Source organism: Streptantibioticus ferralitis, assembly GCF_029223525.1.
GTDB lineage: Bacteria > Actinomycetota > Actinomycetes > Streptomycetales > Streptomycetaceae > Streptantibioticus_A > Streptantibioticus_A ferralitis.
Genome location: NZ_JARHTQ010000040.1, coordinates 1 through 55,211, shown reverse-complemented (window position 1 = coordinate 55,211; position 55,211 = coordinate 1). Strand labels below are relative to the sequence as shown.

Below are 55,211 nucleotides of genomic sequence, written 5' to 3'. Positions count from 1 at the left end.
GAAGCGGACGGGTGTTCAACCCCGTCCCCGCCAAGATCTCGAACAGTGGGAAGCCCGTCCGTTTCCGTCCGGCAGGAGACGAGAGTTCAGGTGGCTAACTCACGGCAGGCTGCCGCTCGCTGCTGGGCGGTCTGCACCTGCCACAGCGCCGCAGGCAGGGCGGGTGGTACGGACCGGGTAAGTGGACCACTCCGGACTTCACGTCCAGCGCTCCCCCGTACTCCGTCCACCACCCCTCGGGCGATCCCTCGTACGAGGTGCCTACGAACGGATCCGAAGGGTGCCCCGTCATGCCCGTTCCGTCTTTCTGTGCGGGTGGTTGGCAAGTTCCTGGCTGCACTGCCGGACCGTGATCGGGCTGCCGGTAGCCCTGGCTGCCTCGCGCTGCCGGGACAACGCTCCGCAGACGTCGCACCCGTCCACCGGCACCGGCTCAAGAGCCGGAACGTGGATCGCCGGGGCTGTCAAGCTGCTACTGGTCATCGCCGAGCACGCTCCTGAGACCAGCCTCGATCTCCAGCACCAACGCCCGTGTCGGCCGCTTGTACGGCCCGCGCGGTACTTCGGGAGGCAGCGGCACCCACGGCCGGAACCACACTTGATCCGGCGTCTGTGCCCAGCGCTCACGCTGCGCCTCGGCCACCTCATCGGGGAGCAGCCGACGCGTTCGCCGAGCTATCCCCATGCGGCGGGGCAACTCGTTACGAGGGACGACAGTTAATGGATGCTCCGTCATGCCCCGATCGTCTGCGTGAGGCGCCCACCCCCTAGTGTCATGGTTAGTGGCAAGTGCGCCGTAAATTCGCTCAGTTGACCTACAAGTTGCACCTGTAGTGGCAGGCTGGAGCCATGGCCATTGGGCAACTGATCAAGGACCTGCGTACAGCGCGCGGGTGGAGCCAAGGGCGGCTCGCATCAGAGATCAACAAAGCTTTTGGGACCACCCTTAGCCGGGAATATGTGAGTGGCTGGGAGCGATCCAAGGTGAAGCCGGGGCCGTTCTACCTCCGGTGCCTGTCTGCCGTTCTCGACGTCCCGCTAGCCGTTCTTGAAGGTGAAGTGAAGCGCCGAACGTTCATCAGTGATGTTGCAGCGACCGCTATAGCTCCAATAGTCGCGTCAGACTTGCTTACGGCGGGATTCAGCGCCCGGCTCGCCGGTGGCCCGTCCACGGACGACTGGGAAGCCAAACTAGCCGCCTATGGCACCGACTACATGTCCATGGGCGCAGCTGACATCCAGCGCCGTGTCTCCGGCGAACTTGTCGTCGTACAGCAGCAACTAGACACCCCACAGCTGTGGTCAGTCGCCTCACGGCTCATGACTCTGTATGCCAAGACGTTCCCCGGCAGCGATGGCGCCAAGGCCGTTTCGTGGTACCGCATGGCAGCGAAAGCAGCTGACGAGTCCGGCGACCAGCAAGCCCGAGTATGGGTGCGAGGGAGGGCGGCAATCGCCCTGGGCTACGAGGGAGCCTCCCTCGGTGTCGCTGACGTACTCGCCGATCAGGCTATGGCTATCAGTAACAAGCCGTCACTAGGACTCTTGAACGCGATCATGGGTAAGGCCCATGCCGCAGCGATCCGGGGCGACCACGACACGGCGCGAAAGCTCATGGACAAAGGACGCCGGGTCTTCGACAAGGCGGGTTCCTATGAGCAGACATCCGACTACACGGTTCCGTGGTGGCGAATGAATGTCTTCGTCTCGCTACTCGCCGCGCGGCTCGGCGACGAAACCACAGCCGTCGAAGCACAAGAGACAGCACGACGAGAACTTCCGACAACGCTCCCCAGGTTCGCAACACACCTTGAGATGCACCGGGGGCTAATGCTCGCTAAGTCTGGCGACAGGGAGGGCGGCAGGAAGTACGCACAGTCCGCCCTTGACGCCCTGCCGCCAGAAAAACACTCCTTGACCCTCCGCCTGCTGATGGCTGAAGTGGAGCACTCCTAGGCAACACCCGACACAACCACCCGCACGACCAGCCGTACCCCCCGGTCTGAATTTCGCAGCAGCATGCGTGAGCGGGGGGCTCGGGTCCCTGCCAGGAACGTCTCCCAACCGGGGCCGGTCGCTTACTGGCTGCGGCGACGTGCCCAATGGATCGTTACGCGTTCCTCGCCGACGAACCGCGCACCCCGTCTGCCCTTACTGACTTGCACGCGGTCCATCGCCAGGGTCAGCCGATTCCGTCGGCCAGGGACCTCGGAGTCCTCCCAAGCCTCCCGCAACAGTTCACCGTCCAGCAGATGTGTGATGTCCACAGCCGGTGTCGGCAGCTCCGCCAGGTTGGCGCGCAGCCCCTCAATGCGCCCTCGTAGGCGTGCGGCAAGGCGGTTGTACCGCTCGATAGCTTCCGGTCCGGTGAACTCCCCGCGCACATAACGGGCGTCTTCCAAGTCGGTTAGCCGCGCCTCTTCCTCGGTGATCTCGGCGCTGATCGCATCCCGCTTGGCGAACGTCTCAGGGTCCGCTCGGTGCACCCACCTCTCCGCAATGGCGGCAAGCAGCGGGTCATCCGGCTCAAGCGCCGGGAGGCGTGTCAGGAACGCCTGGGTCACATGCTCGTCCACAAGCTCAGCAAGAGCCGACGCACCCGGGCACTGGTTGCCCGCTCGGCGCGCCATGCACTGGTACGAGCCACCTACGCGGCGCATGCGGCGTCCACACCCTGCAACTCCGCAGAAGATCAGCCCCGTCAGCAGAGCTGAACCCTCTGGCTTGGGGCGCCGCTTGCCAGCGTGTGCGTAGGTTCGCGACTCCAGTTGCTTGGAGATCAGCTCCCGCTCCCCGACAGTGATGATCCCCTCCCCGATGGAGACGGTTTCCAACGTCTCAGGGTCGCGATACGGAACAACACGACTGCCGTACTTGCGGGTGCCGTCCGCTGCTTCGGTGTACTCGGTCTGAGGCATCAGCCCAGCGAACGCGGGAGACCGAAGAAGCTGCATGATGCTCGCCGCGTTCCACTGGCCACCGCGCGGAGACTCTATTTCGTGGCTGTTGAGCAGCCTGGCTATGTTGACCAGCGAGGTACCGGCCAGCGCCTCATCCGCTATCAGGCGGGCGTACACAGCCGTCTCGACGTCGTGCACCAGTTGTTTGGTGCCGGGATCGATCGCAAGACCGTAAGGCGGCTGACCGCCGATCCACTGGCCCTTGGAACGCAGGTAGCGCTTGGCGTTGCTGGCGCGGGTACCGATGTTGCGGGACTCCGAGCGGGCAAGCTCAGCGAGCAGAGCGATCGTGACGCGGGCGCTGTCGTTCGACGTGTCCAGACCGTCAACCACCGAGACGAGCCGCCCGCCAACACGAGAGATGCTGTCGAGAGCGGCACCCACTTCGCCGATGCCCTTGCGTGACAGCCGGTCAAGCTTCCAGACCAACAGCGTGCCGACGACACCAGCCGTGACGGCAGTGAGCGCGGCGTCAAAGCCCTTACGGGTCACCGACTTGTAGCCGGAGCGTCCACGGTCGATGTGGACCTTGCGCACGGTGAGCCCGTTGTGTTCCGCCCACGCCCGACAGTCGGCTTCCTGACGCTCAATGGCGGTCTTGCCGTCCCTGTCCAGCGAGAGGCGTAGGTACAGGTCGGCAAGCGTGTGATGGGGCACGGCGTCCTCCGGAAGTTCAGTGCATCGTAGTGAACTTCCGGAAGTCGAGGATGACGACGGAGCCCCGCAGGTCCGCGAGCGACAGCTGCTTCCCGCCGGTGTTGAGCCAGCCGCCCTTTCCCACCAGCTCGGGAGCACGGACACGGGCGCGGCGCGGGGCGGACGAGGAAGCGTTCATGCCACCTAGGGTGCCATCCCCGGATGCGTACCCGGCACGGCCCTGGGCCGGGGCGCGGCCATCACCGTCCGGCGGCGGCCAACACCCGCTCCGCCATGGCGCGTTCCCCCAGTGCGTTGGGGTGGAAGGGGATAGCGGAGCTGGTCGGGATGAGGCCCTCGGACCAGCGGACGCCGCTGGGGCGGCAGATGTCGTGGTGGGCGCTGGCCGGGTGGTCGTCGACGAAGACCGCGCCGTTCGCCCTCGCGGTACGGCGGAACATCTCGTTCAGGTTCCGCTCGAAGGCGTCGAGATACGCCAGGTCGCCATCGCCGAACAGCTCACGTGGGCGGCAGCCGCGGTGGTCGAGCGGGACCAGTCGCAGATAGCCGACGAGCAGCACCCGTGCGTGCGGCGCGAGCCGGTGGATGGCGTGCAGCGCGCCCGCGATCCTCGGTTCGGCGCCGGCGATGCGGGTCTCGAGTTCGTCGGTCCCACCGCGGGTGTAGGCGGCCTGGCAGTACGCGCCCCCGGGGTGGAACAGCCCGAGCGCCGTGCACTTGGTGACGATCCCGGCGAAGCCGACGTCATTGCCGCCGATCGTGAGCGTGACCAGAGTCGTCCGCTTCGACAGCGCCTGGAACTGGCCGTGTCGTGCGTCGCCGAGGTCGGTGGTGGTGGCGCCGCTACAGGTCACATCGGTGAAGGCCGCCGGGCGCAGCCGCCCGGCCACCAGGGAGGGGTAGTTGTGATCGGAGCGGGCGCACCGCGCGTCGATCTGCTCGGGGACGCCGGGCGCCGCGGCCCCCGAGTCGCCGAGCGCCACATAGCGGACCGGCGCGCCGTGTCCGCTGCCCGGCGCGGGCACGGCACCGGACAGTGTGGCGACCGCCGCCAGCGCGGCGAGCACCGCGGCAGTACGGGATCGCGCGCGGGGCGCGCGGGGCACGGTACGGGACGGCTCTCGGGACACGGTGGCTCCCTGTGGAGGGGTCGCTACTGTGCGCAATAATGCGATCACCTGATGGGTGAGCCCATCAGGCGCGCCCTCAGTGGCCCTTCCCGTGCCCGGATGGGCGCATCGCCGTCCCGGGGGCGGTGCGTCGCCGTCCCGGGGGGCGGTGCGTGTTGGGTTGCGGTCAGCTCAATACGGCCGGGCTGCGCCGCGGGGGCTACGGCCTGGGCAGTCCCAGGACGCGGTCCCGCAGGGCGGGGAACTCGGCGCGGGTCTTGGCGACCCGTGCGGGGTCGAACTCGACGGTGAGGGTCTCCTCGCCGGGGCCCGCCTCGGCGAGGACCTCGCCCCACGGGTCGACCACGACGCTGTGCCCGGCCTGCTCGACCCCCGCATGGGTGCCCGCGGTTCCGCAGGCGAGCACGTACGCCTGGGACTCCACCGCGCGGGCGCGGGCCAGCAGCGACCAGTGGGCACGGCGGCGCTCCGGCCAACCGGCGGGGATGACCAGCAACTCGGCGCCCGCGTCCACCAGCAGCCGGAACTGCTCGGGGAACCGCAGGTCGTAGCAGGTGGCGAGGCCGATGGTGGTCCCGGGGCCGGCAAGGTGCGCGGTGACGATCTTGTCGCCCGCGGCCATCATCGTGGCCTCGCCCTGGTCGAAGCCGAAACGGTGGATCTTGCGGTAGACGCGGTGCAGTTCGCCGTCCGGCGCGAACAGCAGCGAGGTGTTGTACAGCGGGCCGTCTTCCGCGTCGGAGCCCTCGGGCGCGGTGCGTTCGACGATCGACCCGGCGTGCAGCCAGACGCGCGCTGCGCGCGCCGCCTCGCCCATCGCCTGCGCGGTCGGGCCGTCCAGCGGCTCGGCGTGCGTCGCGAAGTCCTGGTACGCGAATGCGCCGACCGGCCAGAGTTCGGGTAGAACAACCAGGTCAGCGCCTGCCTGCTCGCGTACGAGAGCGGCCACCCGCGAGCGGCGGGCCGCGACCTGCTCATCGGGCCGCACATCGATCTGGAGGAGAGAAGCGCGCACCGTACCACCGCCCAAGAGTTCGCCGCGTCAACGCGGGCCTACCATCGTCACACGAAAGCACTGCCATGGTGCCAGCGCACAGCGTAATTTGGGCGCACGCCATCATTAAGCACGTCGCCGCGAAACCATCCAGTACAGAACAAGCCACGACCGCACCGATCCGTTCGAGGGGTCCCGTGACCGTCCACAGCAAGCTCCAGCCCTACATCGACGCCTGGACCCACTCAATAGAGGCGATATCGGAGTTGGTCTCACCGCTCGCCGAGGGAGAGTGGAACCGGGCCACAGACTGCCCAGGTTGGTCGGTACGGGATGTCGTTTCGCATGTGATCGGGCTCGAGTGCGAGGCGCTCGGCGACCCGCGGCCCATCCACTCGCTACCGCGCGACCTGTACCACGTCACCGACGAGTTCAGCCGGTACATGGAGGTGCAGGTGGACGTGCGGCGCTGCCACACCGGGCCGGAGATGACCGCCGAGCTGGAGTACACGATCATCCGCCGGGCGCGGCAGCTGCGGAACGAGACCCGTGAACCGGAGACGACGGTCCGCAGTCTGATGGGCAAGGAGCGGACGCTCGAGGAGTCACTGCGCCTGCGGGTGTTCGACGTGTGGGTGCATGAGCAGGACATCCGGCGGGCACTCGGCAAGCCCGGCAATCTCGACTCACCGGCTGCTTCGGTCGTTCGGGACTTCCTGCTGCCCCAGTTGCCCAAGGTCGTCGCCAAGAAGGCGTCCGCGCCCGCCGGTTCCGCGGTGGTGTTCGACGTGCACGGGGCGGTCGAGTTCATGCGCACGGTACGGGTGGACGCCGAGGGGACCGGCACGATCGACGGCAGCGTCTCGCTGGGGCCCGTGGTGACGCTGGCGATGGACTGGGAGACCTTCGTGCGGCTGGTCTGCGGGCGGGGGCGGCCGGAGGCGCTCATGGAACGGGTCAAGGTCGACGGGGACCGGGAACTCGCGGACGCGATCCTGGCCGCGCTCGCCGTGACACCCTGAGTCAGGCGCCGACCTCGGCGGTGTGCACCGCCTCCACCCGGCTCACGGTGATCGTCTCGCGCTCGCGCTGGGCCGCCTGCCCGCGCAGCCGCAGGATCTGGCTGACGCCGACCGCCTGCACGACGAAGACGCTGCTGAGCGCGACGGTGAAGTTGTCGCCGGTCGCGTCCAGCAGCACACCGACCGCCAGCAACACGACCATCGAGGCGGTGAAGCCGCCCATGTTGACGATGCCGGAGGCGGTGCCGAACCGCTCCGGCGGGTTGGCCGGGCGCGCGAAGTCGAAGCCGATCATCGAGGCCGGACCACAGGCACCGAGCACCGCGCACAACACGATCAGCAGCCACAACGGCGCGTGTGCGGTGGGCCAGACGAGTACCGCGGCCCAACCGGCGGCCGTCGCCGCCACCGTGCCCAGGGCGAGCGGCATCCGAGCGCCGTGGTGACGGGCGATGATCTGGCCGAAGACCATGCCGAGGACCATGTTCGACAGCACGAGCAGGGTCAGCAGGGACCCGGCGGCGCCACGCGACAGCCCCTGGCCCTCGACCAGGAACGGCATGCCCCACAGCAACAGGAAGACCATCGCGGAGAACTGGGTGGTGAAGTGCACCCACAGGCCGAGCCGGGTGCCTGGCTCCCGCCAGGCGGCGACGAGTTGACGCCGTACGGCCCCGGGCTGGTGCGGTCCGGAGGGCAGCGGTTCATACCCTTCGGGGTGGTCCTTCATGAACAGCACGATCAGTACCAGGACGAGGGCGCCGCCGAGTGCCGTACCCACGAAGGTGGGGGTCCAGCCGGCCGAGTGCAGCAGCCGGGACAGCAGGATCGTGCTGACCAGGTTGCCCGCCATGCCGAAGAGCGCGGCGCCCTGGGCTATCAACGGCCCGCGCCGGGCGGGGAACCAGCGCGCGCCCAGCCGCAGCACGCTGATGAACGTCATGGCGTCCCCGCAGCCGAGGACCGCACGGGCGGTCAGCGCCATCGGGTACGAGTGGGAGAGCGCGAAGCCGAGTTGGCCCGCGGTGAGCAGGATGACCCCGGCTGTCAGCACCTTCTTGGTGCCGAACCGGTCGACCAGAATGCCGACGGGTATCTGCATCCCCGCGTAGACCAGCACCTGGAGTATGGAGAACGTCGACAGCTCGGAGGCGCTGATGTGGAACCGGGTCGCAGCGTCGATTCCGGCCACCCCGAGGCTGGAGCGGTGGACGACGGCGATGAAGTAGACGAAGACGCCGAGGCCCCAGACCGCGCAGGCGCGCGGGCCGCCGGGCGGGTCCCCGGGTAGCCGAAGGCGGCTTCGCCCCGTGTCGAGAGCACTCATGCTTCCCCCCTGACAATCGCCTTGACCCGGCTGACATGCCGCCGCACGACGGCGGCGGCTCGTTCACCGTCGCCCGCGCGCAACGCGGCGAGTATTTCCGCGTGTTCCTCGATGTTCTTGGCGATCCGGTCCGGTTCGGCGTGCATCACCGCCACGCCCATCCGCAACTGGCGGTCGCGCAACTGGTCGTAGAGCTGGGAAAGGATCTCGTTGCCCGCCGCCCGGACGATCGTGGCGTGGAAACAGCGGTCGGTGGCGGCAGCGGCGGCCAGATCACCGGTCTCCCGGTGCTCCTCGTGCTCGTCGAGCAACTCCTCCAGTCGGCTGAGGAGTTGGGTGGTCGCGGGCACGACCTTGCGGACCGCGTGCTCCTCGACCAGCAGCCGGGTCTCCACCACATCCGCGATCTCCTGCGCGGAGACCGGCAGCACCAGCGCGCCCTTCTTCGGATAGAGCTTGATCAGCCCCTCCGCCTCGAGCCGGAGCAGCCCTTCCCGCACCGGCGTACGCGACACCCCGACCGCCTCGGCGAGATCGCCCTCGGTGAGCAGCGTGCCGCCTTCGTAGGAGCGGTCCAGTACGGCTTGTTTGACATGCGCGTAGACCCGCTCGGCGGCGGGCGGCTGCTTGGTGGGGGTGCTGGCGGCGTTCATGATGCGCACAGCATAGATACAACACGTATGCGGGAGAAGATCTGTCCGGGATACGGACCGGTCGGCAAGCGGGTCGGCGGCCTGGCCGCCTCACGCCTCCAGCAGTCGAGCCGCCGCCTCGCGGGCGTGCCGGGCCGGCTCGGGGGATCCGGAGATGGCGGCGGTGGTGATCGCACCCTCCGCCAGCAGTGCGAGCGGGGCGGCCAGCCGGTCGGGCTGACCGGCGTCCGCCACGAGTCCGGCGACGTACCGCTGGAACAGTTCCTTGTGCGTCCGGGCCGCCCTGGCCACCGCTTCCGAGACGGCACCCATCTCCCCGTAGGAGTTGACGAACGCGCAGCCACGAAAGTCCGGTTCGCCGAACCAGCGCTCCAGCCAGTCGTAGACCCGCAGGATCCGCTCGCGGGATGAGTCGCCGTCCGCCACGAAGCGGGCGAGGTCGGCACGCCAGCGGGCGTCACGTCGGAGCAGATACGCCTCCACCAGATCCGTCTTCGCGGGAAAGAGCTGGTAGACGCGCTTGAGGGAGACCCCGGAAGCGGACCGGATCTCATCCATGCCGACGGCCTGCACACCCCGGCCGTAGAAGAGCTCCTCGGCCGCGTCCAGGACACGCGCCCGCGCCATCTCGGAATCCATGCCCGCCCTGTTCCTTGCCGGAGAACGATCGTTCTCTTAGGCTACACCCAGGGGTGGAGAACGATCGTTCTCCACCGGAAGGCTCCATCGGAAGGGGTACTCCCATGCATGACACCCGGCCGCCGCTGCCGCCGTTCACCGAGGAAAGCGCACGGCTCAAGGTCCAGGCCGCCGAGGACGCCTGGAACACCCGCGATCCCGAGAAGGTCTCGCTCGCTTACACGGAGGATTCCGAGTGGCGCAATCGCGACCTGTTCATCAACGGCCGTGCGGAGATCGTCGCGTTCCTGACCGACAAATGGGCGCGGGAGCTGGACTACCGGCTGCGCAAGGAACTGTGGGCGTACACCGGCAATCGGATCGCGGTGCGCTTCGAGTACGAATGGCACGACGCGCAGGGGCAGTGGTTCCGCTCCTACGGTAACGAGAACTGGGAGTTCGACGACAACGGGCTGATGCGCAAGCGCTACGCCAGCATCAACGACGTGCGGATCACAGCCGACCAGCGCCGTATCGCGCTGTGACCAGAGGGGGCCCGGACGCCTGGTGAGCGTACGGGCCCCTCTGCGGCGAACGGGGCTACGCCCAGGTGAGCAGGCGCTTGGGGTACTCCAGGACGGCCGCCGTGTCGGCGAGCACCTTGGAACCCAACTCGCCGTCGACCAGGCGGTGGTCGAAGGAGAGCGCCAGGGTGGTGACCTGGCGGGGCTTGACCCTGCCCTTGTGGACCCAGGGCTGATCCTTGACCGCGCCGAAGGCGAGGATCGCGGACTCACCCGGGTTCAGGATGGGTGTCCCGGTGTCGACGCCGAAGACGCCGACGTTGGTGATGGTGACCGTACCGCCCTGCATGTCGGCAGGGGAGGTCTTGCCCTCGCGGGCCGTGGCCACCAACTCGCCGAGTGCCGCAGCCAGTTCGGGGAGCGTCTTGGACTGGGCGTCCTTGATGTTGGGGACGATCAGACCACGCGGAGTGGCGGCGGCGATGCCGAGGTTCACATACCCCTTGTGCACGATCTCCTGGTTCGCTTCGTCCCAGGAGGCGTTGATCTCCGGGTTGCGCCTGATCGCGACCAGCAGCGCCTTGGCGACCAGCAGCAGCGGGCTGACCTTGAGCCCGGCGAACGCCGGATCGGTCTTCAGCTCCTGCACCAGCCGCATGGTGCGGGTGATGTCGAAGGTCACGAACTCGGTCACATGCGGGGCGGTGAAGGCGCTGGCCACCATCGCCTGCGCGGTCGCCTTGCGCACCCCCTTGATCGGCACCCGGGTTTCCCGTGTTTCACGTGAAACGGCCACCTGCTCCGCGGGGGCCACGGGCGCCACCGGTTCGACGGGCGCCGGGGCGGGCGCTGCCGCCGCCTGGACGTCCTCGCGGGTGATGACCCCGTGCGGCCCGGTCGGTACTACCGAGGCCAGATCGACGCCGAGGTCCTTGGCGAGCTTGCGTACCGGCGGCTTGGCCAGCGGGCGAGGCGCCTCGGGCACCAGCGGGCCGGGCACCTCCGGTGCGGCGGCGCCGTTGAGCACGGGCTGCTGGGGCACGACCGAAGGGGCGGCCGGTGCGGCGGACGCCTTGCGCGGGCGGCGCTTCGTCGACGACTCGGCGACCCCGTAACCCACCAGTACCGCCTGCCGCTTGGGCGGCTCCGGTTCGGCGGCGGGCGCCTCGGGCTCGGCAGCGGCGGGGGCAGCCGCCTCGGCCGGGGCGCCCGGGGTGGTGTCGACGGTGATGATGGACGTGCCCACGTCCACCGTCGAGCCCTCGTCGAAGCGGATCTCGGACACCAGGCCGTCGAAGGGGATGGGGAGTTCGACGGCTGCCTTGGCCGTCTCCACCTCACAGACGACCTGCCCGTCGGACACGGTGTCACCAACGGCCACGTACCACTTGAGGATTTCGGCCTCGGTGAGTCCCTCGCCCACGTCGGGCATCTTGAACTCGCGGAAGCGCTGAGAAGGGGTAGTCACGATCACTGCTCTCCTCGGCTCTCAGAACGCCAGCGCGCGGTCGACGGCGTCGAGCACACGGTCCAGGTTCGGGAGGTAGTCCTCCTCCAACCGGGCCGGCGGATACGGCGCATGGAAACCGCCCACGCGCAGCACCGGCGCTTCGAGGTGGTAGAAGCAGCGCTCGGTGATCCGGGCCGCGACCTCGGCGCCCGTGCCCAGGAAGACCGGCGCCTCATGCACCACCACCAGCCGCCGGGTCTTCTCCACCGACGCCTGCAGGGTGTCGAAGTCGATCGGCGACATCGACCGCAGGTCCAGCACCTCCAGGCTGTGGCCCTCCTCCTCGGCAGCCGCGGCGGCCTCAAGGCAGGTCTTCACCATCGGACCGTACGCGGCCAGCGTGAGATCGGTGCCCTCACGGGCGATCCGCGCGCGGTGCAGCGGCGCGGGCACGGCTGCCGTGTCGACCTCGCCCTTGTCCCAGTAACGGCGCTTCGGCTCGAAGAAGATGACCGGGTCGTCGCACTCGGTGGCCTGCCGCATCATCCAGTAGGCGTCCGACGGTGTCGCGGGCGAGACCACCTTCAGGCCCGGGACATGCGCGAACAGCGCCTCCGGCGACTCGCTGTGGTGCTCCACCGCACCGATGCCGCCGCCGTACGGAATGCGGATGACGACCGGCAGCTTCACCTTGCCGAGCGCGCGGGCGTGCATCTTCGCGAGCTGGGTGACGATCTGGTCGTACGCGGGGAAGACGAAACCGTCGAACTGGATCTCCACCACCGGGCGGTAGCCGCGCAGCGCGAGGCCGATCGCGGTACCGACGATGCCGGACTCGGCGAGCGGGGTGTCGATCACCCGCTCCTCGCCGAAGTCCTTCTGCAGTCCGTCGGTGACCCGGAAGACGCCGCCGAGCTTGCCCACGTCCTCGCCCATGACCAGGACCTTCGGGTCGGTCTCCAGGGAGGTGCGCAGCGATTCGTTGATCGCCTTGGCGATCGTCATGGTCTTCGGCGACGTCATCGCGCAGCCCCTTCCTCGGAACCCTCGAACGAGGCCTGGTATGCGGCGAATTGGGCGCGCTCCTCGTCTACCAGCGCATGCCCGTCCGCGTAAATGTTGTCGAAGATCGCCATCGGCTCGGGGTTCGGCATGGCGCGTACGCCCTCGCGCACCCGCTTGGCCAGCGCGTCGCTCTCCGCCTCGACCTCGGCGAAGAACGTCTCGTCCGCCAGACCCTCGTTGGCGAGGTAGGCCTTCAGTCGGGCGATCGGGTCCTTGGCCGCCCACTCCTCGGTCTCCTCGTCCAACCGGTAACGGGTGGCGTCGTCGGAGGTGGTGTGCGCGCCCATCCGGTAGGTGAACGCCTCGACCAGCATCGGCCCCTCACCGGAGCGGGCGTGCTCCAGCGCCGCCCGGGTGACCGCCAGCACGGCGAGCACGTCATTGCCGTCGACACGTACGCCCGGGAAGCCGAACCCGGCGGCACGCTGGTAGATCGGCACCCGGGTCTGCCGCTCGGTGGGTTCGGAGATCGCCCACTGGTTGTTCTGGCAGAAGAACACCACGGGAGCGTTGTAGACCGCCGCGAAAGTGAATGCCTCGGCCACGTCACCCTGGCTGGACGCGCCATCACCGAAATAGGCGATGACCGCGGAGTCCGCGCCGTCCTTGGCGACACCCATCGCGTAACCGGTGGCGTGCAGTGCCTGCGAACCGATGACGATCGTGTACAGGTGGAAATTGTTCAGGTTCGGGTCCCAGCCACCGTTGTTGACCCCGCGGAACATGCCGAGCAGGTTCAGCGGATCAACGCCACGGGTCCATGCGACACCGTGCTCGCGGTAGGTGGGGAACACGTAGTCATCGGGGCGAGTGGCCCGGCCGGAGCCGATCTGCGCCGCCTCCTGGCCCAGCAGGGAGGCCCACAGACCCAGCTCGCCCTGGCGCTGCAGAGTGACCGCCTCGCCGTCGAAGCGCCGGGTGAACACCATGTCGCGGTACAGGCCGCGCAGTTCCTCCGGGGTCAGGTCGATGGAGTACTCGCTGTGTTCGACGCGTTCACCCTCGGGGGTCAGAAGCTGCACGAGTTCAGGCTTGCGCCCGGCTCCCCCTCGACGCTTCGCGCCGCCGCGGCTGCTGCGCGCGGCAGTGCTTTTCACGCTCACGTCTGCTCCTCCGTCTGTCCGGCCCCCGGGGTCCGCCGGGAACCAGTGCGGGCTCACCCGACTCGGCGCGGCGCACGGGGTGTGTGCGGCGGGCCGGGCCGGGAGTGACTTCTGTCCCGGCTGACGGCCTGCAAAAAGCACGTTACCCACTACTCCCGCAAATGCGCGAAGGGGCATCTACCTGCGGTTTTGCTTTGATTTCCTAGTAACTGGCGATTCCGGCAGGCCACCGGGACAACCGCACGCTATCTCGCGGATCGAAACTGCGTAAGAGGTGAGGAGATCCAATTGTGTGCGAGGCTGGTTTGGTGCCTGATGAAGGAAAAATCACGGTATTCCTGGTTGACGACCACGAAGTAGTACGCCGTGGTGTGCAGGAGTTGCTCTCCGTAGAGGACGATGTCGAGGTGGTGGGCGAGGCCGGCACCGCGGCTGACGCGCTGGTCCGCATCCCGGCCACCCGGCCGGATGTCGCTGTGCTGGACGTCCGCCTTCCGGATGGCAGCGGTGTCGAGGTGTGCCGTGAGGTCCGCTCCGCGCAGCCGGAGATCAAGTGCCTGATGCTCACGTCCTTCGCGGACGACGAGGCGCTGTTCGACGCGATCATGGCAGGGGCCGCCGGGTACGTCCTCAAGGCGATCCGCGGCACCGATCTGCTCACCGCGGTACGGGATGTGGCGGCCGGGCGGTCGCTGCTGGACCCGGTGGCCACGGCCCGGGTGCTGGAGCGGCTGCGGCGCGGCGACGACAAGGGTGACGCGCGTCTTGCGAACCTCACCGAGCGTGACCGCAGGATCCTCGACCTGATCGGCGAGGGCCTCACCAACCGGCAGATCGGCGAGCGGCTGCACCTGGCCGAGAAGACCGTGAAGAACTACGTCTCCTCGCTGCTCGCCAAGCTCGGCATGGAACGGCGCACCCAGGCAGCCGCGTTCGTTGCGCGTATGCGCACGGACGAGCCGCAACAGGGCTGAGGGCGGCCCAGAGCCGTCCGGCGGATCCTGACCACCGGGGTGTCGTGGTCGGCGGCAGGCGGATGACCACCGGTCCGCGCGATCGGGGTTGCCCACCGTCGCGGCGGGATCTTCTCAACGCCACAACGGCATCAGGATCCGCCGAGCGGCCATAACTCAGGTGAGCGGAGTCGCGCGCAATTGTATCGTTCGGGGAACGACCGAAAACGGTGTATGCGGCCAGCACCGCCCCGTCCACCTGCGCATTGAGCATCGCGTCCGGCTCGGGCAGCGCCCCGCAGTGGCATCACGGATACACCACGTGATCTGCGGTGATCTACCATTCGCCGGGTGCCCCCTCCTAGCCCGGCAACGGCGCCGCCCTCCGACCACACGCTGGGAGCGCTGCTCCGCCGCTACGAGGGCGCCGGGACGCCGCTGTCCTGCGAGCCGGTGGCACAGGGGCTGCTCAACCGCGGCTACCAGCTGGCGACCACCCGCGGCCGCTTCTTCCTCAAGCACTACCTCCGCGACCCGGACCGGGTCACGGACCGTGACACCGCCCACCCGGCGACCATCGCCCGCCAGCACCGCGCCACGCTGCGGCTCGGCGCACTCGGGCTGCCGGTCGCGGCACCGCTGGCCGACACCGAGGGCCGTACGGTGGCGGTCATCGGCGGCCGGCCCTACGCGCTGTACCCGTGGGTCGAGGGGCGGCACCGGGCGGGCGCCGAACTGACCGAGCGGCAGTCCCGCCATCTCGGTGCCCTGCTCGGCCTGGTCCACATCGCGCTGGCCCGGGTGCTGGCCGCCGACGCGCACACCGCCGCCCACCCGGCCGCGCACTCGTCCGCAGTGCCCGAGGACACCTACGCGCTCATCGACGAACTGCTGCGGCTGGCCCGCGAGCGGCGGCCCCGCGACGCCTTCGACGAACTGGCCGAGCACCGCCTCGTGGAGCGCCGGGCGCTGCTCGAACGGCATGCGCACCGCCGTCCGGCCGATGCCACCACCCGGGTCACCGGCTGGGTGCACGGCGACTTCCATCCGCTCAACCTGCTCTACCAGGGCGCGGAACCGGCCGCGATCGTCGACTGGGACCGCCTGGGCGTCCAGCCGCGCGCCGAAGAGGCGGTACGGGCCGCGGTGATCTTCTTTGTCCGGGACTGCGACGGCACCCTGGACCTGGCGAAGGTGCGCCAGTACGCGCGGGCGTACCGGGCGGCCGCCGGGGTGCCCGTGGCGGAGCTGACGGCGGCCGTGCACCGGGTGTGGTGGGAGCGGCTGAACGACTTCTGGATGCTGCGCTGGCGCTACCAGCGCCATGACTGCCGGGCCGATCCGCTCTTCCCGGCCGCGGCCGGTCTCGCGGTGTGGTGGACCCGCGAGTACGAGGCCGTACTCGCGGCGTTCACCAACTGAGAGATCGGCCGGTCAGCCCATCGGGCCCGCGATGGTCCCCTGCGCGGCGCCCTGGCTCGTACCGGCCGTCGTGCCGTCGGTGGTCCCCTGCGAAGTGCCGGAGGACGTGCCCGACGTGGTGCCCTTGCTGGTACCGGTGCCGCTCGTGGTGCCGGTGTTGGCGCCCTGCGAGGTGCCCTGGTTCGTCGTGCCCGTGGAGGTCCCGGGCGAGGACGGTGGCGGCGAGGACGGCGGCTGCGAGCTCGGCGGCTCCGAACTGGGCTGACGGCTGTGCGTCGGCTCGGACGGCTGGTCCGTCGAACCGCTGCCCGACTGTCCGGTGGTGGTGTCCAGGCTGGACTGGTCGCTCGGCGAACTGCTGTCGCTGGGCGAGTCGCTGGGGCTGGCGCTCTGCGACCCGCTCGGCGCGGGGCTGTTGCCCGTGCTGGTGCCGCCCTTGCCGCCGTGGTGACTCACGTTCATCGCGAAGAAGACCCCCAGGCCGATCGCCAGGATCGCGGCGACCACCAGCAGCGCGGTGTTGCGGCCGCGGTGGCTGCGGCCGTCTCCGTTGCCACGGCCATGGCCGCCGTCGCCCCCGTAACCGCCCGGGCCGTCGCCACTGGGCGGGCCCATCAGCAGCGGCGGGCCGAGCTCGGCGGTGTGCCCCGCCTGAGCGTGCGGCAGCACCGTGGTGGCGGCGATGCCGGCGGCGGCCGCCGATCCGGCCGAGTGGTCCACGTAGCCGGTGTCCCAGGCGCCCGTCCAACCGCCCTGCTCGTGGAGCATGCGCAGGGCGTACTGCACGAGGCCGTGCATCTCCTCGGCGCTCTGGAAGCGATCGTCCGGGTTCTTGGCGAGCGCGCGCAGCACCATGCCGTCGAGCTCGGGCGGCACCCGGTCGTTGACGTCCGAGGGGATCCGCGGATCGTCCTGTACGTGCTGGTAGACCACCGAGAGCGGGGTCTCACCGGTGAACGGCGGGCGCAGCGTGAGGAGTTCGTAGAGCAGGCAGCCGGTCGCGTACAGGTCGGAGCGGTGGTCGACCGCCTTGCCGAGCGCCTGCTCGGGCGAGAGGTACTGCGGCGTGCCCATGACCATGCCGGTCTGCGTCATGGTGGTGGACGCGCCGTGCAGCGCCCGGGCGATGCCGAAGTCCATGACCTTGACCGCGCCCGCGTTGGTGATGATCACGTTGGCGGGCTTGATGTCACGGTGCACGATGCCGTGCTGGTGGCTGTACGCGAGCGCCTCAAGCACTCCGGAGACGATGATCAACGCCTGGTCGACCGGTGGCGCCTCGGAGTTGATCAGCAGGTCGCGGATGGTGCGGCCCTCGCACAGCTCCATGACGATGTACGGGACGACGTTGTTGCCGACCCGGTCCTCGCCGGAGTCGTACACCGCGACCACCGCGTGGTGGTTGAGTCCCGCGACCGACTGCGCCTCGCGGGTGAAGCGGGCCTTGGAGACCGGGTCCTCCGCGAGATCACTGCGGAGCAGCTTCACCGCGACCGTGCGGCCCAGCCGGACGTCCTCCGCCGCGAAGACCTCGGCCATGCCGCCGCGCCCCAGGCGCCGGGTGAGCCGGTACCGGCCGTCACCCATGAACCCGTTGGCGCCCCACAGATCCGGTGTGTCGTACGCCTCGGCACCGAGGGCCGAGGACTCCTCGGGGTCGCCCGAGGGCTGCGTCTGGTCCATCAGTCCTCGCCGTCGCTCATCGCCTCGTACAGGTGCTTCGTACTTGGGTAGTACTGGGGTGGTACGAAGAGGAACGCTACCGCCTTCCCGGTGAACCATGGGACGCGTCAGTCGGGACAACCCGCCTCGTACCGCCCTCACCTGCACAAACCGCATTACGCACAGACTGCTCACAACGGCGGTCGGCACGTTGTTCACGGTTCGGGAACGGTTTCCCGGGCATCCGGTGACGGATCGGTCAGACAACTTGACGCATTAACCGACTCCGGCAGACTTGGCGGGCAGACTCAAACAGACTGAAGATCGGTGTCTTGTGCGTACGGTTCCCGTGCGCCGAGGGGGAAGCGGTTACATGAGCGGGGACGCACGGGGCGACTTCTCGGGCACTACGGTCGGCGGCGGCCGTTACGAGTTGCGCAGCCTGCTCGGCGAGGGCGGGATGGCCTCCGTCCACTTCGGCTACGACACTGTGCTGGAACGCCCGGTCGCAATCAAGACCCTGCACAGTGAACTCGGCCGTGAGGCGTCCTTCCGTGAGCGCTTCCGCCGCGAGGCACAGTCCGTCGCCAAGCTCAACCACACCAACATCGTCTCCGTCTTCGACTCGGGCGAGGACGAGATAGACGGCCGTTCCATCCCGTACATCGTGATGGAGCTGGTGGACGGCAAGCCGCTGCGGCAGATCCTCGACGAGGACGTGGCGGAGCACGGGGCGATGCCGACCGAGAAGGCACTGAAGATCACCGGTGATGTGCTGGCCGCGCTCGCGGTCAGCCACGAGATGGGCCTGGTGCACCGGGACATCAAGCCGGGCAACGTCATGCTGACCAAGCGCGGCGTCGTCAAGGTGATGGACTTCGGCATCGCCCGGGCGCTGCAGTCCGGTGTGACCTCCATGACGCAGACCGGCATGGTCGTCGGTACGCCGCAGTACCTCTCGCCGGAACAGGCGCTGGGCCGCGGCGTGGACGCGCGCTCCGACCTGTACTCGGTCGGCTGCATGCTGTTCGAGCTGCTGACCGGGCGGCTGCCCTTCGACGGTGACTCCCCGCTGTCCGTGGCCTACCAGCACGTACAGGAGGAGCCGCCGGCCCCCTCGTCGATCAACCGGTCGCTGCCGCCCGCGGTGGACGCGCTGGTGGCGCGGGCGCTGCGGAAGAATCCGGCGGACCGGTTCCCGACCGCCGAGACGATGCAGGACGAGTGCGAGCGGGTCTCCTCGGCCGCCAAGGGCACCGCGACACCGCTGGTGATCAGCGAGGGCCCGAAGGCCCACCAGGCGGCCGCGACCGGCCACCCCGGCTCCTTCGCGGTCTTCCCGAACGCGACCGGCGATCCGCACACCCCGGCGCCGGGCCCGGTGCACTCGCCGTACCAGCCGCAGGCGGCCACGCCGCCGCCGGTGAACTACGGGCCGCCGACCCCGCCGCCGAACCAGTACCAGCAGCAGTACAACGCGGGGGGCTTCCAGACCCCGCCGCCCACCCCGCGCCCGACGCCCGCGTACCGCACCCCGGCCCCCGCGCCGCGCAGGAGCGGCGGGAACTGGAAGCCGCTGCTGATCTTCATCGGGGTCGCCGCGGTGATCGGTGTGGTGCTCATCTCGATCATCGCGACGATGAGCCACAAGACCAAGTCGCACCCGACGCCCGGCCCGACGGACGTGTCACAGCCCACGGCGGCGCCCGGCGGCCACGGCGGCAGCGACATCAAGATGGGCGACCCGAGCCGGACCGTCGACCCCAGCACCTGCACACAGGCGTCCGGCGGCTTCACGGACAGCGGCGGCAAGATCATCATGCCCGACCTGACCTTCAAGTACATCGACTCGGTCAAGGCCTGCATGAACGCGGCCGGCTGGAAGTACAAGCTCCAGTACGAGGACGAGAACGTCTGGGGCAAGGGCATCGTGATGAGCGAATCCCCGGACAAATACGGCGAGTTCAACCCGAAGACGGACCAGATCACCCTGATCGTGTCGACGGGCAAGAGCGGCGGCTGACCCGAAGAGCGACGACTGACGGCCGAACACGAAGGGTCCCGGCACACGCCAAGTGTGCCGGGACCCTTCGTTTCCCGCGGGCTACAGGTACGGCCCCGAGCGGGTGGCGCCCGGGTGGCCGCCCTCCTCGTCCTCATGGCCCGAGACAAGTCCCGGCGGAAGAGCGCGCCTCATCTGCTCCAACTGCGCCCGTGCGGCCATCTGCTGGGCGAACAGGGTGGTCTGGATGCCGTGGAACAGGCCCTCCAGCCAGCCGACCAACTGGGCCTGGGCGATGCGCAGTTCGGCCTCGCTCGGCACGCTCTCCTCGGTGAACGGGAGCGAGAGCCGCTCCAACTCCTCGACGAGCTCCGGTGCCAGACCGTCTTCCAGCTCCTTGATCGAGCTGTGGTGGATCTCCTTGAGGCGCTGTCGACTCGCCTCGTCGAGAGGTGCCGCCCGCACTTCCTCCAGAAGCTGCTTGATCATGCTGCCGATGCGCATGACCTTCGCGGGCTGCTCGACCATCTCGGTGACCGGAACCTCGCGAGACTCGCCTTCCTGACCGCTCTGGCCGCCCAGGGCCATTCCGTCCGGGCCGACGACCAGCACATGCGGGTTGTCCTGCTGCGACCGTTCGTTCATCGGCATCTCCATGCCGCCATTCTCTCGCACACCTGGTTCACCCTTGGGTGTGCCCCGGCGCACACGTGATCCACCCTCCTACCGCCTTCCCCCGGGTTTCTGACATAAGCGGCCCCTCAGCGGCGGCGCAGTCGCAGCGCTATGAAGCCGAACCCGAGGCCGATCAGGGCGAAGCCGGTGCCGAGCGGCAGTATGTCGAACACCGGGCCACCGGGGCGGCGGGCAGCCTGACCTGCGCCGAGGACGGCGGAGCCGGTGGGCGAGGCGCTGGGGGCGACTGGCTGCGAGGGCTGCGGTGCGGGCGGGTCCATGGTCCTGGTGACGTGCGGACGCACGTCCCCCGCCTGCGGTGGGTCCTCCTCGTCCTGCCACGGGTCGAGGGCGCCGTCCTGCCACGGGTCCGGCAGCATCGCGGCGTCGGCCGCCGATCCGTCCCGCTCGGACCGCTGGGGCCGGCGGGGCTGGTGCGGCGGCCGGGGTATGTGCCCTGGCCGCGGCGGGTGGGCGGGGGCGCGGTCACGCGGTGCGGCGTCGGGTGTCCGATGCTGGGGTTCGGCGGGATGCGCGGGCGCCGGTACGCCGAGTTCCGGCTGGTCGGCGCCGCGCCCCGGATGCCTGCGGCCTTCGCCCGCCCTGGTCCCGGCCAGCCCGCCGGGCTTCGGTCGCGCCGTCGAGAGGCGGTGCGGGGCGCGCGGCGCGGTGTGGGTCACGGAGCCGGGCTGCGGCTGCCGTATGTGGTGTACGCGGCTGCGGTGTATGCAGCCGTGGTGTATGCGGTGCGAGTGCGCGGCGGCGGGCGGCGCGTGCACTGCGAAGGACATCAGCGTGGCCGATACGGCGATGGCGAGACCCGCTGCCCTGCCGGGCGCGTACCGGTTTCGGGCTGCTGACGTCACGGCACGGCACCTCCGCCTTCCATGGCTGAATCGTCCGGTGCCTTCAGCGTTACATAGAGCAACAATCCCGGCATCTCGGGCAGACGGCGGATGATGGACGCGCGAAGGGGGCGCCGGAACTCCTCCGTCGCCCCCTTCGCCACGGACCCGCTCAGACGACGAGTACGACCTTGCCCACGTGCTCGCTCGCCTCGACCACCCGGTGCGCCTGCGCCGCTTCGCGCATCGGGAGGGTGCGGTCCACAATCGGCCTGACCCGGCCGCTCTCGATCAGCGGCCAGACATGTTCGCGCACCGCCGCGATGATCGCCGCCTTCTCGTCGAGCGGGCGGCCGCGCAGCGATGTGGCCATCACCGCGGCGCGCTTGCCCAGCAGCTTGCCGAGGTCCAACTCGGCCTTCGTGCCGCCCTGTAGGCCGATGATGGCAAGACGGCCGTTGACCGCCAGCGCGTCCACGTTCCGGCTGAGGTACTTGGCGCCGACGATGTCGAGAATGACGTCCGCGCCAGTGCCGTCGGTGGCCGTGCGCAGTTCCTCGACGAAGTCCTGCTCCCGGTAGTTGATCAGGACATCCGCGCCCAACTCGCGGCAGCGCTCCAGCTTCTGCTGTCCCGAGGCCGTCACGGCGACCCGGGCGCCGACCGCCTTGGCGAGCTGGACCGCCATGGTGCCGATACCGCTCGCACCGCCGTGCACCAACAGCGTCTCGCCCGGCCGCAGATGGGCGATCATGAAGACGTTGGACCACACCGTCGCGGCGACCTCGGGCAGCGCGGCCGCCTCCACGAGGTCAACACCTCTGGGGACGGGGAGCAGTTGGCCCGCCGGGACGGCCACCCGATGCGCGTAGCCGCCGCCCGAGAGCAGCGCACACACCTCGTCGCCGACCGACCAGCCGGAGACGCCCGGGCCGAGCGCCGAGATCCGCCCCGAGCACTCCAGACCCGGGTACGGGGGAGCGCCGGGCGGCGGATCGTAGAAGCCCTGACGCTGCAGCAGATCGGCGCGGTTGACGGCACTGGCCACCACATCGACCAGCACCTCGCCCTCGCCTGGTTCGGGGTCGGGGACCTCGGCCCACACCAGGGCCTCCGGACCGCCGGGGTCGGGAATCGTGATCGCGTACATGAGCGCGAGGCTACTCCGCGCGCCCCTTCGCATCAGCGACCATGGGACCGCGGCGCAAGGCACCGCCGACACCGCGGAACGCCCGATACGCCACCGCCGCCGCGGCTCCCCCACGCACCCGACGTACCCGAGATGACAGACCCTCGGCCGAGGAACGGCAGAGCACCCCGACTGCGGTCGCCGCGGAACGCTGCCGCCACCGACGCCGATGCGGATGCCGCCACCGCTGCCGCCCTGGACCCCGCGGCCGGCGGCCATGTGCTGCTGCCCGCCGAAGCCGCGGTGGCGCCGTTGCGGCAGGTGGGCCGGCGTCTGGCGATCGCCGCCGCGGTGCTGGTCGCGACGGCGTTCATCGTCCACGCGGACCGCGAGGGCTACCACGACAACGCGGGCGGCGGGGTCGGCGTGCGGTCGGCTAGTCCCAGTCGAGGTCCAGGACGGCGACCTCGGTTCCGGCCGATGCCGCACCACCGGGCGTGATCACCGCCATCGCGTCCGCCGCCGCGAGACCGCGCAGCATCGCGGGACCGTGGAAGCGCAGCGGTTCGGCCGTGTTCGTCCGCTCGTTGAGCGCGACCGGCACCAGCCGGGTGTCCGTGGGATGTCCGGGAACGCCATCGGTCAACACGGCGCGCCGCGTGGCGGGTTCCGGGCGTCCGCCGAGCGTCCGCAGGACGGGCGCGACGAGTGTCAGCACACCGGACACCGCGGCGAGCGGATTGCCCGGCAGCCCGACGAACGGCCGCCCGCCGGTGAGTTGGGCCACCAGCATCGGATGTCCTGGGCGCACCGCGACGCCGTCCACCAGCAGGCGCGCGCCAAGTCGGCGCAGCACGGGGTGGACGAAGTCGACCGGTCCCGACGCCGTGCCCCCGGTGGTGACCACCAGGTCGGCCTCGCTGTCGCTCACGGCCCGGTACAGCAGCTCCGGGTCATCGCCCAGCCTCCGTACGGCACCGACCTCACCGCCGAGTCGGCGCAGCCAGGGCGCGAGCAGCGGACCGAGCGCGTCCCTCACCCGGCCGTCGCGCGGCAGACCGTGCCACAGCAACTCGTCACCGAGTACGAGGAGATCCACCCGGGGCCGCGGGACGACGCGCAGCTCGTCGTATCCGGCCGCCGCCGCCAGCCCGAGGACCGCCGCGGTGACAGCGCTGCCGGACGGCAGCAGCCGGTCGCCCGCGCGGCACTCCTGACCGCGCGGCCGCACGTCCTGACCGGGAACCGGCGGCCGCGCGACCGTGAGGTGCGGCCGTTCGGGACCGGCGCGGTGCGGGGAGGTCGACTGGGGAGTGGTGGGGTCCTGGGCGATACGCCCGTGTTCCCTGCGTATGACGGCGGTCGCCCCGGGCGGAACCGCGGCTCCCGTGGCGATGCGGACCGCTTGGCCGTTCAGCAGTGCGGGGTGCGGGCGCTGTCCGGCCAGCGCCTCGCCGACCACCTGCCAGGGCCCGGGACCGGCGACCGCCCAGCCGTCCATCGCCGAGGTGTCGAACGCGGGCAGATCCGTCAACGCCTCCAGCGGCCCGTCCAGCACGCCGCCCACCGCGTCGTCCAGCGACCGCCGCACCGCGGCCAGCCGCCGCCCCGCGCCCCGCGCGACGCGACACGCCTCGGTCCAGGGCAGAGCGACATCGGGTGCGGCGCCCTCACGGGGGTCGGTCGCCTCGGAGGCGGGGACGGCGCCCTCACGGGGGTCGGTCACATCGGAGACCGAGGCGGCGCCCACGCGAGCATCGGCCACATCGGAGGCGGGGACTGCACCCTCACGGGGGCCGGTCGCCTCGGAGGCCGCGGGAGCCGGGTCACATCCGCAGGCATCGGCCACATCGCAGGCGGAGGCGGCACCCTCACGGGGGTCGGTCGCCTCGCAGGCGGAGGCGGCACCCTCACGGGGGTCGGTCGCCTCGCAGGCGGAGGCGGCGCCCTCACGGGGGTCGGTCGCCTCGGAGGCGGGGGCGGCGCCCTCGCGGGGGTTGGTCGTCCGGTGGCCGGATGCGGCGAAGGGGGTCATCGGGCGGACGTTCCCGCCCCGTGCTCACCCGAGCCGCCGTCGGCCGCGGTGCCCCCGGGGTTCTCGCCGACCCCGGCGTTCCCGGTGCTCTCCGCGGCCCAACGCCGGGCGAGCTCCGCGGCCTTGCGGGTGGCCTCCGCCACCGCCTCGGGCCCACCGCCCGCGCCCGCCGCCGCGTATCCGACCAGGAACGTCGTCAGCGGTGCGGCCGGGCGGGCCACTCCGTGCGCGGCGTCGCGCGCGAGGTCGAGCAGGGTCGCGGTGTCGACATCGAGGTCGATACCGAGTTCGGCCTTGGCCGCGGCAATCCATTCGTCCAGCACATGTCCATGCTCCCTGATCCGCGCGCGGGCGGTATCCAGGGCATCCCAGGTGTCGCAGTCGAAGGAGGCCAGGCCGCCCGGGTCGGGTAGCCGCCGCAGTTCCAGCCGGGCGGTGAGCCGCCGCAGCGGCAGGCCGTCCAAAGCGCCGCGCTCCTCCACCAGCAGGTCGAGTTCGCGGCGCAGCCCGGCCGCGCGGTACGCGGCGACCAGTGGGTTCTCGATGCCCTCCGGGTCCACCAGCACGGCACCGTCGGCATCGGCGGATACCGCGTCGAGCAGTGCGGCCACCGTCGCCGGGGTGAGGAACGGCAGGTCGGCGGCGAGGACGAGGACCAGCTCCGCCGAGGTGTGCCGGAGCCCCGCCGCCAAGGCGGGCAGCGGACCGCCGCCGGGCGGGCTCTCCCGGGTCCACCGAACCGGCCGCAGGGTGTGGCGGCGCGGCCCCACGACGACCGTGGCGCCCGCGCCCGCGCAGGCGTCGAGCACGCGGTCGAGCAGAGTCGTACCGCCCACCCGAAGGGCCGGTTTGTCGGCCCCGCCCAACCGTCGCGCGGCGCCCCCGGCGAGCACGACGGCGTCGTATCCGGTCCTGATCCCCATGCCCGCGAGTATGCCCCGCCGCCCCCACAGGGGGTGTGGGCTTGCCCCCGAAAGCGGGGGCCTGGCCCAGAAGGATCCCGCCGCAACAGCGAGCAACCCCCACGGCCGAGCCCCCGGCGCCGAACCACCCGTCTCCGCCCCCCAGAGCGGCCCCGCGGCCTACACGCCGCGCAGCAGCACCGCGGGCTGCTCCACACAGTCCGCGACGAAGCGCAGGAAGCCGCCGGACGTTCCGCCGTCGCAGACCCGGTGATCGAAGGTGAAGGACAGTTGGACGACCTGCCGTACCGCCAACTCGCCTTCATGAACCCACGGTTTGGCCGCTATTCGCCCGACGCCGAGCATCGCCGCCTCGGGGTGGTTGATGATCGGCGTGGAGCCGTCGACCCCGAACACCCCGTAGTTGTTGAGCGTGAAGGTGCCTCCGGTGAGTTCGGCGGGGCTGAGCGTGCCCGCGCGGGCCGCCTCGGTGAGGCGGGCGATCTCCGCCGCCAGCTCTTCGGTCGTCCGGGCGTGGGCGTCCCTGATCACCGGTACGACCAGGCCGCGGTCGGTCTGCGCGGCGAATCCGAGATGCACGGCCGGCAGCCGCACTATCTCGTTGCGCTCGGTGTCCACCCTGGCGTTGAGCTCGGGGTAGCGGGCCAGCGCCGCGGTGCAGATACGGGCCAGCAGCGCCAGCACCGACACTTTCCGGGCACCGCTGGCGGCGTTCATCGCGGCCCGCACCGCCAGCAGCTCCGTGGCGTCGGCGTCCACCCAGGTGGTGGCGTCGGGGATCTCCCGTCGGCTGCGGGACAGCTTCTCGGCGACCAGGCCGCGCAGGCCGCGCAACGGCACCCGGGTCTCCGTACCGACGGCCACCGGCGAACCGGCCTGTGTGGCAGACCCGTTGGCGAGGGCGGGGACGGTCGCGGGCTCCGCCGCGGCGATGGCGCGCTCGACGTCCGTGCGCAGTATCAGGCCGTTCTTCCCGGTGCCGCGCAACGTACGCAGATCCAGGCCGTGTTCACGCGCCAGCCGACGGACAAGCGGGGAGACGACGGGCACCGGTCCCTCGGCGACGCCGCCTTCCGCACCGCCTTCCGCACCGTCTTCGGCGCGCACGTCCGCGCCCGGCCGGACCCGGCGCCGGCGCGGAGCCGCGCCGCCCGTCCCGTACCCGACGAGCACGCTCCCGGAACCCGACTCAGCGCCGGAGCCACCGGTCTGGCGCGCGGTGTCCGGAAAGTCCGCGACGGACTCCGGCGCGGCACCCTGACCGTCCACCGCGACCGTCACCAGCGGCTTGCCGACCGGCACTTCGTCACCCGGCTCGCCGAACCGCGCGGTGACCACGCCACCGTAGGGACACGGCACCTCGACCATGGCCTTCGCCGTCTCGACCTCGACCACCGGCTGGTCGACGGCGACCACATCGCCGACCTCGACCAGCCACCGTACGATCTCGGCCTCGGTCAACCCCTCCCCCAGGTCGGGCAGGGTGAACTCCAACACCTGCGGCATCAGTTCGCCTCCCACTGCAAACGGGCCACCGCGTCCAGTACCCGGTCGACACCGGGCAGGTGGTACCGCTCCAGCATCGGCGGCGGATAGGGGATGTCAAAGCCCGCGACGCGCAGCACCGGAGCCGCCAAGTGGTGGAAGCAGCGCTCGGTGATCCGGGCCGCTATCTCCGCGCCCGCCCCGCCGAATCCGCTCGACTCGTGGACGACCACCGCGCGGCCCGTCCTGCGTACCGAGTCGCACACCGTCTCGTCGTCGAACGGGACCAGGCTCCGCAGATCGACGACCTCCAGGTCCCAGCCCTCCTGCCGCCCCGCCTCGGCCGCCTCCAGGCACACCGGCAGCGAGGGGCCGTAGGTGATCAGGGTCGCCGAGCGCCCGGCGCGGCGCACCACGGCCCGCCCCAGCGGCGGCACGCCCTGCGGTGCGTCGGCCGACCAGTCGGCCTTGGACCAGTACAGCCGCTTGGGCTCCAGGAAGACCACGGGGTCATCGGAGGCGATCGAAGCGCGCAGCAGTCCGTAGGCGTCCGCGACGGTCGCCGGGGTGACGACGTGCAGTCCGGGCGTGTGCAGGTAGTACGCCTCCGAGGAGTCGCTGTGGTGCTCGACACCGCCGATCCCGCCGCCGTAGGGAATCCGTATGGTGATCGGCAGCGGCATCGCGCCTCGCGTGCGGTTGCGCATCCTGGCGACATGGCTGATCAGTTGCTCTATCGCCGGATAGGCGAAGGCGTCGAACTGCATCTCCACCACCGGCCGCAGCCCGTACATCGCCATGCCGACCGCGGTGCCCAGGATTCCGGCCTCGGCCAGCGGGGTGTCGGTGACCCGGTCAGGGCCGAACTCCTTGGTGAGGCCGTCGGTGATCCGGAAGACGCCGCCGAGGGTGCCGACGTCCTCGCCGAGGACGTGGACGCTGGCATCGTCCGCAAGGGCGTCATGCAGCGCCTGGCGCAACGCCTGGGCCATGGTGGCCGGTTTGCGCGCGGCGGGCGCGGACGCCGGAGCGGTCGCGGTGCTCATCGGTCCTCCTCGGCATCCAGCTCAGCCCGCAGCTGGGCGGCCTGTTCGCGTAGTTGAGCGGTCTGCTCGGCGTAGACGTGGTCGAACAGCTCCATCGGGTCCAGCACCGGATCTGCGTTCATCTCCTCGCGCAGCCGCGCCGCCAGCGCTTCGGCGCTCTCCGCGACGGCCTTCAGCTCCGCGTCATCGATGAGGTCCCGGTCGCGCAGCTCGCGCTCCAGCAGGTCGATGGGATCGTGCGCGCGCCACTGATCGACCTGTACGGCATCGCGGTAGCGGGTGGCGTCATCGGCGTTGGTGTGGGCGTCTATCCGGTAGGTGACGGCCTCGACCAGCGTGGGACCGCCTCCGGTCCTGGCCCGTTCGATCGCCTCGCTCAGCACCTGGTGCACGGCCGGGGCGTCGTTTCCGTCCACCAGGCGTCCCGGCATCCCGTAGCCGACGGCCTTGTGGGCGAGCGACGGCGCGGCGGTCTGCTTCTCCAGCGGTACCGAGATCGCGAATCCGTTGTTCTGTATCAGGAAGACAACCGGTGCGTGCCATACCGCGGCGAAGTTGAGCGCCTCGTGGAAGTCGCCCTCGCTGGTGCCGCCGTCACCGACGAGCGCGAGCGCCACCGTGTCATCGCCCGCCAGCCGGGCCGCGTGCGCGAGGCCGACCGCATGGGGAAGCTGGGTGGCCAGCGGGGTGCACAGCGGTGCGACATGCCGCGCCCGCGGGTCGTATCCGGTGTGCCAGTCCCCGCGGAGCAGGGTCAGTGCCTGCACCGGGTCGACGCCCCGTGCGACGACCGCGAGGGTGTCCCGGTAACTGGGGAAGAGCCAGTCCTGCGGCCGCAGCGCCAGCGCCGCGGCGACCTGGCAGGCCTCCTGCCCGGTGCTCGACGGATACACCGCCAGCCTGCCCTGCTGGGTGAGGGCGGTCGCCTGCCGGTTGTAGCGGCGGCCGCGCACCAGCTCCTCGTACAACCGGCGCAGCAGTGCGGGGTCGACGTCCCGGGCGGCGGGGGTGCCGAGCAGCCGGTAGGGCTCCGGCTCCGGCAGCAGCGGTGCCGGGTCGATCCGGGGGTGCCAACCGGGCGGCGGAGTATGGCCGGGGCCGGTGGCCTCCGGCGGCGTCTTGGCGGGCCGCGCGGAGCGCTTCGCGGGACCGGCGGCGGCCGGCGACGGTGGGGACAGGTGGGCCATTGCGCACCTCCTCATGGGCGGTGTCCGCGCACCCGCCGAAGGGCGAGTGCCACGCAGGGCGAGTGGGGTTCCACTCGCCTACCGATTGTTCGGTCGTTGGCGGCATTTTGGCCACACTCGCGTTCAGCCTGTGGACAAACGGTTCTCCACACCCTGTGATGGAGGCAGTACGTCCATGGTAGGGAGGCCCGGGGGGATGGCGACTGAACAGATGGCCGAGTTCCAGCAGCCCGCGCGTTCTCTGGACGCCATAGACCGGGCGATCCTGCGCCTGCTCCAGGAGGACGGCAGGGCGTCGATACGCTCCGTGGCCGACCGGGTGCACGTCTCCCGCGCGAACGCGTACGCGCGCATCAACCGCCTGATAGACGACGGGATCATCCGCGGCTTCGCCGCCCGCGTGGATCACGAGCGGGCAGGCCAGGGCGCGTCCGCGTACATCACACTCAAGATCGTCCAGAACTCGTGGCGCACCGTCCGCGAGCAGCTCCTCACCCTGCCGGGCGTCGCGCACATCGCCCTGGTCAGCGGGGACTTCGATGTGCTGATGCTGGTCCACACCGCCGACAACCGCACCCTGCGGGAGCTGGTGCTGACCCGGATCCAGGCCATACCGGAGGTGTTGAGCAGCCGGACACTGCTGGTCTTCGAGGAGACGGACCTGGTCGTGGACGACTACTGCGTGCCCACGGGGAACACGCCGCCAGCGGCTGCCGCCGCCGGGCCGGAGAGCCGCGGCATCAGCCGCAGGCCCGCCGCCCCGCCCGGAGCGGCGCCGCAAGGTGACTCCCGGTAGGCGTACCGCAAGGACGAGTGCGGTACGGGCCCGGCGCTAGGTACGAAGGCCGTCGAAGGCGAGCCGGACCACGGTGTCCGACACCTGGGTGCTGACCGCCGGGCCGTCGCTGGGCGGCCGGTACCACTCCACAATCGAGTTGATCATGCCGAACAGCAGCCGGGTGGCCAGGCGGACGTCGACGTCCGCCCGTAGGTCGCCGTCGGCGACGGCCGCGTTGAGCAACTCCGCCACCCGCTGGTCGAATTCCCGCCGCCGCTCCAACGCCCAGCGCTCCGTGTGGGTGTTCCCGCGGACCCGCAACAGCAAGGTGACGTACGGCAACTCCGCCATCAGGACGTCGGACGTGCGGTGCACGACGTACTCCAGCCGTTCCACGGCGCGGCCCCGGAGCGCCCGCGGCTCCTCCAGGATGCCGAAGAGCCCGTCGAGGGCCCGACCGACCGCGCGCTCCAGCAACTCCTCCTTGCCGCGCACATGGTGGTAGATCGACGACTTGGAGATACCGGCGGCGCGCGACAGATGCTCCATGGATGTCCCGTCGTAGCCGCGCTCGTTGAACACCTCAACGGCGACCGCGAGGAGCGTTTCGGGCGTGTAAGTGTCCCGCTTGGGGTCGGAGGTACCGCGCTGTGCCATGGTCATGATGAGAGCACACCTCCCGGCGACATGCGCCAGCGGCTCAGCGCCACGGACGGCGCGTAGCGGCCGGTGGGGTACCCGCCGTGCAGTTGGTCGAGCACGCCGGCCACCCAGTGCGGGCTCAACCGCTCACCCCACTCCAGGGGTCCGAGCGGGTAGTTGACCCCGAGCCGCATGGCGGTGTCGATGTCGGCGGCCGAGGTGACGCCCCTGGCGACGGCGTCCGCCGCGAAGTCGACCAGCATCGCCACGGTGCGGGCGACGATCAGCCCGGGGGTGTCACGAACCACGCTGACCTGCTTGCCGAGCGCCTGGAAGAGGCCGATCGCCGCCGCCACGGCCTCCGGCGCCGCGCCCTTCGCGGGGGCCACCGCGATCCGGGTCGCGGCCCGGTAGTCCAACGCGAGGTCGTACTGAACGGTGTCCGCGCCATGACTCGCCGCGAGCGAACCGTCCGCGAGCATCAGCTGCCCGGATCCGGGCAGCGCGAGGAAGCCGTAGCGGCCGACGCCCGAGCGGCGGACCGGGATGCCCGCCTCCTCGATCAGCCGGACCAACTCGCGCGCCGGGCCCGGGCCGTCGGTGAAGGCCACCGACTCCGGCGGGTCGCTCGGCGGCGCGGTGTGCGGTACCGGCTGCTCCGCCTGCGGTTCGTAACGGAACCAGCCGCGGCCGGACTTGCGGCCGTGCAGCCCGGATTCGACGAGACGGCGCTGGGCGAGCGAGGGAGTGAACTTCGGGTCCTGGAAGAAGGATTCCCAAACCGACCTGGTCACCGCTTCGTTGACGTCCTGGCCGATCAGGTCGGTGAGCTCGAACGGGCCCATGCGGAAGCCGCCGCACTCGCGGAGCACCGCGTCGATGGTGGCCGGATCGGCCGCGCGCTCCTCGTAGAGGCGGAACGCTTCCGCGTAGAAGGGGCGGGCGATCCGGTTGACGATGAAGCCGGGGGTGTCGGTGCAGCGCACCGGCGTCTTGCTCCAGCCCGCCGCCGTGTCGTACGCGAAGTCGGCCACCGCCGGGTCGGTGGCGTGCCCGGAGACGACCTCGACCAGCGGAAGCAGCGGTGCCGGGTTGAAGAAGTGCAGGCCGACGAAGCGGCCGGGCGCCCGCAGTGCGCCCGCGATGGCGGTGACGGACAGCGATGAGGTGTTGGTCGCCAGCACGCAGCCGTCCGCGACGACCGCTTCGAGGTCGGCGAACAGCCGTTGCTTCACGGACAGGTCCTCGGCGATCGCCTCGATGACCAGACCGGCGGGCGCGAGAGCGTCCAGTTCGCCCACCGGGGTGATCGCGGCGACGGCGGCGTCATGCGCTTCCTTGCCGACCCGGCCCTTTTCCAGCAGCCGGTCGAGCCGGGCGGATATCGCCCCGGCGGCCTGCTCGGCCCGGCCGGGCACCGCGTCGTAGAGCAGCACCGGATGGCCCGCGACCAGCGCGACCTGCGCGATTCCCTGACCCATGGTGCCGGTGCCGACGACGGCGACCGTGGTGCGCGCGACCGGTTTGTTCATCGTCTCCGCTCCCCAGACTTTTCCACAGGACCGAAAGCCCCTCTTGCCCCGACCGACCATTCGGTCAAGACTTGTCCCGCGACACCATATTGCCCGTACCCGCCCCCGTGCCCCAGAGCACGGGAGGGCCCACTCGACGAGGAGTGGCCGAATGGCCGCAGAGCTTTCCGCCGCACAGCTGATCGAACGGCATCGAGCCACTTTGGACAAGGCTCTCCAAGCGATCCGTACTCGTGAGTACTGGTCGCCGTATCCCGAACATCCGAAGGCCTACGGAGACGGCGCCGGGCTGAGCCCGGCCGACGGAAAGGCCGCCTTCGAGGCGGTGCTGGGGCAGCGCTTCGCCCTGGACCAGCCCGGCACGGACGACTGGACGGGCGGCGAAGTCTCCCCGTACGGCATCGAGTTGGCGGTCAGCTATCCGCACCCGGACGTCGACGCCCTGCTGCCCGCGATGCTGGCCGCGATCCCGCGCTGGCGGGACGCCGGAGCCGAGACCCGCGCCATGGTGTGCCTGGAGATCCTGACCCGGATCAACGCGGCCAGCCATGAGTTCGCCCACGCGGTGATGCACACCACCGGCCAGGCGTTCACCATGGCCTTCCAGGCGGGCGGGCCGCACGCGCAGGACCGCGGGCTTGAGGCGGTGGCCTACGCCTACGAGGAGCAGACCCGCGTGCCCGGCGGGGCTGACTGGGTCAAGCCGCAGGGCAAGCGCGATCCGCTGCGGCTGCGGACCACGTTCACCGCCGTGCCGCGCGGGATCGCCCTGCTCATCGGCTGCAACACCTTCCCGACCTGGAACGGCTTCCCCGGCCTGTTCGCCTCCCTGGCGACCGGCAACCCGGTACTGGTCAAGCCGCATCCGCGGGCCGTGCTGCCGCTGGCGCTCACCGTCCGGGTGGCGCGCGAGGTGCTGGCGGAGGCCGGTTTCGACCCGAACCTGGTGTGTCTGGCGGCCGAACGGCCGGACGAGGGGCTCGCCAAGTCGCTCGCCGTCCGGCCGGAGATCCGGATCATCGACTACACCGGTTCGACCGCGTTCGGCGACTGGCTGGAGGCCAACGCCCGGCAGGCACAGGTCTTCACCGAGAAGGCCGGGGTGAACACGGTGGTCATCGACTCCACCGACGACTACCGCGGCATGCTCTCCAATCTCGCGTTCGCCCTGTCGCTCTACAGCGGACAGATGTGCACCACCCCGCAGAACCTGCTGATCCCCCGCGACGGCATCGACACCGACGCCGGGCACAAGGGCTACGACGAGGTGGTGGCCGACCTCGCGGCGGCCGTGCAGGGGCTGCTGGGCGACGACGCCCGAGCCAACGCGCTGCTGGGCGCGATCGTCAACCCCCAGGTGCTGGAGCGGCTTGAGGCCGCACCGTCGCTGGGTTCGGTGGCGCTGCCCTCACGGACCGTGGCACATCCGGAGTTCCCGGACGCCGTGGTTCGCACCCCGGTGATCGTCTCGCTGGACAGCGCGAAGCCGGACGCGGAAGCGGCGTATCTGTCCGAGTGCTTCGGCCCGGTCTCCTTCGCCGTCGCGGTGGACTCCACAGCGGACGCGACCGCGCTGCTGCGCCGCACGATCCGCGAGAAGGGAGCGATGACGGTCGGCGCGTACACCACGTCACCGGAGGTGGAGCGAGCCGTCGAGGAGGTGTGCGTCGAGGAGTCCGCCCAGTTGTCGCTGAACCTGACCGGCGGTGTGTACGTGAACCAGACCGCCGCCTTCGCCGACTTCCACGGCACCGGAGGCAATCCGGCGGCCAACTCGGCGCTGTGCGACGGGGCGTTCGTGGCGAACCGGTTCAGGACCGTGGAGGTGCGCAGGCCGCAGTAGCCGTGGCGCGACGGCTGGCGGGCGACCCCTGCCCGGGGGTCGCCCGGCGGGCGGCGCCAAGTGCCGTCCGCCGGGGCTCGGGGCGGACCGTAGGCTGAGGCCATGAGCGAGGACGAAGCCGTCGCCGCGGCGTGGCGCGAGACCGCCCCCGATGCCGTTCTGCTGGACGGCTTCCACGCGCTGAAGCACGCGCTGCGCTTCGGCGCGGATGTGCGGCTGGTGCTGACGAGCGACATGGCTGCCGTACGGGCACTGTCCGAGAGCTTGGCGAGCGACATCACGGATCGCCTTGGCTCGATCGCCCGGGAGGTTCCAGCGAAAGTCCTGCGGGAGTTGGTGCCGAGAGCCCATCCGACGGGCATCGCGGCTCTCGCCACCAGGCCCAGCACTCAGGCCAATATGGAGACGCTGAACCGGCTGCCCCGTCCCACTCCCATCGTGGTGCTGGACAATCCCCGGAACCTGGGCAATGTCGGCGCCGTCATCCGTCTCGCCGCGGGGTTCGACGCCACGGGAGTCATCACCACCGGCGACGCCGATCCTTGGCACCCCAACGCCGTGCGCGCCAGCGCGGGGCTGCACTTCGCCACCGCCGTCGAACGGCTGGACCCCGCTGGACTTCCGCGGGGCCCGCTGTACGTCCTCGACCCGGAGGGCGAGGACATCCGGTCGACCGTCCTCCCGGACGACGCGCTGCTGGTGTTCGGCTCGGAGCGGCATGGCGTCTCCGCGCAACTCCGCGACCAGGCAACGAAGTTGCTCGCGGTACCCATGCGCCCCCAGGTGTCCAGCTTCAATCTGGCCACCAGCGTCGCCATGGGCCTGTTCCACTGGATGTCGACGACTCGGCACCCGTCACCGCGGGCCGGCGCCTAGCACCCGCCCGGCGGGACGGGCGCCAGCCGTCCGGCTTCACCTCACGAGGGTGGACGCTGCCGGTTCGTCCGCGGACCGCTGCCGTGGGATGACGACCCTGCGGGCGGGTCGCAGCAGGCGGACGGCACGGTCGCCGAACCAGCGCAGGAATCCGGTGGGCAGGAAGACGGCATCCGCCGCGATCATCGCCAGGGAGAAGAACGGCAGCCCCAACACGACCGCGATACCCGCGTGCTCGCACATCATCACGGCGAGCAGCACGTTCTTCACCCGTCGGTTGAACAGCGTGAAGGGGAAGGCGACCTGCACGATCACCGTGCCATAGGTGATCAGCATGACGATCAGGCCGTTGCCCGCGAGCGCGTGGGAGAGCGCGGGCCAGGGGGTGAAGTCGTTGAGGTGCAGCGGGTAGTAGAGGGCGGTGCCGTCCTCCCAGCGCGACCCTTGGATCTTGTACCAGCCGGCCGTCGCGTAGACCAGGCACACCTCGACGACGATGACCAGCATCGCCCCTCCGTGCACCAGATTGGCGATCATGTCGAGCACGGTCCGCGGCTCGCCGGGCGCATGGCGGCGCACCAGCCACCAGGCCGCCTGCGCCGCCAGGGCTGTCCACAAGGCGATCGCCCAGAACCCGCTGAGGTCGCCGAGGGCGGTGACCCAGAGCAGTACGAGGGCGAAGACGGTCCACAGGGCGATCCCCACCGGATCACGGTCACGCCCGTCAGCACCGGCGGCGGTACGCCGGGCGCGTCGGCTGTCCAGTGACCAGACCTGGCCGCAGCGGGTGAACGCCAGATAGATCGACATGATGTGCAGGACGTTGTCGCCGCCGTCCCCAACGAAGACGCTCCGGTTCTGCAGCGCCAGCACACCAACCATGAACAGGATCGACGCGGTACGGGTCCGCCAGCCGAGCAGCAGCATGACGCTGGTCGCGATGGCGGCGGTGTAGACGACCTCGAACCACAGCCTGCTGTCGGACCACATCAGTGCGCTGAACGCGTGGTTGGAACCGATCAGCGCGCGTGCCATGCCCCAACTCCACGGGCTGTCCGGCCCGTAGAGCTCGCTGCGGTGCGGCCATTCACGCACCAGGAAGAGCAGCCAGGTCAGCGAGAAGCCGATACGGACGACCGCTGACTGGTAGGGCGCGACGGCGCTGCCGGTGATCCGGGCCAGACCGCGGACGATCGCGCGATCGGTGCCGCGCAGCAGGCCTGCGAACGGGGAAGGGACGGTCGCGGCGGAGCCGGTCGAGGGGCGCGGCCCGGCGGCGGGCTTGTCGGTCACGTGAAGTCCTCGGGGCTGACGGCCCACCACGGGAGTACGCGGTAGTAGGTCCGGGTGTCGATCTTCTCCGTGCTCCACGGCGGGGCGGCCACGGCGGTGGTCGCCGAGCGCACCTGGATGCGCTGTACGTCGCCGCCGTTGAGGCGCGGCCCGAAGCGGTGCGCCACGATCCGCAGGATGTAGGACTGCGCGAGGTCGCCGCGCAGCCCGTTGGAGCGGTTCTGGTCGTCGTGCGAGTCGGTGTAGAAGGACCAGGCGCGGCGCAGTTCGTTCTGCTGGGTGTGGCTGGGGATCGGGTTGTGGCGTATCTGCACGACATCCATCGCGGTCAGATCCACCCAGCCGGTCGTGGCGATGGTGCCGTCCGGCCTGCGGACGTCGGCGCGCGCCTGGACGTCGCTGTTCTGCTGCAGGGGGTTGGGCGCGAAGAGCTTCCAGTTCTGCTCGAACTCGGGATAGATGTAGTCGCTGATCGTCCCCGCGTACTGCTGGGAGACCGTGTTCGTCGGGGCGACGTGCAGGAAGACCATCGCGAGGTGGACGGTGGCGCCGACCGCGACGGCCGCCACGGCGAGGGCGAGCACGATCCGCGAGGTCACCGAGAGGCTGGATATCCCGCCCGGGTCGTCGGGGTCGTCGGGGCCGTCGGCGGTCTCGGCAGTACCGGCGGCGGCGTCGCCGGATGCCCGCGTGCCGTTGTCCTCGCCGGGCACATCCGATCTCGCTGTCTCCTCCGCCGCCCTGTCCTCGGGTGGCTCCATGTCGTTCCCCGTCTCTTCGCTGTGGTCGTTCGCACCGGAACGGTACTCATGCCGCTGTCAGGAAGACAGCCGTAGCGAGGTTTTCCACAAGGCGGGGCCGCCCCGGAACGGGGGTTCTCCACAGCCCTGGATCAGCCTTGACACCCTACGCCGCCAGATCCACCATTGAACCGAACGGTCGGTCGGGAGCAGGGAGGCTTCTGGAATGACCACGGCACCGGCGGCAGGCGCCGCCAACGAAACGGCACCCGCCGAGCTGGTGGCGGGGTTCGACGCGGTGGTGGCCGCGGACAGCCGCATCGAGCCACGCGACTGGATGCCGGACGCGTACCGGTCCACCCTGATCCGGCAGATAGCGCAGCACGCGCACTCCGAGATCATCGGCATGCAACCGGAGGCCAACTGGATCACCCGCGCACCGAGCCTGCGCCGCAAGGCCATCCTGATCGCCAAGGTGCAGGATGAGGCGGGCCACGGCCTGTACCTGTACGGGGCGGCCGAGACCCTGGGCGTCGGCCGCGACGACATGCTCGACAAGCTGCACTCCGGCCGCCAGCGCTACAGCTCGATCTTCAACTACCCCACCTTGACCTGGGCGGACGTCGGCGCCATCGGCTGGCTCGTGGACGGCGCCGCGATCACCAACCAGGTGCCGCTGTGCCGCTGCTCCTACGGACCGTACGCGCGGGCGATGGTGCGGGTCTGCAAGGAGGAGTCCTTCCACCAGCGCCAGGGCTACGAACTGCTGCACACGCTGTCGCACGGCACGAAAGAGCAGCACGCGATGGCGCAGGACGCCGTCGACCGCTGGTGGTGGCCGTCGCTGATGATGTTCGGCCCGCCGGACGACGAGTCCGCGCACTCCGCGCAGTCCATGGCCTGGCGTATCAAGCGGCATTCCAACGATGAACTGCGCCAGCGCTTCGTGGACATATGCGTTCCGCAGGCCGAGGCGCTGGGCCTGCGGCTCCCCGACCCCGATCTGCGGTGGAACGAGGAGCGCGAACGGTGGGACTTCGGGGCGATCGACTGGGAGGAGTTCCACCAGGTGCTGCGGGGCAACGGGCCGTGCAACGAGCAGCGGCTGACACAGCGGCGCACCGCTCACGAGGAGGGTGCGTGGGTACGGGACGCGGCCGCCGCGTACGCGGCCAAACACCAGGCGAAGAGCGGCCAGGAGGCGATGGCGGTATGAGCGGCAGCAACACCGACTGGCCGCTGTGGGAGGTCTTCGTCCGCAGCAAGCGGGGGCTGAGCCACAGCCACGCGGGCAGTCTGCACGCCCCGGACGCCGCGATGGCGCTGCGCAACGCGCGGGACCTGTACACCCGGCGCGGTGAGGGCGTCTCGATCTGGGTGGTGCCAGCCGCCGCGATCACCGCATCGTCCCCGGACGAGAAGGACCCGTTCTTCGAACCGGCGGCTGACAAGACCTACCGCCATCCCACGTTCTACGAGATCCCGGAGGGAGTGAAGCACCTGTGACCACGTCGACCGTGCCGACGACCGCGGCCCTGTCGCTCGCCGACGACGCGCTGGTGCTCTCCCACCGGCTCGGCGAGTGGATCGGACACGCACCGGTACTGGAGGAGGAGGTGGCGCTGGCCAATATCGCGCTGGATCTGCTGGGCCAGGCCCGCTTCCTGTACTCGATGGTGGGCGACGAGGACGAGTTGGCCTATCTGCGGGAGGAACGCGCGTTCCGCAATGTGCAGTTGGTGGAGCAGCCGAACGGCGACTTCGCCACCACGATCGCGCGCCAACTGTTCTTCTCCTGCTACCAGGGCCTGCTGTACGGGGAGTTGGCGTCCACCGACGGTGAGCTCGCGGCACTGGCCGCGAGGGCGGTGAAGGAGGTCGCGTACCACCAGGACCACGCGGTGCAGTGGACGCTGCGGCTCGGCGACGGCACGCCGGAGAGCCGGATACGGATGCAGCGCGCGCTGGACAGCCTGTGGCGGTACAGCGGCGAGCTCTTCGCACCGGTCGAGGGCCTGCCGGTGGAGCCCGCGGCCCTGCGCGAGAGGTGGCTGGAGACCGTCACCACCGTCATACGGCAGGCCACCTTGACCGTGCCGGACGGATCGGACCACACCCCCTGGGCGGCCGGTGCGGGACGGCAGGGGATCCACACCGAGCCGTTCGGCCGGATGCTCGCCGAGATGCAGCATCTGCATCGCACACACCCGGGGGCGTCATGGTGACCACGGTGCTGGAGGAGGAGCTGCGGCGGATAGCGGGCAGTGTCCCCGACCCGGAGCTCCCGGTGCTCACCTTGGATGAGCTGGGTGTACTGCGCGGGGTGCGGGTCACCGGCCCGGGCCGGGTCGAGGTCGAGCTGACCCCGACATACACCGGCTGCCCGGCGGTGGAGGCGATGGCGGCCGACATCACCGAGCGGCTGCGGGAGCAGGGCATGGCGGAGGTGTCGGTGCGGACCGTGCTGTCGCCGCCATGGAGCAGCGACGCGATCAGCGCCGAAGGGCGGCGGAAGCTCGCGGAGTTCGGCATCGCACCGCCACGGCCGACCAGTGCGGGAGGGCCGGTGCCGTTGACGCTGTCGGTGCGCTGTCCGCACTGCGGCTCGCTGGACACCACGCTGCTCAGCCGCTTCTCGTCGACGGCCTGCAAGGCGCTGCGGCGGTGCGAGGCGTGCGGTGAACCCTTCGACCACTTCAAGGAGTTCTGATGGCGGCCGGCTCCGTGGCTCGGCATGGTGCGTTCCATCCGCTGCGGGTGGCGGACGTCGAGCGGCTCACCGATGACGCGGTGGCGCTCACCTTCGAGGTGCCCGACGAGCTGCGTGCCGCCTACCGGTTCGCACCGGGACAGCACATCGCGCTGCGGCGGTATGTGAACGGCGGGGAGATACGCCGCACCTACTCCGTCTGCGACCCGGCACCGGCTCCCGGGGCCGAGGGACCGCGGCGGCTGCGGGTCGGGGTGCGGCTGGTGGAGGGCGGCGAGTTCTCTACCTACGCGCTCAAGGAACTGGCGGCGGGCGACGCCCTGGAGGTGATGACCCCGGCGGGGCGCTTCGGGCACGCACTGCCGCTGTCCGGCCCCGGTCACTACGCCGCGATCGTCGGCGGCAGCGGCATCACACCCGTACTGTCGATCGCGGCGACGGTCCTCGCCCAGCAGCCGCGGGCCCGCTTCTGTCTGATCCGCAGCGATCGGTCCGCTGCCTCCACGATGTTCCTGGAGGAGGTGGCCGACCTCAAGGACCGCTATCCGGACCGGCTCCAGCTGGTCCATGTGCTCTCCCGGGAAGAGCAGCAGGCCGGGCTTCCCTCGGGACGCCTCGACGAGGAGCGGCTGACCGGGCTGCTGCCCGCGCTGCTGCGCCCGGAGACCGTGGACGGCTGGTTCCTGTGCGGCCCGTACGGGCTGGTGCAAGGCGCCGAGCGCGCGCTGAGCGCCCTCGGGGTGGAGCGGTCCCGGATCCACCAGGAGATCTTCCATGTGGACGAGGGTTCCGCGAACGCCCCCGCCACGGCAGCGGCCGGGGACGCGACCGGCAGCACGGTGAGTGCGACGCTGGACGGGCGCGGCGGTAGCTGGCCCGCTCGGGAGGGCGAATCGGTGCTGGAGACGGTGCTGCGCAACCGGGCGAACGCGCCGTATGCGTGCAAGGGAGGGGTGTGCGGTACCTGCAGGGTGCGGTTGGTCGAGGGCGAGGTACGGATGGACCGCAACTTCGCCTTGGAGCCAGATGAGTTGGCCGCCGGATATGTACTGGCCTGCCAGTCCCATCCGGTCACCGAGCGCGTGGAGGTGGACTTCGACGCATAGGGCACCCATTCCACAGCGGACTTCGGCAGCCGTTCTTTCCGCCTCAGGGAACCTCCGTGCAGAGCCTGTTCAGTTCATAGAACCTGTTCTACTCTGACGCACTGTCAGGTATCCGCGGCGATACCCGTACCGGCGGGAGGGGCGAGCAGTGGACTTCGGCTTCACCGAGGAGCAGCAGGCCGCCGTTGAGGCGGCGCGCGCGGTCTTCTCGTCAGTGGCACCCGACGCGGTACCGAGCCCATCGCTCACACCGGGCCCGGTCGCCCCTGACTTCGACCGTCCGCTGTGGCGCAGGCTCGCCGAGACCGACCTGCTGAGCCTGGTCATCGACCCCGAGTACGGCGGCGCCGGGCTCGATCCGGTCGCCCTGTGCCTGGTGTTGCGCGAGGCCGGACGAGTACTGGCACGCGTCCCGCTGCTGGAGACCTGCGCCGCCGCACTGGCCGTCCAGACCTACGGCAACGGGGAGTTGCGGTCACGGCTGCTGCCCGCCGTAGGCCGCGGCGAGACCGTGCTCACCGTCGCCGCCAGCGGGCGCACCGGACACGAACCGGCCGAACTCGCCGTCACCGCACGGGAGTCGAACGGCACATGGCTGCTGGACGGGGTACAGACGGCCGTGCCATGGGCGCAGCAGGCCGATCACATCCTGGTCCCGGCCCACACCGCCGCCGACCGTACGGTGATCGCTGTGCTGCCCCGGGTCCTTGAAGGGGTGTCCCTTGCCGACCAGGTGTCCACCAACGGCGAGCGGTATGCGGAGCTGCGGTGCGACGCGGTCCGGATTCCGGCCGCCGACATGGTGACCACCACCGGGGCCTGGGAGTGGCTACGCGATCTGCTGGCCACCGGCAACTGCGCGCTGGCACTTGGACTGGCCAGCCAGGTCACCGCCATGACCAGCGAATACACCAGTAAACGCGAGCAGTTCGGGCACCCGATCGCGACCTTCCAGGCGGTCGCCGTACAGGCCGCCGACCGCTACATCGACACCCGCGCGATGGAGGTCACCCTCTGGCAGGCCGCCTGGCGGCTGAGCATCGGCACCCCAGGACCGCTGCCGATCACCGCCGATGTGTCGGTCGCCAAGATCTGGGCCTCGGACGGTATGCGCCGGGTCGTACAGACGGCGCAGCACCTGCATGGTGGCTTCGGCGCCGACACCGACTACGCGCTGCACCGCTACCACGCGTGGGCCAAGACGCTGGAGCTGTCGCTGGGCCCGGCCGCCGCCCATGAGGAGCGGCTCGGCGGGCTGCTCGCCGCCCACTCGCCGGGGTGAGCCGCCCGGCGATCCCGACTAGCCGACCACGGCCGGACCGCCGTGGTCGGTCACCATCGGACGGCCCGCCGCCTCCCACGCCAGCATTCCGCCGTCGACGTTCACCGCGTCCAGGCCCTGGGCGATCAGGTACTGGGCAACCTGCGCGGAACGTCCGCCGACCCGGCACACCACATGCACCCGACGGTCCACCGGCACCTCGGCGATCCGCGCCACCAGCTCGCTCATCGGAACGTGCGTCGCGTGCTCGGCGTGACCGGCCGCCCACTCATCGTCCTCGCGGACATCCAGCAGAAACCCGTCGGACGGCACGGCGGCGGCCTGCACCGCGGGCAGCGAGGCGAAGTTCATGGATCAGCCTTTCTCGGGTCCTCGGAATCGATCCCGCTCCAACGTATCTCCTCGGCGCCCCCGGCCCGGTCCTGCTCAGTCCGAGGCCGGACGCAGCAGCGATTCCAGCCGCCGCTCCCGCTCCGCGACCTGGCCGAGCAGCTGCTCGGCGATCTCGTTGAGCAGACTGTCCGGATCTTCGGGGGCTATCTTCATCATCTGGCCGATCGCACTGGACTCCAGCTCGGCGGCGACCGCGGCCAGTGCCTCCTTGCGCTCCGCCAGCCACTCCAGCCGTGCGTAGAGCTCCTCCGCCTTGCTGGGCGCGGCCCGCTCCGGGGGCGGGCCGGCCGCCCACTCCTCGGCCAGTGCGCGCAGCGCGGCCTCGTCCCCGTAGCCGTAGGCCTCGTTCACCCGGGCGATGAAGTCGCCCCGCCGCTTCTGCTCCGCCTCGTCCTGGGCCAGGTCCGGATGGGCCTGGCGGACCAGTTCGCGGTAGAGGCGGCGGGCCTCCTCGCCCGGCCGGACCCGGCGCGGTGCCTGCGGGTCGTCCACCTGCCGTACGCCGTCGGAGCCCAGCAGCCCCTCGAAGAGCTCCTCGATGCCCGGCATGGGCATCACCAGGGCGCGGGCCTCCCAGGCCCGGCGGATGTCCTCGCGCTCGCCGGTGTGCGCGGCGACCGCCTCGGCGATCAGCGCGTCGAGCTCGTCCAGCCGGGTGTACATCGGGCCGAGCCGCTGGTGGTGCAGCCGGGAGAAGTTCTCCACCTCGACCCGGAAGGTCTCCACCGCGATCTCGAACTCGATCAGCGCCTGTTCCGCGGCCCGTACCGCCTTCTCCAGACGGTCCTCCGCGCCCTGCTGCTCTGCCTGTACGCCTTCCGGGTTCATCACCCGCCCAGCCTACGAGGAGCCGCGCACCGCTGGTTCCACAAGCGCCCACGGGAGCCGTGGACGGGCCGCAGAAGCCGCGGTCGCCGGCGGCGGACGCCGGTGTCCGTGGTCCCGTGCGGGGCGCTGCACCCGCTTCCTCCCGCCGCAGGTAGTCAAACTCTGTATTTTCCCAACCTCCTATGACGTTTCGTGCTTGCCTTGTCGGGACCGCCACTCCTCTGGCCATCTCACACAACAACCGTGGGTGCACGACGTTGGACAAGATGATCACGATGCCCGGCGAGCAGTCCTGTGATGGACACCCGCCGCCCGACGGGATAGCCGCCCTGCTGCGGCTGGCCGTCGTCTCCGTCGACGCGGACGGCAGCGTCTCCTACTGGAACCGCGGCGCCGAAGAGCTGTTCGGGCACCGCTGGGAGGCCGTGTTCGGCCACCGTGCCAGGGGCCTGCTGCCCGCGCCCGCCGATCCGCCCCTGACCGGTGAACGCGATGCCATCGCCCTGCTCGACGGCCTCACCCGGCCCCGCTGGTGCGGTGCCTTCCCGGTCACCGACCACGCCGGTGCGCTCCGCGACACGCTGTGGTGGTCGTACCGGATCACCGAGCGGACCGGCCGCGGCCTGCTCGTGCTGGCCGCGCACGCCAAGCCGCTGCGCGCCGGCGCCCTGCGGCTCGCCATCGGCGATCGCATGCTGCCGTATGTGCTCGCCGAGACGGCCGGGCCGGACGGCGTCGAGCTCACCGCCCGGTTCACCCCCGCGCCGTCTCCCGCCACCGCGGCACGAACCGCCGTGCGGCTCGCCGCCGTACTGCCCCGGGTCAGCCCCGGACGGCTGGACAGGATCACCCGCCAGATCGCCCAGCTCGGCGCCCCCGCGCTGCAGGTAGAGGGCTGCGCACCGCTCGCCGTCCTCCCGTACGAGGCCGGGCCGCCGCCGCGCACCGCGCGCCGCGGTGAGCCCGCCGTCCCCGCCCGTCGCCGCGCCGAACTCCCCGCGGCGCCGCGGCACAGGACGCGCAAGCGGCCACCCCTCATCCCGGTACCGCCGCCCGGCTTTCCGCCGCCCGCGCCCGGCGGGCTGCTCGATCAGCAGCTGGCGCTGCTGCGGGAGACCGGTGCCCGGGTCGGCACCACCCTTGAACCCGGCACCACGGCGGCCGAGTTGTGTGCCGTCGCGGTTCCGCGCTTCGCGGACTTCGCCAGCGTGCTCGTCGTCGACCAGCTCTTCTCCGACGCGCTGCGCGACGGCTCGGTACCCGGGCGCCAGGCGCACCAGGTGGACGGGGGCCAGGCCGTCACCGTGCGCAGGCTCGCGGTGTCCGGCGGGTGCACCAGCAAGGCCTGGGGTTCAGTGGTGCCCGAGGGCGAGTTGTTCACCCTGCCCGGCGGGCAGGTGCCCGGACTGGCCGAACCGCTGCTGCTGCCGGTGGTCGATCCCGCGCTCGCCGAGGACGTGGCAGCCGACCTGGGCGCACCCGCCCTCGGCGATCTGCTCGCCAACCGCTCGGTGCTGGTCACCCCGCTGACCGCGCGCGGTCTGGTGCTGGGCCAGATGCGCTTCGTACGGGACCCGGACCGCCGTCCGTTCGACGCGGCGGACGCCGCGACCGCGGTGGAGTTCGCCGCGCGCGGCGCCGTCCACCTCGACAACGCGCGGCTGCACCGCCTTGAGTCACGCGCCGCCGCCACCTTGCAGCGCAGCATGCTGCCGACCAGCCCGCCGCGCATCCCCGGGGTGCGGATCGCCCACCACTACCGGCCCGGCGACCGCCAGGCGCAGGTCGGCGGTGACTGGTTCGACGCCATTCAACTCCCCGGGGGCCGGGTCGCGTTGGTGGTCGGCGATGTGATGGGGCACGGTCTGTTGAGCGCCGCGGTCATGGGCCAGTTCCGCACCGCCGTACAGACCATGGCCGCGCTCGATCTGCCACCCGCGCAACTACTGCGCCACCTCGACAACCTCGCGCACCGCCTCGGCACCACGGACCACCTCGCCACCTGTGTCTACGCGGTGTACGACCCGATCCACCGCACGCTCGCGCTGGCCAACGCCGGCCACATCCCGCCGGTGCTGGCCCGGCACGACGGACGCAGCGAGCTGTTGAAGATCCCCGAAGGCGCGCCCATCGGTGTGGGCGGGGTGCCGTTCGAGACGGTGGAGATCCCGGTACCGGACGGGAGTTGGCTGGTGCTGTGCACCGACGGCCTGGTCGAGGTGCGCGGTGAGGGGATAGACGCGGGTCTGGCGGCGCTGTGCGCCAATGTCATCGAGCCGCAGCAGACACCCGAGGACGTCTGCAACCAGATCCTCAGCCAGGTGCACTACGAGGAGCGCGGCGACGATGTGGCACTCCTGGTCGCCCGCTTCGAGGGCATCGCACCGCAGGACGTCGCCGAACGGCGGCTGCGGCTCGACCACTCGGAGGTTCGCGCGGCCCGCGCGTTCAGCCGCAAGCAGCTCGCCGACTGGGGCCTCGGCCAACTCGGCGACCTCACGGAACTGCTGGTCAGCGAGCTGGTGACGAACGCCCTGCGGGTCGCCACGCACGAGGTCCAACTGCGGCTGATGCGGGTGGGCAAACTGCTGGTGGAGGTGAGCGACGACGACCACAACCTGCCGCAGCTGCGGCGCGCCGACGAGGACGACGAGGACGGCCGCGGGCTCGCCCTGGTCAGCAATCTGTCGCATCGCTGGGGGACGAGCCGCCAGGCGGTCGGAAAGGTGGTCTGGTTCGAACTGCGCTTGCCACAGGATTAGTTCGGGGCGGATTTCGCCGGGGCGCGGCCGGTTCCGTACCGCCGGTCCGCGTCGTCGTGGTCACCGGCCGCCCGGCGGTCAGACCGCGACCGCCTCGGCCATCTCCTCCTCGGTGTCGGCAGCGGGCACGGCCACGACGGCGCGCCGCCGCTTCTCGGTGAGCCCGGCCGCGGTCACCGCCAGCAGGCCGACGACCAGCCACAGCGCCAGCGTGAGCACGTTCCCGTTCAGCCCCCGGCTGCCGAAGTAGGCCAGGCCACGGGCGCCCTCGATGAATCCGGCGCCGTTCCAGAAGGCGTGCAGGGCAGCGAAGAACCCGTTCTGCAGTTCGGGCCGGAAAATGCCGCCCGAACTGGTGAAGTTCAGCATGACGAACAGCACCATCACCCCGAGCGTGGTCCACCGCTTGAGGAAGGTGTGCAGGCCGGTGCCGATCAGCAGGATCCCGGCCGAGTAGAGCCACATCAGCCCGCACACACCCGGCAGCCCGTGCTCGACGACATGGAAGACCGGACCGGCGAACAGCGCGCCGATCGCGCTCACCGCCAGCGACATCCCGGCAGCCAGCAGGGCACGTATCCGCAGCGGCAGCACCGCGCCCGCGCCGCCGATCACCGCGACCGAGGCGTACGAGCCGATGCTCACCGCGACCAGCAGGAAGAACAGCCCCTGCCCGGTGGGGTCGTGCGGCGCGGGCGGGGCGACGTCGGTGACCTTCAGCGGGTGGCCCTGCTGGGCGGCGACGGGCGTGAAGACCTTCTCGGCGGCCGTGGCGTTGGTGCCGGAACCGGCCGAGGCGACCAGCAGTTCCGGTGCCGTACGGCTGGCCGCGTACGCGCCGTAGATCTGCCGGTCCGCCAGGAGCCGCACGGCCTCGGAGCGGGACGCGACGGTCCGCACATCGAGGGCGGCGCCGCCCTTGTCCTGGAGGGTCTGGGCCATCACCCGCTGCGCGGGCGCCTGCCCGACGACGGCGACCGGCAGGTGGTGCGGCGCCGGATCGCCGAAGGCTCCCAGATAGCCGAGACCCATGCCGACGCACATCAGCAGCGGTGTCAGCAGATGGGTGAGGACGTGGCGGATCGCGCACGGCGGTGTGTTCCCGGCCATCGGTGGGCCCTCCCAAGGTAGCTAGTTGGCTTTTGCAACGACATTTACGTTGTACTATACAACCACCTGAAGGGAGAACCACCATGCCGCCCAGCCGGGATGATTCCGTCGAGACGATCCAACGCGAACTGACCGCCTTCGCGCGCCGCGCCCGGGCGACGGCCGCCCGCATGCATCCCGAGCTCTCGCTGGTCTCCTTCACCCTGCTGGCACACCTCGCCGACCAGCAGGGCTGCCGGGCGACAGATCTCGCGGCGCACTACCTGCTGGACAAGTCCACGGTCAGCAGGCAGGTCGCCGCGCTGGAGAAGCTGGGCTTCGTCGAGCGCCGACCGGACCCGGACGACCAGCGCGTACAGGTGCTGCATCCCACACCGCTGGGGTACGAGACGCTCGCCTCGGTGGCGGCCAGCCGCCGTGCGGTGTTCCGGGAACGCCTGGCGGACTGGTCAGAGGAGGACCTGTCGCGGTTCGCCGAATACCTGGAGCGCTACGGCCGTACGGCCACGCGTTCGGAGAAGTAGGACCCGGAGAAGCGGGACCGCGGATCCGTCACGCGGCAGGGCCGCGCGGACACGGCGGCGCTTCCGGCATGTGCTTCGCGGCCCAGTCGGCAAGTTCGCTCATCGCGGGCCCCAACGCGTCGCCCGCCACGGTGAGTTGGTAGGTCACCCGCAACGGCGGCCCCCCGTCGACCTCACGCACCAGCAGCCCGGCGCCGGCGAGTTCGGTCAACCGGTCCGAGAGCATCCGCTCACTGATCCCAGGGATGGCCCGTCGCAGCTCAGCGAAGTGCGAACGCCCCTGAGCCATGAGTACGGCGATGATCACGCCGGTCCACCGCTTGCCGAGCAGCGTGAACACCCGCGTGATGCCTTGGTCGATCGCACTGCATTCCTGGGGGACCGCCATGGCCCCATCCTACTGCACTCACATCAGGGGCTGCAGTTTTGTAAGTAGGTGTGCTATCTATAGTTGACGTACGGATTTCAACATCCTTGTTTCGGAGGCACCCCCATGGCCACGCTGCTGCACCTTGACTCGTCCCTGTTCCCGCAGAGCTCCGCGTCCCGCGACGTCACCGCCACCTTCCGCAAGGAGTGGGAGGCGCAGCACCCGGACGGCACGGTCATCTACCGCGACCTCGCCGCCGAGCCGCTGCCGCACCTGGAGCTGGACGGCGCCCTGGCCGGATTCACCGCTCCCGATGAGCACACGCCCGAGCAGGCCGCCGCGTTCGTACTGCGTGACCAGCTCGCCGCCGAGCTGGAGCAGGCCGACGCGATCCTAATCGGCGCTCCGATGTACAACTTCACGATTCCGTCGACCCTGAAGGCCTGGCTGGACCAGGTGATCATCAGGGGCCGCACCTCGGGCGAGAAGCCCTCCGCCGCCGGGACCCCGGTGGTCGTCGTGGCCAGCCGCGGCGGCTCGTACGCTCCCGGCACCCCCCGGGAGAGCTTCGAGTTCGTCCAGAACTACCTGGAGAAGGTGCTGAACGGCATGCTCGGCCTTGAGGTCGACTTCATCGTTCCCGAGCTGACCCTGGCCCGCAGCAACCCGGCGACGGCCCACCTGGTGGATCTCGCCGACGCCTCCAAGGCCAAGGCCCACGAGGACGCCGCCACCAAGGCCAAGGACCTCGTCAGCCGCCTCGCCGCCTGACCTCTCCTCGGGGCGCCGTGAGCACCCTTCCGGGGTCGGCCGTCCCGTCGCGGAACCTCTAGGTTCCGTGACGGGGTGGTCGGCCCCCTTCCGGTTTCCCGTCCCGCCAGGCGGGCGGTCGCACTACCTCGTCCTCACGACTTGGGCGCGTCCTCCGCGCGCGGCCACAGCCTGCCCTCCAGCGCCTCGACGCTGCGGTTGAGCCGGACCAGTACGTCCTCCAGCTCCCGCACCTCGTCCGCCGACCAGTCCGCGACGACCCGGGCCAGGCACGAGCGGTTGAAGTCGCGGTCGGCGGCGAGCCGGCGCCCGCCCTCCTCGGTGATCCGCAGCTTGCGGGCCATCCCGCCGTCCGGGTCCGGGACGCGTTCGGCCAGGCCGACGCGCAGCAGCGCCGCCGTCTGCCGGTTCACGGTCGAGGTGTCGAGCCCGAACGCCTCCGCCAACTGCCCGATGGACATGGGACCCTGGGCGTCGATCCGACTGAGCAGCAGATAGGCCGAGCGTTCCAGGCGTTCGGATTCCCGCTCCCGGCGAGCCATCACCTGGTGCCGCGAGAGCAGCATCAGCTCTCGCTCCAGTCTCTCCAGCACCGTGCCTCCCGCTCCTTCCGGCTAGGTAATGTGCACGATACACATCATGTGTACTATGCACTTCTCTCTGTCGGCCCCAGGCCGTTCCCCTCGGCCCCGGGCCTGAAGCGAGCCCGAGCCTGAAACCTCAAGGCGGTAAGCGTGTCATCCCCCATAGCCGAGCCCTCCACCGCGCATCCGCGCACCGGAGGCCCGATCGTCGCGGTGCTCGCGTTCGCGGGCATCGTCGTCGCCGTGATGCAGACCCTGGTGGTCCCGCTCATCGCCGAGCTGCCGCGGCTGCTGCACACCACGACCTCCAACGCCTCCTGGGTGATTACCGCCACACTGCTCGCCGGAGCCGTCGCCACCCCCGTGATGGGGCGCCTCGGCGACATGTTCGGCAAGCGGCGGATCCTGTTCTGCAGCCTCGGGCTGCTCATCATCGGCTCGCTGGTCTGCGCGTTCACCTCGGACCTGGTGCCGATGGTGATCGGCCGCACCCTGCAGGGCGGCGCGATGGGCGTTATCCCGCTCGGCATCAGCATCATGCGGGACGAGGTGCCCGCCGAGCGGATGGGCTCGGCCATGGCGCTGATGAGCTCCTCCCTGGGCGTCGGCAGCGCGCTCGGCATGCCCGCCGCCGCCTATGTGGCGGAACACACCAACTGGCACGCGCTGTTCATGGGCTCGGCCGGGCTGGCCGCGATCGCGCTGCTGCTCGCCGCGCTGTTCGTTCCCGAGTCGCCGGTCCGCACCCCGGGGCGCTTCGACGTGGTCGGGGCGGTCGGGCTTTCCGCGGGCCTGGTCTGCCTGCTGCTCGGGATCTCCAAGGGCAGTGACTGGGGCTGGGGGAGCGGCACCACGCTCGGCCTGTTCGCCGCCTCGGTGGTCATCCTGGTCGCCTGGGGCGCCGTCGAACTGCGCATGGAACAGCCGCTGGTCGATCTGCGGACCACCGCACGACGCCAGGTCCTGCTGACCAACCTCGCGGCGATCACCGTCGGCTTCGCGATGTACGCGATGTCGCTGGTCCTCCCGCAGTTGCTGCAGTTGCCGAAGGCCACCGGCTACGGACTCGGTCAGTCCATGGTGGTCGCGGGACTGTGCGTGGTGCCCGGCGGGATCGTGATGATCTTCCTCAGCCCGGTCTCCGCCAAGATCTCGGCGGCCCGCGGGCCCAAGGTCTCCCTGATGCTGGGCAGCGTCGTCATCGCCATCGGCTATGCGCTCGGTCTGGGCCTGGTGCACGCGGTCTGGCAGACCCTGATCGTCTCCGCCGTCATCGGCGGTGGCATCGCGCTGGCCTACGCGGCCATGCCCGCCCTGATCATGGGCGCGGTACCGCCCTCGGAGACGGCGGCCGCCAACGGCCTCAACACGTTGATGCGGTCCATCGGCACCTCAACCGCCAGCGCGGTCATCGGTGTTGTGCTCTCCCATATGACGCAGCCGCTGGGCGGTGTGCCGTTGCCGTCCATGAACGGCTTCCGCACGTCCTTCGTCATCGCGGGCGCGGCGTGTGTGGTGGCGCTGCTGATCGCCGCGTTCCTGCCGGGACGGGGTGCACGCACCCCGGCAACCGCGGTCGGCGCGACGGCCGTTGACGCCACGGATGCGGAGCCCGCGGTCCCGGCCCCCGCCGCTTCGGTCGCTGCCGTCTCCGGCGGCCCGGTGCCGAGCGGTGCCGGGTTCCACGGGCTGGTGCGGGGCGCCGACGGCGAGCCGGTGGGCCGGGCCACCCTCACCCTCGTCTCGCCGGACGGACGGCAGCTGGGCCGGGCCTCCTCGCGGCCCGACGGCTCGTACGCGCTGGACGCCCCGGCCGGTGGCTCGTACGTCCTGATCGCGGCCGCCGACGGCCATCAGCCGCAGGCGTGCACGGTCATGGCGGCGGCCGCCCCGGTCATGTACGACATCACGCTCCCGTACGCCACCGGCCCCTCCGGTCTCCAGGTGCGGGGCACCGTACGCGCCGGGGAGGGCCGCCGTCCGCTGGCGGACGCACGGCTGACCCTGGTGGACGCCACCGGGAACGTGGTCCGCACCACCACCACGGACCCCGACGGCGGCTATGCCTTCACCGATCTGACCGCGGGCGAGTACTCGCTCATCGCCAGCGGCTACCCGCCGGTGGCCACCGCGCTCGCCCTGGAGGGCCGGGGCACGGACGGCTTCGACATGGCGCTGGCGCACCCCGCGGCGGAGTAGACCGGTGAGTCCTGACCCGAGGGCCGTGCGCCCTCGGGTCAGAGCCGTACGCCGTAGTCGCCGGCTATCCCGGCGAGCCCGGAGGCATAGCCCTGCCCGATCGCGCGGAACTTCCACTCGGCGCCGTTGCGGTACAGCTCGCCGAAGACCATCGCGGTCTCGGTCGAGGCGTCCTCGGTCAGGTCGAAGCGCGCCAGCTCCTTGCCGTCGGCCTGGTCGACCACCCGGATGAACGCGTTGCGCACCTGCCCGAAGTTCTGGGCGCGCGCCTCGCCGTCGTAGATCGAGACCGGAAAGACGATCTTCTCGACCTCGGGCGCCACCGCCGCGAGGTTCACCCTGACCGACTCGTCGTCGCCGTCGCCCTCGCCGGTGAGGTTGTCACCGGCGTGCTCGACCGAACCGTCCGGGCTCTTGAGGTTGTTGAAGAAGACGAAGTGCCCGTTGGAGGGCACCTTCCCGGTCGCGTCCAGCAGCAGCGCGCTCGCGTCGAGGTCGAAATCGCTACCGGTGGTGGTGCGTACGTCCCACCCCAGTCCGACGGTGAGCGCGGTCAGTCCCGGGGCCTCCTTGGTCAGCGAGACATTGCCGCCCTTGCTGAGGCTGACGCCCATGGATCTCCCTGCGCAATCCGGCGCGGGCCACGCCACTTGACGATTCCTTTGCCCAGTTGTCCCAACGGCCGCGCCGGGCCCCGCGTTCCCGGCGGACGCCGCGAATTCGGCGCGTTCTCGCGTCCGCCGCAAGACCCCCTCCGCCGGGGGTGGCTCCCTCCCTCCGGGTCAGACCTGCGGGGTATGCGGAAGGCGGAGTCAACCGGAAGGTGTACACCCCGTTTGCACCACAGGTGGACGCATCCGGGCATCGGAGCGGGAAGGCTGGAGACAGCAACGCGCTCTCGTGGACAGTGAAAGGATTCCCCTCATGCCTCCCAAGGCGGGCCTCGTAGCGGCCATCACCATCGGCGCCGTCGGCCTCGGCAGCCTGGCGGTCGTCGGAGGCCCCGGCGCCGTCAACTGGTTCAAGGGACGGCATGTGCAGCAGAGCTCGTACGACAGCGGCCGTGCGGCCAAGTCGGACCGCGCGTCGATGCCCCGCTGGCTGCCGGACACCGCGACCGCCGTCCGCTACCGGATGTCCACCACCGGCGGCGACCGGCTGCTGAAGGCCACCCTGCCCAACGCCAAGCTCCCCCACGGCTGCAAGCCGGGCGGCAGGCCGGCCCGCGCCCATCTGAAGGCCTCATGGTTCCCCAAGGGCACCGACCACAAGTCCCAGGCCACCTGTGGCGGCACGTACAACGCCGTCCTGAAGGGCACCGAGTTGTACGCCTGGCAGGACAACGCCTCCTGGGTCGCCGCCAACAAGGCCCCCCACGGACACACCCCGTCCACAGGCCACCACCACAAGCAGAAGCAGCACTGAGCGCGGCGCGAAGGGCCACGGCCGAACGGCCGAGGCCCAGCCGAGGGCAGAAGAAGCGCGGGCTGGCTGGGTACTCGCCTGATGGAGGTCCCGAGAAGTTCCTGGGCCAACACCACGCACGATTGGTCCAGCGTCAGTTGATTTGGATCATCTGACACATGTCCGACAGAGTCCGGAGAGGTTCGCGCCAGGTGGCCCGTGGCATCTTGTCCTTGAGGTGCCTGCCCATGCCGCCGAGGAAGCATCGAGCAGGGGCGGTGGACACCGCCTCGTCACCCTCTATCCGGATGATTCCTTCTCCCCTGACTTCCGTCTGCGCCGGTGTGCGGTGTGTGGGGGCATCAGGCGTCCCCTCCGTCGGTGGTCGTGTCCAGCACATCACGGGGGGGCTCACGGCCCGTCAGAACGGCGCGGAGCGCAATACCCCTTCACGGGTACTGCGGGTGCCATTCGAAGAGCAGGATGGTGGCGTCGTCCCGCAGGTCGTTTTGCTGGTAGTCGAGGATGGCGTGGATGAGCAGCCGCAGTACCTCGGCCGGGCGCTGGCCGACGGCGGAGGCGCGGATGATGAAGTCCGTGAACCGGTCGAGGCCGAACTCAACGCCGTTCGCGTCGCGCGCGTCGACCACACCGTCGGTGTAGAGCAGGACGCGGTCGCCCAGTTCGAGTGTGGTCTCGTGGACCTGCCGGGCAGCCGGTTCGAGTTCGGAGTGCAGGCCGATCGGCGGCTGCGGGGGGCTGTCCAGCGCCCCGTCGAGCACCCGCTCGGCACGGATCAGCAGTGGTGGCGGGTGACCGCAGTTGATCCAGCGCAACTCCCCGGTGTCGGCGTCGAGCCGGCACACCACACCGGTGCAGAAGTGGTCGGGCAGCCACTGGGCGAGCGCGCGGTCGACGGAGCCGACGAGGTCGGGCAGGTCGGCGCCGCTGCGGCGGGCGTTCCGCGCGCCGGCCATGGCCACCGAGGTGGTCAGACCGGAGGCCAGATCGTGGCCCATGGCGTCGAGGATCATGGTGTGCAGCACGTGCTTGACCACCGCGTGGTCGAAGGCGTCGCCGCCGACGTCGTACGCCGGCTCAAGCACCGCGGTCGAGACGCACTGCGTGCTGCCGATGGTGCGGGGCGGCAGGAAGGCCCGCAGCATCTCGGCCGGCAGCCGCATGGTCGCGGTGCGGGTGCGAGCGGCGATCCAGTCGCTGTAGGCGCGCTTGGAGGTGACGACCATCGCGAGCAGATCGGCCAGCATCCGGCTGCGGCGCATCCGCGACCCGTCCAGTGTGGCGGTCCGCACCGCCAGCACCCCCAGCCGCTCCGCACCGTCGACCAGCGGCGCCCAGACGACCACGCCGTCGCGGTCGTCCGTCACCCGCGGGGAGACCGTGCGGTACGCCCAGCCGGCCTGCGAGGCGTCCACCGGCAGCGGTTCCAGGGACTCGTCGAGCGGGATGAGCAGCCATTGCTGCAGGTCGACGAGGTAGATCAGCGCCGTGTTCAGGCCGAGGGCCAAGGCGCACCGGTTCGCCAGTGCGGACAAATCCACCGGGAGAACGATCTGCGCCTCGGTGATCAGCTCTTCCAGCCGACTCTCGTCGACGGCGGTGCCGGGATCGGCGGGCGCCTGCGATGGGTCCGGCACGGGGATCACCCCTTCCGCACCCAGTTTCACACCGATCCCGGCGCCTCTCACCTCAGCGGCGCCCGCCAAGCCAGGCCACGACCACGTCGACGACCGGGGTGCCTGGCTCGGCGACGCGCCGGACCGCCTAGCGGTCCCCCGGGGACGAGCGGCACACCGACGGTGATCAGCACCGCCTGCAGCTTCAGCCGGTTCCGGTCGGGCGCCGGAACAGTGAACGGCAACCGGTCCTCCGCCCGCGGCGACGCCGGCCACGCCCTGTATCCAGGGCCCGTAGCCGTTTGCTGATCAGTTGCTCGAACTGGATGGCGCAGAGCTCGACTTGGGCGGGTGTGAGGACAAGAACCGATGGCGTGGTCCGGCCGTTGCTGCGGTGCAACTCGATGCCGAGGGCGGCCTGCTGTGCGCGGTGGTCGTGGACCGCGTCTCGTTGGAGTGGGGTGGCGTGGGTAACCGATGCCCAAACCCCCTGGTCGGAAGTGGCGTTGTCCTTGTGGTGCATGGCGTTCACACCCCTCGTTGTCGGTGGGTGAGTGGTGGGGAACCGCGGCCCGTGTGCTGCTGGACCGCCCGCGTCACCGAGGACACCGCAGCCCGAGCGGGGCGGGAGGCGCATGGGCCGCCGACTACGGCCGCCGTTCCGCCATCGAATCCGGCAACGCTGAGCTCAAGACCCACCGACTCCACATCGACCGCGGCTTCACCCGCGTCATGGGCACCCTCAAGAACACCCTCCTGCTGGCCTTCGCCATCGCCGGACTCAACGTGGTCCTCCTACGCGACTGGCACGCCAAACGCCACCGCCCCGACCTCTGGGCCACCCTCACCGGCGAACCCGAGGAGCCCCGTAAGACCCGGCGCACCCGGGCCAAGCGCCGCACCACCACCCTCGCCACCCTGACCACCGGCGAACCACCAGGCTGACCTACCCCAGCCCCC

The 55,211-nt window shown here is 70.6% G+C and carries 53 protein-coding genes; 22 read left to right on the top strand and 31 right to left on the bottom strand.

Annotated features, from left to right (window positions below; all coding sequences use genetic code 11):
• Positions 1-472: 472 nt before the first annotated feature.
• The gene (locus tag P2L57_RS35405; RefSeq protein WP_275821792.1) at positions 473-736 is read right to left on the bottom strand and encodes a hypothetical protein; all 264 of its coding nucleotides are present in this window, start codon (positions 734-736) and stop codon (positions 473-475) included.
• Between the two features lie 113 nt (positions 737-849).
• Between P2L57_RS35405 and P2L57_RS35400 the strand changes: the two genes are divergently transcribed.
• Complete coding sequence (locus tag P2L57_RS35400) at positions 850-1,956, top strand: helix-turn-helix domain-containing protein (protein ID WP_275821790.1); 1,107 nt, start codon at positions 850-852, stop codon at positions 1,954-1,956.
• A 122-nt stretch (positions 1,957-2,078) separates the two neighbouring features.
• Here the strand turns inward: P2L57_RS35400 and P2L57_RS35395 are convergent, their stop codons facing one another.
• The 4 genes from P2L57_RS35395 to P2L57_RS35380 all read right to left on the bottom strand — a co-directional run bounded on the left by P2L57_RS35395 (position 2,079) and on the right by P2L57_RS35380 (position 5,762).
• Positions 2,079-3,617 carry a recombinase family protein gene (locus tag P2L57_RS35395; protein ID WP_275821788.1) on the bottom strand — a complete coding sequence of 513 codons (1,539 nt, stop codon included), beginning with the start codon at positions 3,615-3,617 and terminating at the stop codon, positions 2,079-2,081.
• A 16-nt stretch (positions 3,618-3,633) separates the two neighbouring features.
• Positions 3,634-3,795: a thioredoxin domain-containing protein gene (locus P2L57_RS35390; RefSeq protein WP_275821817.1), complete on the bottom strand. Its 162-nt coding sequence runs from the start codon at positions 3,793-3,795 to the stop codon at positions 3,634-3,636.
• Between the two features lie 61 nt (positions 3,796-3,856).
• Entirely contained in the window at positions 3,857-4,747 is an 891-nt protein-coding gene (locus P2L57_RS35385) for an SGNH/GDSL hydrolase family protein (RefSeq protein ID WP_275821786.1), read from the bottom strand.
• A 199-nt stretch (positions 4,748-4,946) separates the two neighbouring features.
• A complete protein-coding gene (locus P2L57_RS35380; protein ID WP_275821785.1) occupies positions 4,947-5,762 on the bottom strand; it encodes a carbon-nitrogen family hydrolase in 816 nt (271 codons plus the stop codon).
• A 176-nt stretch (positions 5,763-5,938) separates the two neighbouring features.
• Here P2L57_RS35380 and P2L57_RS35375 point away from each other — a divergent pair, with 176 nt between their 5' ends.
• On the top strand, positions 5,939-6,763 hold the full coding sequence (locus P2L57_RS35375) for a maleylpyruvate isomerase family mycothiol-dependent enzyme (RefSeq protein WP_275821783.1): 825 nt from the start codon (positions 5,939-5,941) through the stop codon (positions 6,761-6,763).
• 1 nt (position 6,764) lies between these two features.
• Here the strand turns inward: P2L57_RS35375 and P2L57_RS35370 are convergent, their stop codons facing one another.
• From P2L57_RS35370 to P2L57_RS35360, 3 genes are all read right to left on the bottom strand, one after another.
• The gene (locus P2L57_RS35370; protein ID WP_275821781.1) at positions 6,765-8,090 is read right to left on the bottom strand and encodes an MFS transporter; all 1,326 of its coding nucleotides are present in this window, start codon (positions 8,088-8,090) and stop codon (positions 6,765-6,767) included.
• On the bottom strand, positions 8,087-8,743 hold the full coding sequence (locus P2L57_RS35365; protein WP_275821778.1) for a GntR family transcriptional regulator: 657 nt from the start codon (positions 8,741-8,743) through the stop codon (positions 8,087-8,089). Before P2L57_RS35365 ends, P2L57_RS35370 begins: the two co-directional genes overlap by 4 nt.
• 90 nt (positions 8,744-8,833) lie before the next feature.
• The gene (locus P2L57_RS35360) at positions 8,834-9,382 is read right to left on the bottom strand and encodes a TetR/AcrR family transcriptional regulator (protein WP_275821776.1); all 549 of its coding nucleotides are present in this window, start codon (positions 9,380-9,382) and stop codon (positions 8,834-8,836) included.
• Positions 9,383-9,486: 104 nt separating this feature from the next.
• Here P2L57_RS35360 and P2L57_RS35355 point away from each other — a divergent pair, with 104 nt between their 5' ends.
• A complete protein-coding gene (locus P2L57_RS35355) occupies positions 9,487-9,906 on the top strand; it encodes a nuclear transport factor 2 family protein (protein WP_275821774.1) in 420 nt (139 codons plus the stop codon).
• Positions 9,907-9,961: 55 nt separating this feature from the next.
• Here P2L57_RS35355 and P2L57_RS35350 read toward each other — a convergent pair whose 3' ends face one another.
• From P2L57_RS35350 to pdhA (P2L57_RS35340), 3 genes are read right to left on the bottom strand one after another with little or no spacing between them, the layout of a single operon-like run.
• Positions 9,962-11,353 carry a dihydrolipoamide acetyltransferase family protein gene (locus P2L57_RS35350; protein ID WP_275821772.1) on the bottom strand — a complete coding sequence of 464 codons (1,392 nt, stop codon included), beginning with the start codon at positions 11,351-11,353 and terminating at the stop codon, positions 9,962-9,964.
• Between the two features lie 21 nt (positions 11,354-11,374).
• Positions 11,375-12,358, bottom strand: coding sequence for an alpha-ketoacid dehydrogenase subunit beta (locus P2L57_RS35345; RefSeq protein WP_275821770.1), 984 nt, complete (start codon positions 12,356-12,358; stop codon positions 11,375-11,377).
• On the bottom strand, positions 12,355-13,503 hold the full coding sequence (pdhA, locus tag P2L57_RS35340; RefSeq protein WP_275821768.1) for a pyruvate dehydrogenase (acetyl-transferring) E1 component subunit alpha: 1,149 nt from the start codon (positions 13,501-13,503) through the stop codon (positions 12,355-12,357). Before pdhA (P2L57_RS35340) ends, P2L57_RS35345 begins: the two co-directional genes overlap by 4 nt.
• Positions 13,504-13,811: 308 nt before the next feature.
• On the opposite strand from pdhA (P2L57_RS35340), the gene P2L57_RS35335 reads away from it, so the two are divergent.
• Together P2L57_RS35335 and P2L57_RS35330 are read left to right on the top strand one after the other, a co-directional pair.
• On the top strand, positions 13,812-14,477 hold the full coding sequence (locus P2L57_RS35335) for a response regulator (RefSeq protein WP_275821766.1): 666 nt from the start codon (positions 13,812-13,814) through the stop codon (positions 14,475-14,477).
• Between the two features lie 330 nt (positions 14,478-14,807).
• Positions 14,808-15,878: a phosphotransferase gene (locus tag P2L57_RS35330; RefSeq protein WP_275821764.1), complete on the top strand. Its 1,071-nt coding sequence runs from the start codon at positions 14,808-14,810 to the stop codon at positions 15,876-15,878.
• Positions 15,879-15,890: 12 nt separating this feature from the next.
• On the opposite strand, the gene P2L57_RS35325 is transcribed toward P2L57_RS35330, so the two are convergent.
• Positions 15,891-17,561 (bottom strand): protein kinase domain-containing protein, encoded by a 1,671-nt coding sequence (locus P2L57_RS35325; RefSeq protein ID WP_275821762.1) that lies wholly within the window; start codon positions 17,559-17,561, stop codon positions 15,891-15,893.
• A 352-nt stretch (positions 17,562-17,913) separates the two neighbouring features.
• Between P2L57_RS35325 and P2L57_RS35320 the strand changes: the two genes are divergently transcribed.
• On the top strand, positions 17,914-19,563 hold the full coding sequence (locus P2L57_RS35320) for a protein kinase domain-containing protein (RefSeq protein ID WP_275821760.1): 1,650 nt from the start codon (positions 17,914-17,916) through the stop codon (positions 19,561-19,563).
• An 81-nt stretch (positions 19,564-19,644) separates the two neighbouring features.
• Here the strand turns inward: P2L57_RS35320 and P2L57_RS35315 are convergent, their stop codons facing one another.
• The 3 genes from P2L57_RS35315 to P2L57_RS35305 form a co-directional block, all read right to left on the bottom strand.
• Positions 19,645-20,199 carry a bacterial proteasome activator family protein gene (locus tag P2L57_RS35315; RefSeq protein WP_275821758.1) on the bottom strand — a complete coding sequence of 185 codons (555 nt, stop codon included), beginning with the start codon at positions 20,197-20,199 and terminating at the stop codon, positions 19,645-19,647.
• A 104-nt stretch (positions 20,200-20,303) separates the two neighbouring features.
• Positions 20,304-21,083 (bottom strand): chromosomal replication initiator protein DnaA, encoded by a 780-nt coding sequence (locus P2L57_RS35310; RefSeq protein WP_275821756.1) that lies wholly within the window; start codon positions 21,081-21,083, stop codon positions 20,304-20,306.
• 151 nt (positions 21,084-21,234) lie between these two features.
• The gene (locus P2L57_RS35305) at positions 21,235-22,212 is read right to left on the bottom strand and encodes an NAD(P)H-quinone oxidoreductase (RefSeq protein ID WP_275821754.1); all 978 of its coding nucleotides are present in this window, start codon (positions 22,210-22,212) and stop codon (positions 21,235-21,237) included.
• Positions 22,213-22,344: 132 nt separating this feature from the next.
• Between P2L57_RS35305 and P2L57_RS35300 the strand changes: the two genes are divergently transcribed.
• Positions 22,345-22,692: a hypothetical protein gene (locus P2L57_RS35300; RefSeq protein ID WP_275821752.1), complete on the top strand. Its 348-nt coding sequence runs from the start codon at positions 22,345-22,347 to the stop codon at positions 22,690-22,692.
• Here P2L57_RS35300 and P2L57_RS35295 read toward each other — a convergent pair.
• The 5 genes from P2L57_RS35295 to pdhA (P2L57_RS35275) all read right to left on the bottom strand — a co-directional run bounded on the left by P2L57_RS35295 (position 22,628) and on the right by pdhA (P2L57_RS35275) (position 28,867).
• Positions 22,628-24,226 carry a molybdopterin-binding protein gene (locus P2L57_RS35295; RefSeq protein WP_275821750.1) on the bottom strand — a complete coding sequence of 533 codons (1,599 nt, stop codon included), beginning with the start codon at positions 24,224-24,226 and terminating at the stop codon, positions 22,628-22,630. The genes P2L57_RS35300 and P2L57_RS35295 overlap by 65 nt on opposite strands.
• A complete protein-coding gene (locus P2L57_RS35290; protein ID WP_275821748.1) occupies positions 24,223-25,149 on the bottom strand; it encodes an NTP transferase domain-containing protein in 927 nt (308 codons plus the stop codon). Before P2L57_RS35290 ends, P2L57_RS35295 begins: the two co-directional genes overlap by 4 nt.
• Positions 25,150-25,308: 159 nt before the next feature.
• Entirely contained in the window at positions 25,309-26,655 is a 1,347-nt protein-coding gene (locus P2L57_RS35285) for a dihydrolipoamide acetyltransferase family protein (protein WP_275821746.1), read from the bottom strand.
• Positions 26,655-27,680, bottom strand: a complete 1,026-nt coding sequence (locus P2L57_RS35280; RefSeq protein WP_275821744.1) for an alpha-ketoacid dehydrogenase subunit beta — start codon at positions 27,678-27,680, stop codon at positions 26,655-26,657. The genes P2L57_RS35285 and P2L57_RS35280 overlap by 1 nt, the downstream gene beginning before the upstream one ends.
• The gene (gene pdhA, locus P2L57_RS35275) at positions 27,677-28,867 is read right to left on the bottom strand and encodes a pyruvate dehydrogenase (acetyl-transferring) E1 component subunit alpha (protein WP_275821742.1); all 1,191 of its coding nucleotides are present in this window, start codon (positions 28,865-28,867) and stop codon (positions 27,677-27,679) included. Before pdhA (P2L57_RS35275) ends, P2L57_RS35280 begins: the two co-directional genes overlap by 4 nt.
• Positions 28,868-29,063: 196 nt before the next feature.
• Here pdhA (P2L57_RS35275) and P2L57_RS35270 point away from each other — a divergent pair, with 196 nt between their 5' ends.
• Positions 29,064-29,663 carry an Lrp/AsnC family transcriptional regulator gene (locus P2L57_RS35270; RefSeq protein ID WP_275821740.1) on the top strand — a complete coding sequence of 200 codons (600 nt, stop codon included), beginning with the start codon at positions 29,064-29,066 and terminating at the stop codon, positions 29,661-29,663.
• A gap of 36 nt (positions 29,664-29,699) precedes the next feature.
• Here the strand turns inward: P2L57_RS35270 and P2L57_RS35265 are convergent, their stop codons facing one another.
• On the bottom strand, positions 29,700-30,302 hold the full coding sequence (locus P2L57_RS35265; RefSeq protein WP_275821813.1) for a TetR/AcrR family transcriptional regulator: 603 nt from the start codon (positions 30,300-30,302) through the stop codon (positions 29,700-29,702).
• Positions 30,303-30,304: 2 nt separating this feature from the next.
• Complete coding sequence (locus tag P2L57_RS35260) at positions 30,305-31,819, bottom strand: 3-hydroxyacyl-CoA dehydrogenase (protein ID WP_275821738.1); 1,515 nt, start codon at positions 31,817-31,819, stop codon at positions 30,305-30,307.
• A gap of 151 nt (positions 31,820-31,970) precedes the next feature.
• Between P2L57_RS35260 and paaN the strand changes: the two genes are divergently transcribed.
• Both paaN and P2L57_RS35250 read left to right on the top strand, forming a co-directional pair.
• Positions 31,971-33,662, top strand: coding sequence for a phenylacetic acid degradation protein PaaN (gene paaN, locus P2L57_RS35255; RefSeq protein ID WP_275821737.1), 1,692 nt, complete (start codon positions 31,971-31,973; stop codon positions 33,660-33,662).
• A 102-nt stretch (positions 33,663-33,764) separates the two neighbouring features.
• Positions 33,765-34,538, top strand: a complete 774-nt coding sequence (locus P2L57_RS35250; protein WP_275821736.1) for a TrmH family RNA methyltransferase — start codon at positions 33,765-33,767, stop codon at positions 34,536-34,538.
• Positions 34,539-34,574: 36 nt separating this feature from the next.
• Here the strand turns inward: P2L57_RS35250 and P2L57_RS35245 are convergent, their stop codons facing one another.
• The gene (locus P2L57_RS35245; RefSeq protein ID WP_372516059.1) at positions 34,575-35,831 is read right to left on the bottom strand and encodes an HTTM domain-containing protein; all 1,257 of its coding nucleotides are present in this window, start codon (positions 35,829-35,831) and stop codon (positions 34,575-34,577) included.
• Positions 35,828-36,592 (bottom strand): DUF5819 family protein, encoded by a 765-nt coding sequence (locus P2L57_RS35240; protein WP_275821735.1) that lies wholly within the window; start codon positions 36,590-36,592, stop codon positions 35,828-35,830. The genes P2L57_RS35245 and P2L57_RS35240 overlap by 4 nt, the downstream gene beginning before the upstream one ends.
• Before the next feature lie 205 nt (positions 36,593-36,797).
• On the opposite strand from P2L57_RS35240, the gene paaA reads away from it, so the two are divergent.
• The 6 genes from paaA to P2L57_RS35210 all read left to right on the top strand — a co-directional run bounded on the left by paaA (position 36,798) and on the right by P2L57_RS35210 (position 41,669).
• Positions 36,798-37,787 carry a 1,2-phenylacetyl-CoA epoxidase subunit PaaA gene (gene paaA / locus P2L57_RS35235; protein ID WP_275821734.1) on the top strand — a complete coding sequence of 330 codons (990 nt, stop codon included), beginning with the start codon at positions 36,798-36,800 and terminating at the stop codon, positions 37,785-37,787.
• Complete coding sequence (gene paaB / locus P2L57_RS35230) at positions 37,784-38,077, top strand: 1,2-phenylacetyl-CoA epoxidase subunit PaaB (RefSeq protein ID WP_275821733.1); 294 nt, start codon at positions 37,784-37,786, stop codon at positions 38,075-38,077. Before paaA ends, paaB begins: the two co-directional genes overlap by 4 nt.
• On the top strand, positions 38,074-38,796 hold the full coding sequence (gene paaC / locus P2L57_RS35225; protein WP_275821732.1) for a 1,2-phenylacetyl-CoA epoxidase subunit PaaC: 723 nt from the start codon (positions 38,074-38,076) through the stop codon (positions 38,794-38,796). Before paaB ends, paaC begins: the two co-directional genes overlap by 4 nt.
• Positions 38,790-39,281 carry a 1,2-phenylacetyl-CoA epoxidase subunit PaaD gene (gene paaD, locus P2L57_RS35220; protein WP_275821731.1) on the top strand — a complete coding sequence of 164 codons (492 nt, stop codon included), beginning with the start codon at positions 38,790-38,792 and terminating at the stop codon, positions 39,279-39,281. Before paaC ends, paaD begins: the two co-directional genes overlap by 7 nt.
• Positions 39,281-40,387 (top strand): 1,2-phenylacetyl-CoA epoxidase subunit PaaE, encoded by a 1,107-nt coding sequence (gene paaE, locus P2L57_RS35215; protein ID WP_275821730.1) that lies wholly within the window; start codon positions 39,281-39,283, stop codon positions 40,385-40,387. Before paaD ends, paaE begins: the two co-directional genes overlap by 1 nt.
• 148 nt (positions 40,388-40,535) lie before the next feature.
• On the top strand, positions 40,536-41,669 hold the full coding sequence (locus P2L57_RS35210; protein ID WP_275821729.1) for an acyl-CoA dehydrogenase family protein: 1,134 nt from the start codon (positions 40,536-40,538) through the stop codon (positions 41,667-41,669).
• An 18-nt stretch (positions 41,670-41,687) separates the two neighbouring features.
• Here P2L57_RS35210 and P2L57_RS35205 read toward each other — a convergent pair whose 3' ends face one another.
• Positions 41,688-42,020: a rhodanese-like domain-containing protein gene (locus P2L57_RS35205; protein WP_275821728.1), complete on the bottom strand. Its 333-nt coding sequence runs from the start codon at positions 42,018-42,020 to the stop codon at positions 41,688-41,690.
• 75 nt (positions 42,021-42,095) lie between these two features.
• Positions 42,096-42,890, bottom strand: a complete 795-nt coding sequence (locus P2L57_RS35200; protein WP_275821809.1) for a J domain-containing protein — start codon at positions 42,888-42,890, stop codon at positions 42,096-42,098.
• A gap of 266 nt (positions 42,891-43,156) precedes the next feature.
• Between P2L57_RS35200 and P2L57_RS35195 the strand changes: the two genes are divergently transcribed.
• Entirely contained in the window at positions 43,157-45,652 is a 2,496-nt protein-coding gene (locus P2L57_RS35195) for an ATP-binding SpoIIE family protein phosphatase (protein ID WP_275821727.1), read from the top strand.
• Between the two features lie 78 nt (positions 45,653-45,730).
• Here the strand turns inward: P2L57_RS35195 and P2L57_RS35190 are convergent, their stop codons facing one another.
• Positions 45,731-46,762: an ABC-2 transporter permease gene (locus tag P2L57_RS35190; protein WP_275821726.1), complete on the bottom strand. Its 1,032-nt coding sequence runs from the start codon at positions 46,760-46,762 to the stop codon at positions 45,731-45,733.
• Positions 46,763-46,845: 83 nt separating this feature from the next.
• Between P2L57_RS35190 and P2L57_RS35185 the strand changes: the two genes are divergently transcribed.
• Positions 46,846-47,286: a MarR family winged helix-turn-helix transcriptional regulator gene (locus P2L57_RS35185; protein ID WP_275821725.1), complete on the top strand. Its 441-nt coding sequence runs from the start codon at positions 46,846-46,848 to the stop codon at positions 47,284-47,286.
• Between the two features lie 28 nt (positions 47,287-47,314).
• On the opposite strand, the gene P2L57_RS35180 is transcribed toward P2L57_RS35185, so the two are convergent.
• The gene (locus tag P2L57_RS35180) at positions 47,315-47,674 is read right to left on the bottom strand and encodes a winged helix-turn-helix transcriptional regulator (protein WP_275821724.1); all 360 of its coding nucleotides are present in this window, start codon (positions 47,672-47,674) and stop codon (positions 47,315-47,317) included.
• A gap of 105 nt (positions 47,675-47,779) precedes the next feature.
• Between P2L57_RS35180 and P2L57_RS35175 the strand changes: the two genes are divergently transcribed.
• Entirely contained in the window at positions 47,780-48,427 is a 648-nt protein-coding gene (locus tag P2L57_RS35175; protein WP_275821723.1) for an FMN-dependent NADH-azoreductase, read from the top strand.
• A 134-nt stretch (positions 48,428-48,561) separates the two neighbouring features.
• Here the strand turns inward: P2L57_RS35175 and P2L57_RS35170 are convergent, their stop codons facing one another.
• Positions 48,562-48,993: a MarR family winged helix-turn-helix transcriptional regulator gene (locus P2L57_RS35170; RefSeq protein WP_275821807.1), complete on the bottom strand. Its 432-nt coding sequence runs from the start codon at positions 48,991-48,993 to the stop codon at positions 48,562-48,564.
• Positions 48,994-49,161: 168 nt separating this feature from the next.
• Here P2L57_RS35170 and P2L57_RS35165 point away from each other — a divergent pair, with 168 nt between their 5' ends.
• On the top strand, positions 49,162-51,210 hold the full coding sequence (locus P2L57_RS35165) for an MFS transporter (RefSeq protein WP_372516058.1): 2,049 nt from the start codon (positions 49,162-49,164) through the stop codon (positions 51,208-51,210).
• A gap of 38 nt (positions 51,211-51,248) precedes the next feature.
• Here the strand turns inward: P2L57_RS35165 and P2L57_RS35160 are convergent, their stop codons facing one another.
• Complete coding sequence (locus P2L57_RS35160) at positions 51,249-51,824, bottom strand: TerD family protein (protein ID WP_275821722.1); 576 nt, start codon at positions 51,822-51,824, stop codon at positions 51,249-51,251.
• Between the two features lie 310 nt (positions 51,825-52,134).
• Between P2L57_RS35160 and P2L57_RS35155 the strand changes: the two genes are divergently transcribed.
• Positions 52,135-52,635 (top strand): hypothetical protein, encoded by a 501-nt coding sequence (locus P2L57_RS35155; RefSeq protein WP_275821721.1) that lies wholly within the window; start codon positions 52,135-52,137, stop codon positions 52,633-52,635.
• Between the two features lie 428 nt (positions 52,636-53,063).
• Here P2L57_RS35155 and P2L57_RS35150 read toward each other — a convergent pair whose 3' ends face one another.
• Positions 53,064-54,272, bottom strand: a complete 1,209-nt coding sequence (locus P2L57_RS35150; protein ID WP_275821720.1) for a PP2C family protein-serine/threonine phosphatase — start codon at positions 54,270-54,272, stop codon at positions 53,064-53,066.
• A gap of 555 nt (positions 54,273-54,827) precedes the next feature.
• Between P2L57_RS35150 and P2L57_RS35145 the strand changes: the two genes are divergently transcribed.
• Positions 54,828-55,196, top strand: coding sequence for a hypothetical protein (locus tag P2L57_RS35145; protein ID WP_275821719.1), 369 nt, complete (start codon positions 54,828-54,830; stop codon positions 55,194-55,196).
• Positions 55,197-55,211 lie beyond the last annotated feature (15 nt).

Bases quoted from the DNA above. Each gene is read 5' to 3' on its own strand.
- P2L57_RS35190 (WP_275821726.1), bottom strand. From the start codon at position 46,762: ATGGCCGGGAACACACCGCCGTGCGCGATCCGCCACGTCCTCACCCAT.
- P2L57_RS35295 (WP_275821750.1), bottom strand. From the start codon at position 24,226: ATGACCCCCTTCGCCGCATCCGGCCACCGGACGACCAACCCCCGCGAG.
- P2L57_RS35345 (WP_275821770.1), bottom strand. From the start codon at position 12,358: ATGACGTCGCCGAAGACCATGACGATCGCCAAGGCGATCAACGAATCG.
- P2L57_RS35400 (WP_275821790.1), top strand. From the start codon at position 850: ATGGCCATTGGGCAACTGATCAAGGACCTGCGTACAGCGCGCGGGTGG.
- P2L57_RS35300 (WP_275821752.1), top strand. From the start codon at position 22,345: ATGACAGACCCTCGGCCGAGGAACGGCAGAGCACCCCGACTGCGGTCG.
- P2L57_RS35185 (WP_275821725.1), top strand. From the start codon at position 46,846: ATGCCGCCCAGCCGGGATGATTCCGTCGAGACGATCCAACGCGAACTG.
- P2L57_RS35280 (WP_275821744.1), bottom strand. From the start codon at position 27,680: ATGAGCACCGCGACCGCTCCGGCGTCCGCGCCCGCCGCGCGCAAACCG.
- P2L57_RS35315 (WP_275821758.1), bottom strand. From the start codon at position 20,199: ATGGAGATGCCGATGAACGAACGGTCGCAGCAGGACAACCCGCATGTG.
- P2L57_RS35365 (WP_275821778.1), bottom strand. From the start codon at position 8,743: ATGAACGCCGCCAGCACCCCCACCAAGCAGCCGCCCGCCGCCGAGCGG.
- paaA (WP_275821734.1), top strand. From the start codon at position 36,798: ATGACCACGGCACCGGCGGCAGGCGCCGCCAACGAAACGGCACCCGCC.
- P2L57_RS35290 (WP_275821748.1), bottom strand. From the start codon at position 25,149: ATGGGGATCAGGACCGGATACGACGCCGTCGTGCTCGCCGGGGGCGCC.
- paaN (WP_275821737.1), top strand. From the start codon at position 31,971: ATGGCCGCAGAGCTTTCCGCCGCACAGCTGATCGAACGGCATCGAGCC.
- P2L57_RS35285 (WP_275821746.1), bottom strand. From the start codon at position 26,655: ATGCCGCAGGTGTTGGAGTTCACCCTGCCCGACCTGGGGGAGGGGTTG.
- P2L57_RS35180 (WP_275821724.1), bottom strand. From the start codon at position 47,674: ATGGCGGTCCCCCAGGAATGCAGTGCGATCGACCAAGGCATCACGCGG.
- pdhA (WP_275821742.1), bottom strand. From the start codon at position 28,867: ATGGCCCACCTGTCCCCACCGTCGCCGGCCGCCGCCGGTCCCGCGAAG.
- P2L57_RS35405 (WP_275821792.1), bottom strand. From the start codon at position 736: ATGACGGAGCATCCATTAACTGTCGTCCCTCGTAACGAGTTGCCCCGC.
- P2L57_RS35250 (WP_275821736.1), top strand. From the start codon at position 33,765: ATGAGCGAGGACGAAGCCGTCGCCGCGGCGTGGCGCGAGACCGCCCCC.
- P2L57_RS35205 (WP_275821728.1), bottom strand. From the start codon at position 42,020: ATGAACTTCGCCTCGCTGCCCGCGGTGCAGGCCGCCGCCGTGCCGTCC.
- P2L57_RS35305 (WP_275821754.1), bottom strand. From the start codon at position 22,212: ATGTACGCGATCACGATTCCCGACCCCGGCGGTCCGGAGGCCCTGGTG.
- paaE (WP_275821730.1), top strand. From the start codon at position 39,281: ATGGCGGCCGGCTCCGTGGCTCGGCATGGTGCGTTCCATCCGCTGCGG.
- P2L57_RS35370 (WP_275821781.1), bottom strand. From the start codon at position 8,090: ATGAGTGCTCTCGACACGGGGCGAAGCCGCCTTCGGCTACCCGGGGAC.
- P2L57_RS35320 (WP_275821760.1), top strand. From the start codon at position 17,914: ATGAGCGGGGACGCACGGGGCGACTTCTCGGGCACTACGGTCGGCGGC.
- P2L57_RS35200 (WP_275821809.1), bottom strand. From the start codon at position 42,890: ATGAACCCGGAAGGCGTACAGGCAGAGCAGCAGGGCGCGGAGGACCGT.
- P2L57_RS35175 (WP_275821723.1), top strand. From the start codon at position 47,780: ATGGCCACGCTGCTGCACCTTGACTCGTCCCTGTTCCCGCAGAGCTCC.
- P2L57_RS35355 (WP_275821774.1), top strand. From the start codon at position 9,487: ATGCATGACACCCGGCCGCCGCTGCCGCCGTTCACCGAGGAAAGCGCA.
- paaD (WP_275821731.1), top strand. From the start codon at position 38,790: ATGGTGACCACGGTGCTGGAGGAGGAGCTGCGGCGGATAGCGGGCAGT.
- paaB (WP_275821733.1), top strand. From the start codon at position 37,784: ATGAGCGGCAGCAACACCGACTGGCCGCTGTGGGAGGTCTTCGTCCGC.
- P2L57_RS35195 (WP_275821727.1), top strand. From the start codon at position 43,157: ATGATCACGATGCCCGGCGAGCAGTCCTGTGATGGACACCCGCCGCCC.
- P2L57_RS35240 (WP_275821735.1), bottom strand. From the start codon at position 36,592: ATGGAGCCACCCGAGGACAGGGCGGCGGAGGAGACAGCGAGATCGGAT.
- P2L57_RS35390 (WP_275821817.1), bottom strand. From the start codon at position 3,795: ATGAACGCTTCCTCGTCCGCCCCGCGCCGCGCCCGTGTCCGTGCTCCC.
- P2L57_RS35265 (WP_275821813.1), bottom strand. From the start codon at position 30,302: ATGGCACAGCGCGGTACCTCCGACCCCAAGCGGGACACTTACACGCCC.
- P2L57_RS35360 (WP_275821776.1), bottom strand. From the start codon at position 9,382: ATGGATTCCGAGATGGCGCGGGCGCGTGTCCTGGACGCGGCCGAGGAG.
- P2L57_RS35160 (WP_275821722.1), bottom strand. From the start codon at position 51,824: ATGGGCGTCAGCCTCAGCAAGGGCGGCAATGTCTCGCTGACCAAGGAG.
- P2L57_RS35270 (WP_275821740.1), top strand. From the start codon at position 29,064: ATGGCGACTGAACAGATGGCCGAGTTCCAGCAGCCCGCGCGTTCTCTG.
- P2L57_RS35325 (WP_275821762.1), bottom strand. From the start codon at position 17,561: ATGGACCAGACGCAGCCCTCGGGCGACCCCGAGGAGTCCTCGGCCCTC.
- P2L57_RS35260 (WP_275821738.1), bottom strand. From the start codon at position 31,819: ATGAACAAACCGGTCGCGCGCACCACGGTCGCCGTCGTCGGCACCGGC.
- P2L57_RS35170 (WP_275821807.1), bottom strand. From the start codon at position 48,993: ATGCTGCTCTCGCGGCACCAGGTGATGGCTCGCCGGGAGCGGGAATCC.
- P2L57_RS35155 (WP_275821721.1), top strand. From the start codon at position 52,135: ATGCCTCCCAAGGCGGGCCTCGTAGCGGCCATCACCATCGGCGCCGTC.